The following is a 57,671-nucleotide window of genomic DNA, read 5'->3' as shown; positions in this document are numbered from 1 at the left end:
ATCGTTGCCGCCCTGCACCACCAGGGTGGGTACGCCGGTCCCCAGGAGTTCGTCCGCCCGGGACTTCTCCGGTCTGCCCGGCGGGTGCAGCGGGAAGCTGAGCGCGAGGACGGCGTGGGCGCCGAGCTCCGTCGCCGTCCGGCACGCCACCCGGGCCCCGGCGCTGCGCCCTCCGGCCACGACCGGCAGCCCGGGACCGGTGAGCGCGGGCCACACTCCGCGCCACCCGGTGTCCAGGGTCTTCGGCGCGGGGGCCAGCTTCTTGCCGGCCACCCGCCAGGGCTGCTCCACCAGGGCGACGGTCACCCCGTGGGACGGCAGCGCGGCGGCCAGCGCCTTGAGGTCACGGGCCTCGATGCCACCGCCCGCGCCATGGCTGACGGCCAGCACCAGACGGGCGTCGTTCGCGGGCCGCCAGGTGATCCTGGCCTCGCCCGCCCCGGTGACGACTTTCTGCACGCTCTCTGTACGGCTCACACGGCCCATCCTGCCCCGCGTCCGGCCGCGACCGGAACGCCGCTGTCAGAACAGCGTGGCGACCTCCGGCGCCGCCAGCTCCTCCAGCAGCTCGGGGCCGTTGTTGCGCACATTGCTCACCGCGGTGGCCACCGGGTAGGCCCGCATCAGCCCGGCGGGCGGCGGGGAGAGCAGCCCCCGCAGCTCCTCGGCATCGGTGCGCGACGGGTCCAGCCAGGCGTCCCAGCGGTCCGGGGTCAGCATCAGCGGCATCCGGGGGTGGATCTCGGCGAGGGTGGCCGGTCCCTCGGCGGGGGCGACGGCCAGCGGCGTGGTCTCCGCCTCGGTGGTGATCACGGAGCAGGTCACCCACCAGGCCAGCGGATGGTCGTCGGGCAGGGTCCGGTCGCGCCAGAACTCGTACAGGCCGGCCATCGCGAAGACCGAACCGTCGGCGGGCGTCACGAAGTACGGCTGCTTGCGCGGCCGTTTCTTCTTCCCGGTCTCCTCCAGCTGCCGCTCCTCGGAGCCCGTGACCCACTCGTAGTAGCCGTCGGCGGGCAGGATGCAGCGCCGCTGGACGAAGGGGCGGCGGAAGGACGGCTTCTCGTGCACGGTCTCCGCACGGGCGTTGATCATGCGGGCGCCGCCCTCCGGGGACTTCGCCCAGGAGGGCACGAGTCCCCACTTCAGGGCACGCAGCTGGCGAACCGGACGTTGATCGTCTGCGTCCTTCACAGGACGTTCCAGTACCGCGTAGACCTCTTTGGTCGGTGCCACGTTCCAGTCGGGCTCCAGGGTCTCGGTGGGTTCCCACTTCTCGACCTCGAAGAGCCCGGTCAGATCCTCGGGCCGCCGACTCGCTGCAAACCGTCCACACATAAGTGCCAGACTGCCACGACCTCCCGACCCGACCGCAAGGAGCCGCCCGGCCAATGAACGCCACCGAACTGGGCGATCTGTGGGATCGCGTCTTCGGCACCCAGCCCGCGCCCGAGCAGTGGCTGGTGGTCGTGACGGCCACCGCCGCCCTCGTCGCGGTCGTGCCGAACCTCATATGGCGGCTCTCGCGCAACGCGATCACCATCGCGCACGAGGGCGGCCACGGACTGATGGCCCTGCTCACCGGCCGCCGGCTCTCCGGTATCCGGCTGCACTCGGACACCAGCGGGCTGACCGTGAGCCGCGGCCGGCCGACCGGGATCGGCATGATCCTCACCGCGGCGGCCGGCTACACCGCGCCGTCGCTGCTGGGCCTGGGCGGCGCCTGGCTGCTGGCCGACGGGAGGATCACGCTGCTCCTGTGGGTGGCCACCGCGCTGCTCGCCGCGATGCTGGTGATGATCCGCAATGTGTACGGGGCCCTGACCGTGATCCTCACGGGCACGGCCTTCCTTCTGGTGTCCTGGCTGACCTCGGCCGCCGTGCAGTCGGCGTTCGCGTACGCGGTGGTGTGGTTCCTGCTGCTCGGCGGCGTGCGCCCACCGTTCGAGCTGCAGTCCAAGCGGCGGCACGGCGGTGCGCCGGACTCCGACGCGGACCAGCTGGCACGGCTCACCGACGTCCCGGCGGCGCTGTGGCTCTTCTTCTTCCACGCGGTGTCGCTCTGTTCGCTGATCGGCGGCGGGCGCTGGCTGCTGGGTCTGTGACGGCCGCCGGGGCCGGTCGGCGGGGCCGGGTGGCCGCCGGGTTGCCGGACAGCCTTTCGGCGGCCACCCCGTCCGTCGGGGCAGAGGGCGCCCCACGGTATGTACCACGCCGGTATTACGCCCCGGTTTCCGCCTGTTTGTTCAGGATCCAGGTTTGCGCTGAGCCACTAAAGTGAGGGCCATGACCGAAAGTTCCGTGCACCCCGCCCTCTGGCCCGCCCCCCACGCGAGCGGAGCCGTCGACGCGACCGTCACCGTGCCCGGATCGAAATCGGTCACCAACCGGGCACTCGTCCTCGCCTCCCTCTCCGCCGAGCCGGGCTGGCTGCGCCGCCCGCTGCGCTCCCGCGACACCCTGCTGATGGCCCAGGCGCTGCGCGCGATGGGCGTCGGCATCGAGGAGACGGTGTCCTCCAGCTCCATCGCCACGAGCGGCCCGGACAGTTCCGGCGAGGCATGGCGGATCATCCCGGCGGGACTGCACGGCCCGGCCACGATCGATGTGGGCAACGCCGGGACCGTCATGCGCTTCCTGCCGCCGGTGGCCACCCTCGCGGACGGGCCGGTCCGCTTCGACGGCGACCCCCGCTCGTACGAGCGACCGCTGAACGGCGTGATCGACGCCCTGCGGGTACTGGGCGCCCGGATCGACGACGACGGGCGCGGCGCGCTGCCGCTGACCGTGCACGGCGGGGGCGCGCTGGACGGCGGCCCGGTGTCGATCGACGCCTCCTCGTCCTCCCAGTTCGTCTCGGCGCTGCTGCTGTCCGGGCCCCGGTTCAACCAGGGCGTGGAGGTGCGGCACACCGGTTCCGCCCTCCCCTCGATGCCGCACATCCGGATGACGGTCGACATGCTGCGGGCCGTGGGCGCGCAGGTGGACGAGCCGGAGACGGGCGGCGAGCCGAACGTCTGGCGGGTCTCCCCGTCCGCGCTGCTGGGCCGCGACCTGACGATCGAGCCGGACCTGTCCAACGCGCAGCCGTTCCTGGCCGCCGCGCTGGTCACCGGGGGCCGGGTCACCGTCCCCGACTGGCCGGAGCGCACCACGCAGCCCGGTGACGCGCTGCGCGAGATCTTCACCGCGATGGGCGGCAGCTGCGAGCTCACCGAGCGCGGGCTCACCTTCACCGGCTCCGGCCGCATCCACGGCATCGACGTGGACCTGAGCGAGGTGGGCGAGCTGACCCCGGGCATCGCGGCCGTCGCGGCGCTGGCCGACTCCCCCTCCACGCTCAGCGGCGTCGCACATCTGCGGCTGCACGAGACGGACCGGCTGGCCGCGCTGACCAAGGAGATCAACGAGCTCGGCGGCGATGTCACGGAGACCGCCGACGGTCTCCACATCCGGCCGCGACCGCTGCACGGAGGCGTCTTCCACACGTACGACGACCACCGGATGGCCACGGCCGGGTCGATCATCGGCCTCGCCGTCCCAGGAGTGGAGATCGAGAACGTGGGCACGACCGCCAAGACCCTGCCGGACTTCCCGGACATGTGGACCGGAATGCTCGGGGCCTGAGGACATGCGCCGCTACGGCAAGAACCCCGACGAGGACGACATCCGCGTCCGCCCCAACCGCAAGGGCAACCGGCCCCGTACGCACACCCGTCCCAAGCACGAGGACGCCCAGGACGGCATGGTCCTCACCGTCGACCGGGGCAGGCTCACCTGTCTCGTCGACGGCCGTACGGTGATGGCGATGAAGGCCCGCGAGCTGGGCCGCAAGGCCGCCGTGGTGGGCGACACCGTCTCCATCGTCGGCGACCTGTCCGGCGACAAGGACACCCTCGCCCGCATCGTCCGCATCGGTGAGCGCCGCTCGGTGCTGCGGCGGACCGCGGACGACGACGACCCGTACGAGCGGGTGGTCGTCGCCAACGCCGACCAGCTGGCGATCGTCACGGCGCTCGCCGATCCGGAACCCCGCCCCCGCATGATCGACCGCTGTCTGGTGGCGGCGTACGACGGCGGGCTCACCCCGCTCCTGGTGCTCACCAAGTCCGACCTGGCCTCGCCGGACAAGCTGTTGGAGACCTATACGCCGCTCGGTGTCCCGTACATCGTCACCAGCCGCGAGGAGCTGGAGAGCGGCGGCGCGGCCGACCTGGTGCGCGAGCAGCTGAACGACCGGATCACCGCGTTCGTCGGGCACTCCGGCGTGGGGAAGACCACCCTGGTCAACGCCCTCGTACCGAAGGACCGGCGGCGGACGACCGGTGTCGTCAACGCGGTCACCGGGCGTGGCCGGCACACCACCACATCGGCGCTCGCGCTGCCGCTCCCCGGCGGCCGGGGCTGGGTGGTGGACACCCCCGGCGTGCGCTCCTTCGGGCTGCACCACGTCGACCCGTCACGCGTCATCAACGCGTTCCCCGACCTGGAGCCCGGCACCGAGAAGTGCCCGCGCGGCTGCACCCACGACGAGAACCAACCGGAATGCGCGCTGGACGCCTGGGTGGCCGAGGGGCACGCCGATCCGGCGCGGCTGTACTCGCTGCGGCGGCTGCTCGCCACACGGGAGCGGCGCGAGGGCGACTGAGGCCCTTGCCCGGAGCGGGCCGGACCGGACCCGTTCCGCGCCGCGCGGCTCGCGCACGTTTGCGAGTCACCACGGACTGGTAAAGGCATAATCGCACCGAGCGGGACGAGGGCGTCACCTACGTGGGAGGCAACTGACGATGGCGTGGCTGCTGGTCGTGGTCGCAGGACTGCTGGAGACCGGCTTCGCCGTGTGTCTGAAGCTCAGCCATGGATTCACCCGGCTCTGGCCGACGATCGCGTTCTGTGCGTTCGCGCTCGGCAGTTTCGGGCTGCTGACGCTGGCGCTGAAGAAACTCGATGTCGGTCCCGCGTACGCGGTGTGGACCGGAATCGGCGCGGCCGGTACGGCGATCTACGGAATGGTCTTCCTCGACGACGTGGTCTCGACGCTGAAACTGGTCTCGATCTCGCTGGTGATCGTCGGCGTGATCGGACTCCAGCTGTCCGGCTCCTCGCACTGACCGCGACTCCTCGCACGATCCCCCGCCGGGGCCACCGGCCAGGGTGCTGTAGCCCCGCCGTGCCGCCGGTCGATACTGTGACGACATGCCCGATTACCACGATGATCTGCGCCTCGCCCATGTACTGGCGGACGCCGCCGACGCGGCGACGATGGACCGGTTCAAGGCCCTCGACCTGAAGGTGGAGACCAAGCCGGACATGACACCGGTGAGCGAGGCCGACAAGGCCGCCGAGGAGCTGATCCGCGGCCACCTCCACCGGGCCCGCCCGCGCGACGCGATCCTGGGCGAGGAGTACGGGCTGGAGGGCACCGGACCCCGGCGCTGGGTGATCGACCCGATCGACGGCACCAAGAACTACGTACGCGGTGTACCCGTCTGGGCGACGCTGATCTCGTTGATGGAGGCGGGCGAGGACGGCTTCCAGCCGGTGGTCGGGGTGGTCTCGGCGCCCGCGCTGAGCCGTCGCTGGTGGGCGGCGAAGGGCGCGGGAGCGTTCTCCGGCCGCAGCCTCACCTCCGCGACCCGTCTGAAGGTGTCGCAGGTGGAGCGGATCGCGGACGCCTCGTTCGCGTACGCCTCGCTGAGCGGCTGGGAGGAGCAGGGCCGGCTGGACGGGTTCATGGACCTGACGCGGGCCTGCTGGCGGACCCGTGGGTACGGGGACTTCTGGCCGTACATGATGGTCGCCGAGGGTTCCGTGGACATCGCCGCCGAGCCCGAGCTCTCCCTGTGGGACATGGCGGCGAACGCGATCATCGTGCAGGAGGCGGGCGGGCTCTTCACGAGCCTGGACGGGGTCTCCGGTCCGGGCGGCGGCAACGCGGCCGCCTCCAACGGGCTGCTCCACCACGAACTGCTGGGCTACCTCAACCAGCGCTACTAGGACCCACCCCTCGCCGCCGGTCACCGCCGGGGCGCCCGGGGCGTGTGGGGCGGGTTTTTACCCGCCCCACAGCCGTTCTTCAGCCGGCCCTTGTTGACTCGCCCCAAGGGTGCAACTCTGGGAGTCCCCCCACTTGTGAACTTGTGAATCGGCTCACAGGGCCGGCTCACGAAGGAGGTGGCTCCCGTCATGCTCGTCCGCGACGCCATGAGCACGATGCTCCTGACCATCGGCCCCACCCATACGCTCCGCCAGGCCGCCCGGCTGATGTCGGCCCGCCGCGTCGGGGCAGCCGTCGTCCACGACCCGGACACCAGCGGGCTCGGCATCATCACCGAGCGCGACATCCTCAACGCGGTCGCCTCGGGGCAGAACCCCGATCTGGAGACCGCGTCCGCCCACACCACCGGCAACGTGGTGTTCGCCGCCCCCACCTGGACGCTGGAGGAGGCCGCGGAGGCCATGACGCACGGCGGGTTCCGCCATCTGATCGTGCTGGACGGCGCCGGCCCGGTGGGCATCGTCTCGGTGCGCGACATCATCCGCTGCTGGGCACCGGCCAGGCGCCGCACGGCCGGCCTGGTGGGCTGAGGCCGGTCCGCGACGGAACGGCCGGTGGGCCGGACCCCCGAAGGGAATCCGGCCCACCGTCCACGACAAGCGTCCTACTGGCCGCGCAGGGCCTGGACCGCGGCTTCCAGCCGCTTGCCGAAGTCTCCGTCCGCCTGACGGAAGTTGTTGACCGCACGCTCGGCGATGTCGTCGCGCGAAACCTTGGCGATGAACCCGGCCAGGTTGTCGATCAGCCGGGCCTTCTCGTCCTCGGAGTAGAGCCGGTAGAGGTTTCCGGCCTGCACGAAGTCGTTGTCCTCGGCGTGGCTCGCCGCCTCGTGGTTGCCGGTGGGGCCGCTGACCGGGAGCGGCTGCCACAGCGGCCGGTCGGTCTGGTTCGGCCCGCCGAAGCTGTTCGGCTCGTAGTTCTTCGCGCCCTTGTGACGGCCGTCGTACAGGTAACCGTCACGGCTGTTGGTGCGCGCCTCGGTGGCGTGCGGGCGGTTCACCGGCAGGTGGTCGGCGTTGATGCCGACGCGGTAGCGGTGGGCGTCGCCGTACGCGAAGAGACGGCCCTGGAGCATCTTGTCCGGGGACGGTCCGATGCCCGGCACGAAGTGCGCGGGGCTGAAGATCGACTGCTCGGTCTCCGCGAAGACGTTCTCCGGGTTGCGGTTGAGCTCCAGCTTCCCGATCTCGATCGGCGGGTAGTCCTCGTGCGGCCACACCTTGGTCAGGTCGAACGGGTTGAAGCGGTACGTGGACGCCTCGGAGGCGGGCATCACCTGGATCTGCACGGTCCAGGACGGGAACTCGCCGCGCTCGATCGACTCGCGCAGATCGCGCTGGTGGCTGTCCGGGTCCTCACCGGCGAGCTTGTTGGCCTCGTCCTGGGTGAGGTTCTTGATGCCCTGGTCGGTCTTGAAGTGGTACTTGACCCAGAAGACCTCACCGGCCTCGTTGTTCCACTGGTACGTGTGCGAGCCGTACCCATTCATGTGACGCAGCGTGGCCGGGATGCCGCGGTCACCGAAGAGCCAGGTCACCTGGTGCGTCGACTCGGGCGACAGACCCCAGAAGTCCCAGACGTTGTCGGCCTCCTGCGAGCCGGTGTACGGGTCGCGCTTCTGGGTGTGGATGAAGTCGGGGAACTTGATGGCGTCCTTGATGAAGAACACCGGGGTGTTGTTGCCGACGAGGTCGTAGTTGCCCTCTTCGGTGTAGAACTTCAGCGCGAAGCCGCGCGGGTCGCGCACGGCGTCGGCCGATCCGAGGTTGCCCGCGACGGTCGAGAAGCGCAGGAACGTCTCGGTCTGCTTGCCGACCTCGGAGAGGAACTTCGCCCGCGTCCACTGCGAGACGTCCCGGGTCAGGGTGAACGTGCCGTAGGCACCCGCACCGCGGGCGTGCACGATGCGCTCCGGGATGCGCTCCCGGTTGAAGTGGGCGAGCTTCTCCAGCAGCGCCTGGTCCTGGACGAGAACCGGTCCGCCGACGCCAGCGGTCTCGCTGTTCTGATTGTCGGCGACCGGCGCGCCGGCCTCCGTGGTGAGCGGTCCCTGCGTCACGTGCGCCTCCTGCGTCATGTCCTGCACATTCGTCATCTGTCGATGCCGCACAGCCTGTCCCTTGGCGTATGCCGTTCTCGATCCTACGATGGACTTTGTCTAAGTCAAGCGAACATCCAAAGTCACATCTATTCGGAACACGGTCCCCTCACTGTTAGGCTGAATCCCATGAGTGACCTGCTGGAACGACTCCGAGGACGCGGCTGGCGCATGACGGCGCAGCGGCGTGTCGTGGCCGAGGTCCTCGACGGGGACCATGTCCACCTGACGGCGGACGAGGTGCACGCGAGGGCCGTCGACCGGCTTCCCGAGATCTCCCGGGCCACCGTGTACAACACCCTGGGCGAGATGGTGTCCCTGGGCGAGGTCCTGGAGGTCTCCACCGACCGCCGGGCCAAGCGCTACGACCCGAACGCCCACCGCCCCCACCACCACCTGGTCTGCGCGCGGTGCGGCACCATCCGCGACGTCCACCCCTCGGGCGACCCGCTCGCGGACCTGTCGCCCGACGAGCGGTTCGGCTTCACGGTCTCCGGCGTCGAGGTGACGTACCGCGGCATCTGCCCGAACTGCGCCAGTACGGCCTGACCCCTGGCCCCACGGACCCACCGACGAAGCCCCGGCGCCACGCGCGCCGGGGCTTTCGCGTACCCCCTTCCCGAATCTGACGGGTCGTCATATCGTCGGCGGTGATCGCCCCCGCCGGTGACACCTGTGACGCCCCACGGCACCCGTGACTCCCCTGCCGCTCCCGTCATCTGCGTCACACGCGGTGGATCCGCACCTCGATGGACACGAGGAGAGACCCGTGGGAGCTGCGCACCCGACCCCACCTCCGCCCGGAACACCCGCCCCCGTACCGCCCAAGCTCCGTGCCCGTGGACTGGCCCGCTCCTTCGGGCGCGGTGCCCACGCCCTGCCCGCCCTCGGCCCCGTGGACATCGAGATCGCACCGGGCGAGTTCACCTGCCTCGTCGGCCCGTCCGGCTGTGGCAAATCCACACTCCTGCGGATAGCCGCCGGACTGCTGCGCCCCAGCGCGGGCGAGCTGGAGATCCGCACGGCATCGCCCCGGCCGGCCGCGATGATCTTTCAGGACTACGGGATCTACGACTGGAAGAACGTCCTCGCCAACGTCCGCTTCGGCCTCGACATCCAGCGCGTCCCCCGCAAGGAGGCCGATGCCAGGGCCCGGGACTGGCTGGCCAGAATGGGCCTGTCCGAGTTCGCCGACGCCTACCCGGCGGCGCTCTCGGGCGGGATGCGGCAGCGGGTGGCCATCGCGCGGGCACTCGCCGTGGAACCCGAGATGCTGCTGATGGACGAGCCCTTCGCCGCGCTCGACGCCCAGTTGCGCACGATCCTCCAGGACGAACTGCTGGACCTCACCCAGACCACCCGCACCACGGTGCTCTTCATCACCCACAGCCTCGAAGAGGCCATCCTGCTCGGCGACCGGGTGCTGGTGATGTCCGCCCGGCCGGGCCGGATCATCGCCGAGCACCGCCCGCCGTTCGACCGTCCACGCACCGCGGACATCCGGGCGACCACCGCGTTCACCGCGCTGAAGGCCGAGTTGTGGGACGTACTGCGCGGCGAGGTGCGAAGGGAGGCGGTCCCGGCATGAGCGCCTCCGTGAAGACCCCGCCGCGCACCCGCGACGACGTCCTCGTCCGCCGGCCCGGACCGCGCGAGCTGCGTCCCGGCCGCACCCACCGCAGGCGCCGCACCCTGGAGGTGGCGCTCGCCGTCTCCGTACCGCTGGCGCTCGTCCTGCTGTGGCAGCTGGCCGCCGAGCGCTCCTGGATCGACGCGCGGGTGTATCCGGCGCCCTCCACCATCGCCGCCGACGGCTGGGACCGGGCTGCCGACGGGGAGCTGTGGCCCGACGTGTGGGCCACCCTCAAGCGGGTCCTCGGCGGCTACGCGATCGGCACGGCCGCCGGATACGCGCTCGGGCTGCTGATGGGCTCACTCGCTCTCGTACGGGCGGCGCTGGAACCCTTGCTGGACGCGCTCTACGTCGTACCGAAGCTGGCGCTCCTGCCGGTCTTCCTCAATATGTTCGGCCTCGGTGAAGGTCCGCAGATCGCGCTGGTCGCCGCCACCGTCTTCTTCTTCGTCTGGATCTCCACCATGGCGGCCGTCCTCGCCGTCCCGTCCGGGCACCGCGACGCCGGGCGGGTGTTCGGCGCCTCGCCCTGGCAGATGTTCCGGCATGTGCTGCTGCCCGCCTCACTGCCGGCCGTCCTGGTCGGTGCGCGGATCGCGGCGGGCGTCGCGGTGCTGGTCATCGTCGCGTCCGAGCAGATCGCGGCGGCCGACGGGCTCGGCCATCTGATCTTCGACTCCCGGGCGCTCTTCCAGAACGACGTGATGTTCGTCGGGATCGTCTGCGTGGCCGTGCTCGGCGTCGTCTTCTCCGAGCTGGTACGGATCGCCGGGCGGCTGCTCACCCCCTGGGCGCCGCGCGACCGCGGCCGCGGCCAGTCGTGAACCGCGGCCCTCTCCCCCTCTCGTACGGAGGCACTGTGCGTATCCCCTCCACCTGCACCGCCGTCCTCCTGGCGGCGTCCCTGCTCACGGCGACCGCCTGCGCCGGGGGCGGCACCGCGAGCGAAGACGCACCCAGGGCACCCCGCGCCGTCAAGCCCGTCGCGGGCTGCGGCCCGGCCGCCTGGAGCGACCCGGCCGACCGCGCGCCCGACCGTGAACCGGCGCGCTGCGACAAGGGCGCGCCCGCCCCGCAGCCGCTGGAGAAGAAGCGGACGATCACCGTGGCGACCGGGACGCTGAGCGCGGAGTACGTCGCTCCGCTCCAGGTCGCGGTCGCCGAGGGCGAATTCGCCAAGGAGGGCCTGGACGTCCGGCTGAAGGTGCTGCCGACCCCGGACGCCCTGCCGTTGCTGGCCCGCGGCGATGTGGACGCCCAGTGGGCGGCTCCCGAGGCGGCCGTGATGAACGGCATCAACGGCGGCTTCGCCATCAAGTGGGTGGCCGGGAACTTCTCCCCCGCCGCCACCTCCCGCAGCGGCCTGTGGGTACGGCTCAAGGAAGGCGAGAGCGCCGACCGGGTCGACATGGCGGGGCGGCGGCTCGGCACCATGATCGGCAAGGGGTCGGTGATCATGTACCCGATGGCCACCTCCCTGAAGAAGCACGGCGGCGGTCTGGACAGGATCGCCTTCCAGCAGCTCGGATCCGCCGATGTGCTGACCGCCCTGCGCAACGGCGGAGTGGATTCCGCCTGGCTGCTCGACCCGGTCTGGCGCAAGGTCGACGGCGACGGGAAGTACGCGTTCCTGGGCGGCCAGCCGCTCGGTGAACCGCTGGGCGGCCTGCTCTTCGGGCCGACCCTGCTGAACGAGGACCCGGACGCGGGCGTCGCGTTCCTGCGCGCCTACATCAGGACCGTGAACACCTACTTCGCCGGGGACTACAAGGCCGACCCCGCCTTCGTCTCCACCCTCGCGAAGCTGATGCGGACCGGCGAGCCGGTGCTGCGGTCGACGCCCTCGATGCGGATGGACTGGGAGATCCGCGAGGGCACGACGGACCGGCTGCAACAGGCGTACCGGGACGCGGGGGTGCTGGACGGCGATCCGGTGCCGGAGGAGAAGGCCGTGGACCGTGCGCTCTACGGGGAGGCCGTCGGCCACCGGGACTGAGCGGGCCCTGGGCAGGCACCCGATCCCGCACATGACAGAGGCCCGGATCCTTGAAAGGATCCGGGCCTCTGTCTTCAGTAGCGGGGACAGGATTTGAACCTGCGACCTCTGGGTTATGAGCCCAGCGAGCTACCGAGCTGCTCCACCCCGCGTCGATGAATGCAACACTACGTCACCCCGCCGACCAGCGCAAATTCACTCGACCGCCCCAGGGGCCGCCCCGAAATCCCCGGCGCGCGCACGACGACGGCCCGTGACCGGGGACACTCCGGGAACGGGCGGCGCGGTGCTACGCGGTGAGCTCCTGGTGCAGCGCCTCGCGCAGCCGGGCCGCCCGCTCGGCGACCTCCGCCGGACCCAGCTCGACGGCACGGGCGCACCAGCGCTGCCCCTCGGCGAGCTCGCCCCGGCGGGCGGCGAGCAGGGCCAGGCGCAGCGCGGCACGGCCATGGCCGGCGTTCGCGGCGCGGCTCCACCACAGGGCGGCCTCGCGCTCGCTGCCCTCACGGGCGAGCAGCAGCCCGAGGTTGAACGCGCCGTTGCGGCTGCCCGCCTCGGCGGCCTCCCGGTACCAGTGCGCGGCGCTGTCCACGTCGCCACGTGCGGCGGCGAGCATTCCGACCCGGACCTGGGCGCGGCGGTGACCCTGCTGGGCGGCCCGCTCGTACCACTCCTCGCACTCGGTCTTCTCCGGCATCGGCTCGCCGAGCGCCGGGGGGCCGGGCGGCGGCTGCCGGGAGTCCAGGACCCCGGCCAGCCGGAAGGCGGCCTCGGCACTGCCACCGCCCGCCGCGCAGCGCAGATGGCGCTCGGCCTCCTGCTCCTCGCCCTCGCGCAGCAGAGCCATGCCGACCTGGAGCGCGGCGTCGATGTGTCCGGCCGCGGCGGCCCGCTGGTACCAGCCCAGCGCCGTGCGGTCCTCGTCCCGCCCGGCGTGCAGGATGCCGAGGTTGAAGGCGGCGTCCACGCTGCCCGCCTCGGCCGCCTTGGAGAACCAGGGCTCGGCCCCGGTGTGGTCCCCGGCCTGGAGCAGCAGTACGGCCAGGGCGTTGGCGGCCTCACGGTGTCCGGCGTAGGCGGCACGGCGGTACCACTGCTCGGCCTGCGGCGTGCGGTCCTGGGCCGCGCAGAGCAGCCCGAGGTTGTACGCGCCGTTGACGTCACCCGCGTCCATCGCGGCCCGGTACCACCGCTCGGCGGTCTGCTGCTCACCGCGGGCGGCGTGCAGGGCCCCCAGGGCGTTGGCGGCGTTGCCGTCGCCGTCCTGGGCGGCGCGAAGCCACCACACGGCCGCACTCTCCTCGTCGCCCGCGTCGCGCAGCAGGAAGCCGAGGGCGCAGGCGGCGCGCGGCTCGCCATCCTTGGCGGAGGTGAGGTACCAGCGACCGGCCTCCTTGAGTTCGCCGCGCTGTTCCAGGATCGCGCCGAGGTGCAGGGCGGCCCGCCGGTGACCGCGTGCGGCGGCCTGCCGGTACCACTGCTCGGCCTCGCCCACGCGTCCGGCGGCCGGACCCGCCACGGGGCCGTCGCCCGCCCGGCCCGGACCACGGGACGCTGTCGGAACGCGGCCCGCGAGCGTGTCGGAGCCGGAGGCCGCGAGAGCACGCCGCGCCGCGCCGGGCCCGGCCGCCCGGCCGAGGCCGAAGGCGTCGTGCGGGTCCTCGACGGCGTTCCGCTCCAGGGTGCGGGCGAGGCGGTACGCGGCCTCCCGGTGCCCCTGCTCGGCGGCGGCGCGCAGCCAGCGCTCCGCGCCGACGTCGCTGCGGTGCTCCAGGAGGTCGGCCAGGGCATAGGCGCCCAGCGCGTGGCCCTGTTCGGCGGACTGGCGCAGCCAGTACTCGGCGCCGGGCTCGTCGCCGCGCTCGCGGAAGTGGCGGCCGAGCGCGTGCGCGGCGGCCGCGGAGCCGGCGACGGCGGCGATGCGCCACCACCCGGCGGCCTCGTCCAGGTAGCCGCGCTGGTGGAGGAGGACACCCAGATTGTTGGCGGCGGCCCGGTCGCCCTCGGCGGTGGCCGCACGCAGATAGGTCTCGGCGCTGTCCAGGTCTCCGCGGCGCAGCAGCAGTGCGCCCAGCACGCTCATCGACGCCGTGTCCCCGGCGTCGGCGGCACGGCGGTGGCGCGCCTCGCTCTCGGCGCTGTCCGCCGCGTCCATCGCGTCCGTGGTCCCGGCGTTGTCCACGTCGTCGCCGACGGCTTCGAAGGTGCCCGCGGTACCGGCGGCGCTGCCGGTGTTCGTCCTGCCCACATGTGCGGCCGGACCGTTCACGGCAGCAGCAAATGCCGCATCTTCCGCTTTTTCGGTCTCATAGCCGCGACGCTGCACAAACCGCCCTGTCTCCAACAGAGTTGCCCTGTCCCCCATAAATACCATCGTCGCACCACCTACAACCCGCGTACACCTGGAATATCGCGGCCAGTTAGGTCACTTCAGCGTTTTGTCGACATGCCCACAGGGAGACAAGTCAAACACGTCCAAGTCCAACTCGTGCCCAGCGAACCGCACTTCACGCCCACTACACGAGAAAGTCCTGATGCGGGATCTGATGACATGACGAAGGCCCGGATCCCATGGATCCGGGCCTTCGTTTTTCAGTAGCGGGGACAGGATTTGAACCTGCGACCTCTGGGTTATGAGCCCAGCGAGCTACCGAGCTGCTCCACCCCGCGTCGTTGTGTTCAAACAGTACCACGACGCGGGGTGGGTCTTTCTCAGCTGCCCTGGTCGCTGACCTGGTCGCTGCCCTTCTCATCGGCCTTGTCGGCCTTGTCGCCCGCCTTGTCGGCATCGCTGCCCGGCTTGTCGGAACCGGCCGCGGGCTTGTCGGCCTGACTGCCGGCCTTGGGCTGGGCCGCCGCCGCCCGCTGGAGGGCTTCCTCCAGCGCCGCCTGAGCCTTGCCGTAGGCGGTCCAGTCCTGTTCCTTCAGTGCCGTCTCGCCCTCGGTGTACGCCTTCTGGGCATCCGCGATGGCCTGCTTCAGAGCGGCGCTCCCGGTGACCGGGGGCTTGGTGGTGTCACCCGGTGGCTCGGTGGGCTCGGTCGGCGGAGTCGTCGTATCGCCCTCGACCCCGAAGACCGCGTTGAGCGCCTCCCCGAGACTGTTCTCGAAGACGATCTTCGATCCGTACGAGGCGGCGACCTTGCGCAGCAGCGGGTAGTTCTGCGTGCCACCGCGCGTGTAGACCGGCTCGATGTAGAGGAAGCCCCCTTCGAGCGGCACGGTGAGCAGATTGCCGTACTCGATGTCGGAGTCGGTGCCCTTGAGGTTTCTCACGAACTCGGCGACGTCGTCGTTGCCGTTGAGCTCACTCTGTACCTGACCCGGGCCCTTCACCGTGGTGGTGACCCGCAGCAGCCTGATGGTGCCGTAGTCCTTGCTGGCCGCGTCCGCGTCCACCGCCATGAACGCCCCCAGGTCGGGACGCCCCTTCGGAGTGAACGTGGTGGTCAGCGAGAACTTCTGCGAGTCCTGCCCCGGCATCTTCATGCTCAGGTAGTACGGCGGAACGGCTCCCGGCTCCTTGTTGGTCGGGTCGTCCGGCACCTGCCACGCGTCACTGCCGCTGTAGAACTGGGCGGGGTTCTCGACGTGGTAGCGGGTGAGCAGCTCGCGCTGGACCTTGAACAGGTCCTGCGGGTACCGCAGGTGGTCCATCAGTTCCTGGGGGATGTCCGCCCGGGACTTCACGGTCCCGGGGAACGCCTTGCGCCAGGTCTTGAGCACCGGGTCCTTGGTGTCCCACTCGTAGAGCTTGACCTTGCCGTCGTACGCGTCGACGGTCGCCTTCACCGAGTTGCGGATGTAGTTGACCTGGTTCTGCTGGGCGACGACCGCGCGCTGGTTGGTGGTCAGCGAGTCGGCCGTGGTGTCACCGAGCGTCGTACGCGAGGCGTACGGGTAGCCGTTCGTCGTGGTGTACGCGTCGACGACCCACTGAATGCGTCCGTCGACGACCGCCGGATAGGCGTCACCGTCGATGGTCAGCCACGGGGCGACCGCCTCGACCCGCTCCTTGGGCGTGCGGTTGTACAGAATCCGCGAGCCCTCGCCGATCGCTCCCGAGTACAGGATCTGCGGCTCGCTGAAGGAGACCGCGTAGGCGGCGCGGTTGAACGCGCTGGAGAGACTGACCCCGCTGTTGCCCTTGTAACTGGTGGTCTTCTCGCCGTCCTCCTCGTAGTCGAGCTCCTTCTGGGGCCCGCCGACGATGGAGTACTGCTCGGTCTTCTCGCCGTAGTAGATCCGCTGCTCGTACTTGCCCAGCTCGCCGGTGGCGGGCAGACCCGACTCGGTGAAGTCCGGGGAGCCCGCCGGGTTCGTACCGGTGGTGGTGCCCCGGGCCGCGATGGCGCCGTAGCCGTGGGTGTAGGTGAAGTGGTCGTTGATCCAGTTCCGCTTGGGCAGGCCCTGGAGGTTGAGCTCGCGCAGGCCGATGACGGTGTCCTGTTCCTTGCCGTCCTTGCCCTTGTAGCGGTCGACGTCCAGGGTCTTGGGGAACTGGTAGTAGTTCCTCTTCTGCTGGAGCTGCTGGAAGGCCGGGGAGACGACGTTGGGGTCCATCACCCGGTAACTGGCCGCCGCGTCCGCGCTTGCGCGCAGCTTGGTGTCATCGGTCGTGGTGGCCTTGCCCGCGTAGTCGTCGACCTGGGCATCGTCGATGTCGTACGCGTCGCGGGTCGCCTCGATGTTCTTCCGGATGAACGGTGCTTCCTTGGCCTGCTCGTTCGGCTGGACCTGGAACTTCTGCACGATCGCCGGGTAGAGCCCGCCGATCAGGATCGCCGAGAGCACCATCAGGCCGAAGCCGATCACCGGCAGCTGCCAGGTGCGCCGCCACAGCGTCGCGAAGAACAGCACGGCGCAGATCGCGGCGATGCAGAACAGGATGGTCTTCGCCGGCAGGTAGGCGTTCGCGTCGACGTACCGGAGGCCCGTCCAGTTGTCCGTGGCCTTGAAGTCACTGGACTTCACCGCCAGGCCGTACCGGTCGAGCCAGTAGGCCACGGCCTTCAGGGAGACGAAGATGCCGAGCAGCACCGAGAGATGGCCGGTGGCCGCACCCGTCGCCCGCGCACCGGGGCTGGTGATCCGCAGCCCGCCGTACAGGTAGTGGGTCAGGGCGGCGGCGATCAGCGAGAGCACCGTCGCCGCGAAGCCGAAGCCCAGCAGGAAGCGGTACCACGGCAGGTCGAAGGCGTAGAAGGACACATCCAGCTTGAACTGGGGGTCCTTCTGCCCGAACGACACACCGTTGACATACATCAGCCACGTACGCCACTGACCGGAAGCGGAGGCTCCGGCGATCAGTCCGACGAGCGCGGTGATCGCGAGCAGCACCCACTTCTTGTAGGGGGCGACGCTCATGCGATAGCGGTCCAGGCTCTGCTGCTCCAGCGACATCGCGCTCAGTGGCGGCCTGAGCCGGTGCGCGAGCCAGATGTTCACGCCGATGGCGAGGGCCATCAGCAGTCCGAACACGAGGAACAGCCCGATCTTGGTCCACAGGGTGGTGGTGAAGACGGATGAATACGCCACCGACCGGTACCAGAGCCAGTCCGTCCAGAACCCGGCGAACATGACGAACGCCATGGCGAGAACCGCCAGAACGCCCAGTGTCATGAGCAGGGTACGGACGCGCCGGGACGGGCGGCCCACTCTGATCCGTGGCCCGGTCGGGCCTCCGCCGCGGTCCGGCATCTGGAAAGCCAACGTGCGCACCTCGAAGCTATCGGTCGTGTGAAGCGGGCCCCGCGATCGTAGAGCCCACCTAAGCAACTTACTGAGGCTTTACCTAGTTCCCGTTCCCGGGGCGGAAGGAGGCAGGATATTCACCATGCCCAACGTTTCCCCCTCAGGCCCTCCGATGGCCGCGAGCCCCCTCACCGTCGCCGTCCTCGAAATCGACACCTATGCCTCCACCCTCGGCTGGGACCAGCCGGCCCGGCTGTTCGCCCTGGTCGACACCGCCCGGCTGCGGGTCCAGGAGCCCGGTCTCGCCGCCCAGCTCGGCCTTGACGACACCGGTTCGACGACCGCCTCCCTCACCCCCATCGAGCAGGAGGAGCTCCCCGCCGGCACGGCGCTGGACGACTTCCTCGGCACGATCGCCTGGCCCGACTCCGTGGTCGGGTGCGCCATGACGGTGGAGCGGCTGATGCTTCCGCCGTCCGCCGAGGCGTCCGTACCGGAAGGACTCAGTGACAAGCAGCTGACCAAGTGGGTCGCCAAGCACCCGGACCGGCAGGAGGTGCGGATGACCGTGGCCGTACTGCGGGACGGGGCGCGGGAGTCGGCCGTACGGCTGCGCGAGAAGGACTCCCCCACCGAGGTCCTGACCGGCGCGGGGCTGGTCCCCGGGCTGGCCGAGGCGCTGGCGGCGACCTTCGAGTCCTGACCCCCGGATCCGGGCGTCACGGGTCCATGTCTTCCGGTCCGGGGCCCACGGGTCCCGGACCGGCTCCGTCCCAGGGGCGGGGCGGGCGTCAGCCGGCCGAGCAGCTCGGCAGCGCGTCCGTCTTGCCCGCCCGGATCTTCTCCAGTGACTTCTTGGCGTCGTCGAGGGTCTTCACCCGGACCAGCGTGAGCCCGCTCGGGGTGTCGGACGCCGCGGCGGCGCAGTTGTCGTCCGGGGTCAGGAAGTAGCGCGCACCCGCGTTGCGCGCACCGACCAGCTTCATGTTGATGCCGCCGATCGGGCCGACCGTGCCCTTGTCGTCGATGGTTCCGGTACCGGCGATGAACTTGCCGCCCGTGAGCTTGTCCGGGGTCAGCTTGTCGATGATGCCCAGCGAGAACATGAGGCCGGCGCTCGGCCCGCCCACGTCGGCGAGCTTGATGTCGATCTCGAACGGGAACGTGTGGTCCGTTCCCGCCCTGATGCCGACGATCGCGCGGTTCTCCTTCGGAGCCTCCGGCGTGGGGGGTGCCTTCTCCGTCGTGACGGTGACCTTCTCGCTGCCCTCGGGGTCACGGCTCGCCTTCTCGGCGGCGGCCGCCTCCTTCGCCGGGATGACGGTGAACGTGACGTCCTGGCCGGGCTTGTGCTTGGTGACGAGCTTGGCGACGTCGTCGGGCTCCTTGACCGCGGTGCCGTCGACGGCCTTGATCACGTCGCCCGCGTGCAGCCTGCCCTGGGCCGGGCTGTCCTTGACCACGGTGGAGACGACCACCCGCGAGGACACCGGGATGCCCAGCTCCTCCAGGGCCGCGACCTTCGCGCTCTCCTGGGACTGGCTGAACTCCTCGGCGTTCTCCTGGGTCGACTGCTCTTCGGTCTTGCCGTCGGGGTACAGGGTGTCGTGCGGGACGACCACACTGTCGTGGGCCAGCCAGCCGTAGACGGCCTCGACGATGTTCATGTTGTAGTCCGCGCCCGTGACCCGCACCGTCGTCATGTTGAGGTGCCCCGACGTCGGGTACGTCTTGCGGCCCGCGATGTGCAGTACGGGCTCGCCACGCGCGTCACCGAGCGTGTTCACGGTCGGCCCGGGGGACATCTCCGAGTACGGCACTTTGATCAGCACGCCTGCGCAGAGCAGCGCGATGAGGATGAGGGTGGAGGCGAGCATCGTCGCGGTGCGGCGTGGCATGGAACGACAGTACGGGAAGGGCTTGTCAGTGCACCGCGTGGGCCGGTCCGTACGGGGCCCGGGGCGCGGCAGCGGAAGGTGTCACGCGGCGAGCGGCCTCAGAGGGCGTCGGAACCGGAGTGCGATTTCTCCATCGCGTCACGGAATCTGGCGTACCCGGCGAGTTCGGAGACGTCGCCGGTCGTACGGTTACGCGCGGCCCAGCTTCCCCATATCGCAGCGCCGACAGCAGCGAAAAGCGGAATCAGCAGCCAAGCGAGTGCCGCCATGACGACCTCCCTACCCCATGAGCGACCGCAAGTAACCGATCAGCAGATTAACGATCCGGAAGTCCAACGCTTACGGCAGGGGTCCGGTTACGCAAATCGGGGCTGATCCCACCCGGTCCGGTTTGCGCTCAGCAGGCGCCCACCCACTCCTCCGTACCGTCCGAGAACCGCTGGTGTTTCCAGATCGGAACCTCGTGCTTGAGGTCGTCGATCAGCTTGCGGCAGGCCTCGAAGGCTTCCGCGCGGTGCGGGCAGGAGACGGCGACGACCACCGCCAGATCGCCCACCACCAGTTCACCCACCCGGTGGACCGCGGCCAGCGCGCGCACCGGGAAGTCGGCGACGACCTTCTCCGCCACCCGGCGCAGCTCGTCCTGGGCCGACGGATGGCAGGAGTAGCCGAGCGCGCCGACGTCCTGACCGCTGTCGTGATTACGCACCGTGCCGACGAAGAGGGCGATGCCGCCCGCGGCGTCGTCCCCGACGGCGCGGAATACCTCGTCGACGGAGAGCGGGGTGTCCCGGATCGCCAGCAGCCGGATGGGGTCCTGGGCGGCCTGCTCGCCGGGGTGGTCGTGGGTGCGTGCCATGGCCCCATGGTGCCGCACGGCACCGGCCTCGCGGAATTGCGTGTTCGACCGGTGGGCGGCCGGTCGCCTTGGAGCCTTCTACAGACGCCGCGGATCGTCCCCGGAGGGGACGACGATCAGATGCGGCGGCGGGCCTTGCGTGCGCGGCGGACCAGGGCTGCCGTACCGAGCAGGGCGACCGTCGCACCGGCGGCACCCGCGGCGGTGGCGTCCTTGCGGCCCAGTCGGCGTCCGGCGAGCGTGTGGCGCCCTTCCACCTCTTCGAGGAGGGCTCCCAGGACCTCCTCGTTGGTCCACTTCGGGCGCCACCCGGCATCGTGCAGCCGGCTCACGCTGACCACCCAGGGATGCATGGTGTACGCCAGGTCGCCGGCCGGGGAGGGGGTGAGGCCGATCCTGTGCAGCCGGGCGGCGGCCCCGAGAGCGACGGCGGACGGCAGCTCCATCCGGCGTACACCGCTGAGCTCCTCGACCTCCTCCTGCTCCAGCCATCCGTCGCAGCCGACCGCGAACTCGCCGTCGATCTTCTCCAGCGCGGCGTACTCCAGGGCGCTGACCAGGTCCTCGACATGACAGAACTGCCAGGTGGGACGCGATCCGGCGACGACCAGCAGCCGGGGCGACTCGAAGTAGCGGGTCAGCGCCGTGTCCGTGCCGCCGACCAGCACGGTGGGCCGCACGACGGTGACGTTGAGCCCGGGGTGGGCCCGGGGCGCACGGCGGCCGAGCCGTTCGATCTCCAGCAGGTCACCGACGCCGGTGGCCTCCGCCGTGGCGCGCAGCTCGGCGTCCTCGGCGAGCGGGATGTCGTTGTCGGGCAGTGCCCCGTAGACCATCGCCGAGGTGCACAGCACGACCCGGTGGACACCGACGGCCGCGGCGGCCGTCAGCACGGTCTGGGTGCCGCGCACGTTGTACGCCGTACGGGCGGCGGGGTCGGTCTCCAGGTCGAGATCGAGCGCCAGATGGACCACGACGTCCGCGCCGCGCAGTTTCTCGGCGATGGCGGGGTCCCGGACGTCCAGGATGTGCCAGGTCGCCCCGGAGACCTCCCCGCGCCGCTCGTCGATGGCGATGACCTGCTTGATCTCGTCGGATGCGGCGAGGTGCGCGGTGAGCAGTTCACCGATGCCGGTCGCGGCGCCGGTGACCGCGACGACGGGGCCCCGGCTCTTGGAACGATTTTTTCCGGGCTTGCTCTCGGGCGAGGGGTCGGTCAGGTTTCGCGCTCCGCGAACCTGTGGATCTGGGGAACTCACCGGGCGTCTCCAGCGGTTGTCTTCAGTACGTACACGAATGACGCGTACGTACCAGGTGGCGTCCATCCTGCCGCAGGCCGGGAGCAGGCGGAGCACTGAGGCCCCGAGCGGACTCGGTGTCTACGCTGGATGGTGATGTCGGGCAGTCGCCGTCGGTTCGAGCCGGCGGCCCTACGAGCCGAGGAAACCCGTGAGTGACACCCCATTCGGATTCGGCCTTCCGCCGGAGGAGCCTGAGAACGGCGACGAGGGCAAGAAGAAGGACCCCACCGAAGGTGGGCAGGGCGCGGGCGGGCCAGGGAACCCGTTCGGCTTCGGGCCGGGCGCGGGCGGGGACAACCCGTTCGCGGCGATGTTCGGCACGATGAACCCGAACGACCTGGGCGCCGCCTTCCAGCAGCTGGGCCAGATGCTGAGCTACGAGGGCGGTCCCGTGAACTGGGACATGGCCAAGCAGATCGCCCGCCAGACGGTCTCCCAGGGGACCCCGGACGGCACCAAGGACGCGAGCGTCGGGCCTTCGGAGCGCACCGCTGTCGACGAGGCCCTGCGGCTGGCCGACCTCTGGCTGGACGGCGTGACCTCGCTGCCCTCGGGTTCGGTCTCGACCGTGGCGTGGAGCCGCGCGGAGTGGGTCGAGGCGTCCCTCCCCGCGTGGAAGCAGCTGGTCGACCCGGTGGCCGAGCGTGTCGGCCTGGCCATGGGTGATGTGCTGCCCGAGGAGATGCAGGCCATGGCGGGCCCGCTGATCGGCATGATGCGGTCGATGGGCGGCGCCATGTTCGGCCAGCAGATCGGGCAGGCCGTGGGCGTTCTCGCAGGTGAGGTGGTCGGTTCCACCGACATCGGGCTGCCGCTCGGCCCGGCCGGCAAGGCGGCGCTCCTCCCGCTGAACGTGGAGCAGTTCGGCAAGGACCTGAGCGTCCCGCAGGACGAGGTGCGGCTGTATCTGGCGCTGCGCGAGGCCGCCCACCAGCGGCTCTTCGCCCATGTGCCGTGGCTGCGCTCGCACCTGTTCGGTGCGGTCGAGGCATACGCCCGGGGCATCAAGGTCGACACCAGCAAGCTGGAGGACGTCGTCGGCCAGTTCGACCCCTCGCAGCCGGAGCAGCTTCAGGACGCCCTTCAGCAGGGCATGTTCCAGCCGGAGGACACGCCCGAGCAGAAGGCGTCGCTGGCCCGCCTGGAAACGGCTCTGGCCCTGGTCGAGGGCTGGGTGGACGCCGTGGTCCACGAGGCCGCCAAGTCCCGGCTGACCTCGGCGGACGCGTTGCGCGAGACCCTGCGCAGGCGCCGCGCCTCCGGTGGTCCCGCCGAGCAGACCTTCGCCACCCTCATCGGCCTCCAGCTGCGGCCGCGCCGGCTGCGGGACGCCTCGCGGCTGTGGGCCTCGCTCACGGACGCCCGGGGCCTGGAGGGCCGCGACGGCCTGTGGGAGCACCCCGACATGCTGCCGACCGCCCATGACCTGGACGACCCGGACGGCTTCGTGCACCACGAGCAGCTGGACTTCTCCGAGCTGGACAAGATGCTCGGCGAGGCCGCGAAGGGCTCGCACAAGCCGGCCGCCGATCCGGCGGACGAGCGGAAGAGCGAGGACGCCGAAGGCAGGAGCGAGCCGACGGCGGACGGCGGCAAGGACGAGCCGAAGGCCGACGGCGGCAAGGACAGCAAGGACGACAACGACCAGTGAGCCTGCACGACGACGCCGTCCTCGTACTGAAGAGCTTCGACGGGCACGAGGACGCGGACCAGGCAGGGCTGCGTCAGGTCTATCTGGACCATCTGGCGTGGCATCCGGACGGCATGTGGAAGGCGTGCGGTGCCGGTCATGTGACGGCCAGCGCCCTGGTGATCGATCCGGAGCGTGGCCGCGTCCTGCTGACGCTGCACAGGAAGCTGCGGATGTGGCTCCAGATGGGCGGCCACTGCGAACCGCAGGACGCCACGCTGAGCGCCGCGGCCCTTCGTGAGGCGACGGAGGAGTCCGGCATCACGGGGCTCACCCTGCTGCCGGGCGGGCCGGTGCGCCTGGACCGGCACCCGATCCCGTCGCCGTGCCACTGGCATCTCGATGTGCAGTACGCCGCACTGGCTCCGGCCGGCGCGACGGAACAGATCAGCGAGGAATCGCTGGACCTGCGCTGGTTCGCGTACGACGAGGTGGCGGCCGTGGCCGACGAGTCGGTCGTGCGGCTGCTGGAGCGGACACGCGTCGCACTGGGACAGAACCGGTAGCCGTCCCGCCGTGCGCACCGGCCCCGGGCGAGCTGTCCGGCGGTACGCCCCGTCCGGACCGGCCGAGCTGTGCGGCGGCCCGGAGTGGACACGCGTGAGGGGCGGCCCCTTGGGAGGCCGCCCCTTACCGCTGCCCGGCCGTCGCGGACAGTGCCGGTCAGTTCCAGGCGTTGTTCTGGTTCTGGCTGTGGGCGCCCTGCTGACCCACACCGAACTGGGCGCGCGCCCCCTGGCCGATCTGGGCGTTCTGCGGGGGCATGACCTCACTCGGCTGTACCAGGGCGAACCCCTGGCCGAGGAAGCTGAGCTCCCAGCCCTCCCCCGTGTTGCCCCGACGCCGGAAGACACCTGTGGAGTGCGTCTGGGCCTGCATCTGCACGCGCAGCGAGCTGGACCAGGCGACGATCGCATCGGCGTCGACGTTGACGTACTTCTCCGGCGTGACCTGCATCATCAGCGGCTGGCCCGAGGTCATGAGGGCGACCTTGCCGGAGCCGGAGATATTGAGCTGGTACTTGCCGGAGCCGGAGATTCCGTACTGGCTGTCCACCGCGATGACCTCGGTGTGCAGCGAGGAGTCGAGCGCGAGGACATAGGCGCTGTCCACGGTCATGCCCTCGCGGTCGACATCCACGACATGGATGTACTGGGCGAGGTTGGCGAGGTAGACGGTGCCCTGGCCGGAGCAGCGCATCAGGTCGAGGCCCTCACCGGTGTTCGCGCGGGCGCGGCGCTGTCCCTGCGACTGGTACTCGCCGTCGAAATCCATCAGCCCCTGGTAGGCGACCATGGCGCCCTTGCGGGCGAGGACGTCGTCGTGGCCGGTCAGCGCGACCCGCAGGAGCTGCGGGTTCTGGATCGCGTACCGGTCCTGGGTCTGCTGCTCGGTGTGGCTGAAAAGCGGACTCTGCATGATGTGTTCTCCCTCCCGCTCAGTTCTTGATCCGCAGCCGGTCGGTACTGTCCTCGCTCGGCTGGACGACGACGATGCCCTGTCCCGAGAAGGCCATCTGGTACGCCTCTCCGCTGCCCCGCCCGATCAGCGAGCCGGCCTTGAAGCTGCGCTTGCCCTTCACCTTCAGGTTCGGGGACCAGGCGACGAGCGCGTCCGGGTCGACGTACGTCTCGTCCTCGCCGCGTCCGCAGTCGACGACGATCGGGGTGCCCCGGGAGGTGATGGCGACCCATCCGGTTCCCTGGATGACGACGTTCCACAGCCCCTGACCTGCGAATTTCGCGAGGCCCTTGACCTTCTCCACTCCCCAGGTGAGGTGGGCGTCGAAGGCGAGGAGGTTGGTGCCGTTGACCGAGAGGGAGTCGTTGTCGAGGTTGATGACGACCACATCGGCGCCGTAGTCGGCGAGGTAGAGCAGTCCGTCGCCGGAGCACTTCATGACGGGTGTGCCCTCGCCGGTGATCCACTGGGAAGCGGCCTGCCGGACGGCCGGCGGGTTGGGCTCGTACTGGATGAAGCCCTCGTAGGCCACCATCGAGCCGGTACGCGCGTAGAGGTCCTGCCCGGAGGCCATGGCGACCTTGAGCATGGTTTTGCCGTGGTTCTCCATGCGGGCCGTGACGGGGGTCGGGGCATAGCCCGCGAGTTGCTGATTCATGACGGGCTCCCTCAGACCTCGTAGGGCTGGACGACGATGAAGTTGCCGGGGGCTCCCCGGAACTGGAGGTTCACGGTCTCTCCGCTGTGCCCCGGGTACGCGTTGCGGCGCAGCCGGACCTGGCTGGAGATGATCACCTGGGAGGCGGACGACCAGGCCACGACGGCGTTGCAGTCGGCGAAGGTGGTCGGGGTGACCGGCAGGACGACCGGTGTTCCGTGCGTCTTGACGATCACGGTGCCGGAGCCCTGGAACTGCATGGTGAACAGGGCGCCACCCGGAATGCCATGGCCCTCGATCCGGCGGACCTCGTACTGCAGCGACTCGTCGAAGGCGAGGACGCTCTCCGCGGAGACGCAGATGCCGTCGCCCTGCAACTCGATGGGGTGCAGGTGCGCACCCTCCTCGGCGAGGAAGACCTGGCCCTTGCCCGTGCAGCGCATCAGCTGCATTTCCTGGCCCGTGGCGTTACCGACCACACGGCCCGCGAAACCCGCGCTCTTGTAGCCGAAGTCGACCTTGCCCTGGTACATCACCATGCTGCCCTGCCGGGCGAGCACACCGCCGCCGCCCATGGTCAGGTCGACCCGCATCAGCTGCTGGTTCTGCGGGGTCCAGCGCTGACCGGTGGCCGTCTCCTTGTAGGGCTGGAGAGCCGCCCGCAGACCGGCACCGCCCTGCGGTACTCCCTGCGGTACTCCCGGCGGCATTCCGCCGGGCGGCTGCTGCCCGAACGGCGCCTGGCCCGGCTGCCCGAAGGGGGCGGGCGCCGGCTGACCGTACGGTGCCTGAGCCGGCTGTCCGTACGGTGCGGGCGCCTGCTGTCCATAAGGAGCCGCGGGCGGTGCGCCCTGGCCCGGCACCTGCCCGAACTGCGGCGGCGGGGGCGGCTGCCCCTGCTGCCCGTACGGGGACGGCGCCTGCGGTGCCAGTGGCGCCGCCATGGTCGGCGCGGTGTGCATCGGCTGCTGCGGCGCGGGCGGGGCGCCGAAGGACGGTGCGGGCTGCGGTATCTGCGGGGCGGGCGGAGCTCCGAAGGCCGGTGGTGCGGTGGCCTGGGCGGGCGGGGCGAACGAGGGGGCCGCTGCCTGCGGTTGCGGGGCGGCCGGTTCCTCCTCGGCGACCTCGCCGCCGAAGTTCTTCAGCAGCGCGTCGAGACCGCCGTCGAAGCCCTGGCCGACGGCGGCGAACCGCCAGACGTCCTTGAGATAGAAGTCGCCGAGCATGACCGCGCGCTCGGTGGTGAACTCCGAGCCGTTGAAGGCGTATCTGACGACTTCCTCGCCGCCCGCGACGATCCGGATATATCCGGGGGCGACCTGCGACATCTGTCCGGCACCGTCGAGAGTCGCGGTGAAGGAGAGCTTGTGGATGTTCGCCGGAATGCGGTCGAGAGTGACGCGGAACGACTCGGTGTCACCGGCCTGGGCACCGAGCAGCTGAATGGACTCCTCGGGCGATTTCGGCTGATTGAAGAAGATGAAATACCGGTCGTCCGAGAGCTGTTCATTGGCGTCGAGGCCGAAGCAGCTGATGTCGAAGGTCAGTCCGGGGGCAGCGATCTGCACACCTACGTACAGGTCCGTCCCCGGTGTGAGATCACTGATCTTGGCCTTGTGGCCGCGTTGGAATTCCCTGGCCATGCGTAACGACCGTCCCCCATCCCGAGGTGAATACGTCGCGTCAGGCTAACCGCAAACCACGACAATGAGCCAAGTCGGTACACACCCGGTACAGAATCACCGAACGTCACCTGTCACGTACATCGGCCTTCACTCTTCGCGTGCGCCGACCCTCGCTCCTCGCGTGCGGCGGACGTCACTCCTCGCGTGCGGCGGGCAGGTGCGGCAGCTGATCGGCCGCCACCACTCCTTCGAGATAGCCACGGGCCCGTTCGGTACGCGGATACGTTTCCAGAAGGCGCCAGAACCGCGGGCCGTGACCGGGAACCAGCAGGTGGGCCAGCTCGTGGACGAGTACGTAGTCGACGACGTACTCCGGCATCCCCTGAAGCCGGTGCGAGAGCCGGATACTGCCCTCGGCCGGGGTGCAGGACCCCCACCGGGTGTTCTGGTTGGTCACCCAGCGCACCGACACGGGCCTGGCCCGACCGTCGAAATACAGGGCGGACAGCCGCTCGGCACGCGCTGCCAGCTCGCTGTCCCCGAAGACGCGCTTGCTCTCCTGGGCCGCGAGCTTGTCGAGCATCAGGCCCACCCAGCGCTGCTCCTCCGCCTCCGACATCCGGGCGGGGATCAGCACGATCGTGCGGCCGCCCTCCCGGTACGCGGAGACCGTTCTTCTGCGCCGGGTGCTCCTGCGGACCTCGACCGCGCTCGTCGCCGAGGCGCGGGGCTGGGGGGCGGCCGCGCTGCGCTGAGGGGTTCCGGCGCTGCGCGCGGGGGTCTCCCCGGCAAAACCGGGTGACGGGTCGGCGGGCACGCCCCGACGTTACCCGCTGTCAGTGGGGGAAGTCCCGCCTCCGGGTCGGTTCGGCGCTGATCCGCTCCATGGCATGCACCATTTGAACGACTAATACCCCATGCCTGTGGACAACTTTCCGCGCGCTTCGCCGTCGGCCTGCATTCTGGGAACGGATCTGCGGAAGTACGGAACGACGGATCACCGCACCGTGGATCCGGGCATCTGTTGATCATGCGAGGCGGCCGGACGCCGCCCGTGCGCGGAGTTCGTGAAACCGACCGGGGGAGAAGTCATGCATCCGATGTTGAAGCCCGCGCTGCGCCGGGCATGGCGTGGACGGAACACCGTGCAATTCGGTGTGACTCCCGCGCACGCGGTGACGCTGGGACCGCTGGATATCGCCACCGCAAGTTTTCTGGAACTGCTCGACGGCACGCGCGGACTGCCGCTTCTTCGCGAGGAGGCTCGCGCGCTGGACCTGTCGGACCGTCACGTGGACACGCTCGTGAAGAGGCTGGCCGCGGCGGGGCTGCTCGACGATCCACGGGCGGGTGGCCCCGGGGCGGACGCGCTGCGTCACCGTGCCGAGGCCATGGAGCGGCAGCGCCCGGACGTGGCCTCACTCTCCGTGGTCCATCCGGAGCCGGGCAGCGGCCTTCGGCGGCTTGCGGCCCGGCGGGCCATGCGGGTCCAGGTGAGGGGGGCCGGCCGGGTCGGTGCCGCCATCGCCGCGGTGCTGTCCGGCTCGGGGGTGGGCCGGGTCGACGTTCTGGACGGCGGGCACACCGAACCGTGGGACATCGCGCCCGGAGGGCTTCCGGCGGCGGCCGTCGGGGAGCGGCGGGACAGCGCCGCCCGCCAGCTGGTCCGCCGGTCGGCGGTCGGCGGATCCCCTCGCGCGACGGAGACGGACCGTCGTTCGGAGAGCGGCGAGCCCGGACTGTCCCTGATCGTCGTCGCCCCTCGGGACGGGCTCGCGGTGTACGCACCCGACCCGGCGGTGGCCGGGCCATGGATCGCGTCGGGCACTCCTCATCTCTACGCGGGGGTGATCGAGGCCACCGGAGTGGTCGGCCCGCTCGTGCTGCCCGGGGGGACGGGATGCGCCGGGTGTCTGGCACTGCGGCGCGCGGACCAGGACGAGCAGTGGCCGAGGATGCTGACGCAGTGGCGGTCCGGGCGTCGCGGCGCGGTACCGGCCTGTGACCTGGGGCTGGCCACGGCGGTGGCCGGTCTGGCGGCGGCGCACGCGCTGTCCTTCCTGGACGGTGAGCTGCCGGGGAGCACGGGTGCCCGGTGGGAGGCCGCGCTGCCGCTGTTGGACTGGCGCTCGGAACGGATCGGACCGCATCTCGACTGTTCCTGTGGTGCGGCTGGGCAGACTGAGGGGGAACTCACCTCCGAGGCCGGACCGGCTCACGACACAATGGCCGGGTGACCGCCGACGCAGCGATACCGGAGGCTCAAGCGGCACGGCAGTCTGGGAACTGGAGGGGCACATGTCTGATCTACCCCGGAAGGCGGTCACCCGTACCGCCAAACTGGCCGCGCTCCCGCTCGGCTTCGCCGGCCGTGCCACCTGGGGCCTGGGCAAGCGGATCGGCGGCAAGTCCGCGGAGCTCGTCGCGCGCGAGGTGCAGCAGCGCACGGCGGACCAGCTGTTCAAGACCTTGGGCGAGTTGAAGGGCGGGGCCATGAAGCTCGGCCAGGCGCTCTCCGTCTTCGAGTCGGCCCTGCCCGAGGAGGTCGCGGGTCCCTACCGGGCGGCACTGACCAAACTGCAGGAAGCGGCGCCGCCCATGCCGACCCGCACCGTCCACGGGGTGCTCGCGGAACGGCTCGGTGAGGACTGGCGGGAGCTGTTCGAGGAGTTCGAGGACAAGCCGTCGGCTGCCGCGTCGATCGGGCAGGTGCACCGGGCCGTGTGGCACGACGGCCGCGAGGTCGCCGTGAAGGTGCAGTATCCGGGCGCGGGTGAGGCGCTGCTCTCGGATCTCACACAGCTCAGCCGCTTCGCCAGGCTGCTCGGCCCGCTGATCCCCGGGATGGACATCAAGCCCCTGATCAAGGAGCTGCGCGACCGGGTGTCCGAGGAGCTGGACTACGAACTGGAGGCGCGGGCCCAGCAGGAGCACGCCGCGGAGTTCGAGGACGATCCCGATGTGGTGATCCCCGGGGTGGTGCACCAGTCGGATCAGGTGCTGGTGACCGAGTGGATCGACGGAATCCCGCTGTCCGAGGTGATCGCGGAGGGCACGACGGAGCAGCGGGACCGCGCGGGACAGTTGCTGGCGCGCTTCCTCTTCTCGGGTCCGGCCCGCACCGGCCTGCTGCACGCCGACCCGCATCCGGGCAACTTCCGGCTGCTGCCCGCGGTGACCGAAGACGGTGACGACGGCGACGGCGGGCGGTGGCGGCTCGGCGTGCTGGACTTCGGAACGGTGGACCGGCTGCCGGGCGGGCTGCCGCGGAACATCGGTGACTCCCTGCGGCTGACGCTGGAGGGCGACGCCGAGGCGGTGTACGGGCTGCTTCGGGAGGAGGGGTTCGTCAAGGACTCGATCGACCTCGTACCGGACGCGGTGCTCGACTATCTGCTGCCGATCATCGAACCCGCGCAGGTGGAGGAGTTCACGTTCACCCGCGGCTGGCTGCGGACGCAGGCGGCCCGGATCGCGGATCCGCGCTCCCCCGCCCATCAGCTGGGCAAGCAGCTGAACCTTCCGCCGTCCTATCTGCTGATACACCGGGTGACGCTGAGCACGATCGGGGTGCTGTGCCAGCTGGGGGCGACGGTCCGGCTGCGGGACGAACTCGAATCCTGGCTGCCGGGATTCCTCGCGGAGTACGACAAGGAGGCCGGCGAGGTGGCCGACGAGCAGGGGACCGGAGCGGAGAGCGAGCAGGAGGACACGGCCGTCGAGGTGTAGGTGCCGGTGCGGGCGGAGCGCCTGCGTGGGGCGGGGATGACCGGAGCGGCCGGAGGGCCGGACGGGGCTGGGCCGGCGGAGCCGCCCGCGGGGCGGTTCACCACCAGGCGGAGTCGAGGCGGCTTTCGATGGACCTGAGGTGGGTGCGGGCGCAGTCGTCGCAGAGGTAGTGGCGGCGTCCGTTCTCCACCGAGCAGATCCAGGTCGGCGGGGCCGTGTCACCGTCGGCGGCGGTGTCGCAGCGGGCGCACACCACAGGTGCGGCGCCCGGCTGTTCAGGGGGATGCGTTTCCTCGTCCATCCCGTGACGATAACGCCGGGGTACGAAGCGGGACAGCACAACGCACTGCGGGGCCGTCCCGTTCGGACGGCCCCGCGGTGGGGGTGGTGGCTACTGGCCGGGCAGAGCGGTTGCCCGAGCAGCCGAGTGGTTCCGGACCGCGCCCCGTTCTCGCTATGTACGGCGTTCTCGGCCGTACCGCGGCGGGGCGTGGCCCTCTTTGCCTGTTGGTGCTAGTGCATGACCGCCATGGCCAGCGCACGGCGGGCGCGCATCGAGGCGCGCTCCGCACGGCGCTGCATCCGCCGGGCGGCCACCAGGCGCACAACCTGGCGGTCGGCCTCGGCTTCCCGCAGGCGGTCGTGCATATGCGCACGAGCCAGGGCTTCTGGGATGAGTTGCATCTCGCGGGTCCTGTTCTGACGCGAGTCGTTCGCGCCGATGATGGTGACGTCGGGAGTGGCGGAGCCGACGGGCTCCTTCGTGGGGGTGATCATTGGTGCCTGATTCCGAGGGTCATGGGTCTGGGGACGGTCGATGGTTCCGAGGCGCTTCATTCGTGTGGGGGCCTTGACCCCCAGGCCGGCGGTCACGCTGCGACCGGGTTCTTGCGCGGACGGCCACGCGGCCGCTTGCGGGCGACGACAACGCCCTGCACGAAGAGTTCGCCACCCCAGACGCCCCACGGCTCGCGCCGCTCCTTGGCCCCGGCGAGGCACGCCTCGACGAGCGGGCAGGTCCGGCAGAGGGACTTGGCGTACTCGACATCGGCCGGGGACTCGGCGAAGAAGACCTCCGGGTCGTACGAACGGCAGGGGACGGGCACGCCGAGGTTCTCGATGGCGTCGTCGAGCGCGGTGAGCGCGGTGAGCGGGATCAAGGTGGAGTCCTCCGTGAGACCGGGCGGGGAGATCGTGTCGGAAAGCGGTACGGACGGGGCGTGCGCTTCGAGTTGCACGGTGGGTGGTGTCCTCGTCTGGTCGTGCCGGCCTGTTGGCCGGTTGGCGGCTGGTACCAGGTACTGCTTGTCCCGAGGCTCCTTCGTCACGTCTCGTCCGTTCGGACAAAACAAAAGGGCCGCGGATCCCGAGTGGGGTTCCGCGGCCCTGAAGGCGCCGGCCTGATCTGGATCAGGCTGGATCACTCCAGGGTTCAGGCCCACGGAAGGCCCACATCGTGTGGTGCTGCGTCGACTGCTTCTTGGCTCCTGCACCGGCTGCCGCAAAGGCATAGGCCTGAGCCTGTGTCGCCTTCACTACTGCTGCCGCCGGTGCCTGGATCGGTCGCTCATTGCGCTCCCGCGTCACGGGGAGGCCGGCCGGAGACAGCGGACCGGCGGCAGAGATGCCGGACAGACCGGTGCCACGGAGCACGGATTCCGAAGAGCAGGCGAGGCCGAGCGAGCAGGCGGAGACGACCGAGCGATCGGTCATTTTGACGTTCTTGATGATGCTGATCACAGAAATCGCCTCCTCTCGGCGTCTCGGGGGACCGGCCGGGACCGGTCCTGCGTATTCGGATAAGTACAGCACGGAATCAGGGCTTCAGAGAAGACGCTGTTCCCGTGGTTAAGAACCTATGGTGATGACTGGGGCAGGCGCAAACTATTTTCCCGACGAGTTTTTCTCACTCCTCGTCGCTGCCCTCCGCGCGCTCCTCATCCAGGGCCTCACCTGCGCAGATGGCCAGCACATCGGCGCCGAAGCGGGTCAACTTGCGGTTCCCGACCCCGGCGATGACGACCAGCTCGCCCTCACTGCCCGGCACCGCCTCGGCGATCGCCATCAGCGTCTTGTCCGTGAACACGCAGTAGGCGGGCTGTCGCAGCCCCTCCGCCCGGCCCGCGCGCCAGTCGCGCAGCCGCTCGTACAGCGCCTCGTCCATGTCGGACGGGCAGTCCTCGCAGCGCATCAGCTTCATCTCACCGGCCTGGGTGAGGGTCTTGCCGCAGACCCGGCAGAGCACCGGCCCCCGGTGCTTCCGCTTGATCACCGGCGTCCGGCCCTCGCCGCCCGCCGTACCGGAGCCCCGGTCGATGCCGCCCGTGCCGCCGGTGCCGCCCCGGGCGCCGAGCGCCGCCGAGCCCGGCCGCAGCCCGTTCAGGAAGCGGGTCGGACGGCGGCTCGCGCGGCCGCCGGGTGAGCGGGACACCGCCCAGGACAGCGAGAGGTGGAAGCGGGCCCGGGTGATCCCGACGTACAGCAGGCGCCGCTCCTCCTCGACCTGTTCGTCGGTCTTGGCGTACGCGATCGGCATCATGCCCTCGGTGAGGCCGACCAGGAACACGGCGTCCCACTCCAGGCCCTTCGCCGAGTGGAGCGAGGCCAGGGTGACGCCCTGGACCGTGGGGGCGTGCTGGGCGGCGGCGCGTTCGTCCAGCTCCATGACCAGGTCGGAGAGGGTCGCCCCCGGCTTGGCCGTTTCGTAGTCCTCGGCGAGCCGCACCAGCGCGGCCAGGGACTCCCACTTGTCCCGCACCGCGCCGGAGCCGGCGGGCGGCCTGCTGGTCCAGCCCTTCGTGGAGAGCACCGCCCGCACCTGCGAGGGCAGGCCCTCCGCCTCGTCGAGCAGCGAGTCGTTGCCCCCGGCGCGGGCCGCACCGCGCAGCGCCACACCGGCTTCCCGTACCTCCGCGCGCTCGAAGAACCGCTCGGCGCCGCGCAGTTGGTACGGCACACCGGCGTCCGCCAGCGCCTGCTCGTAGACCTCGGACTGGGAGTTGACCCGGTACAGCACGGCGATCTCACCGGCCGGGACACCCGCGGCGATCAGGTCGCGGATGCGGCGGGCGGTGCCTTCGGCCTCGGCGGGTTCGTCCGGGTACTCCGTGTAGGACGGTTCCGGGCCCTTGTCGCGCTGCGAGACCAGTTCGAGCCGGTGCTCGGCCGCCTTGCCGTGGGCCTGGCTCAGCAGTCCGTTGGCCAGGTGGACGACCTGGGGTGTGGAGCGGTAGTCCCGCACCAGCTTGACCACGGTCGCGTTCGGATGGCGGGTGCGGAAGTTCAGCAGGTGGTCGGGGGTGGCCCCGGTGAAGGAGTAGATGGTCTGGCTGGCGTCGCCGACGACGCACAGATTGTCCCGGTCGCCCACCCAGAGGTCGAGCAGCCGCTGCTGGAGCGGGCTGACGTCCTGGTACTCGTCGACGACGAAGTGCTGGTACTGGCCGCGCACGTGGTCGGCGATGTCGTGCCGGTCCTGGAGGATGCCGACAGTGAGAAGGAGCACGTCCTCGAAGTCGATCACCGAACGGTCGCGCTTCAGCTGCTCGTACATCGCGTAGATCTGGGAGAGCACCGCCGGATCGCGCGGCGCGTCCCGCTGGGTCTTGGCGACCGCGGCCGGATAGTCGGCGGGCACGGTCTGGGTGACCTTGGCCCACTCGATCTCGCTCGTGACGTCCCGCAGCTCATTGCGGTCGAGCCGGAGCTGGCAGCGGGCCGCCGCCTCGGCGACCAGCTGTACCTTGCGTTCCAGCAGGCGGGGCAGCTCGCCACCGACTGCTTTCGGCCAGAAATACTGGAGCTGCCGCAGCGCCGCGGAGTGGAAGGTCCGGGCCTGCACCCCCGTGGCACCGAGCTGGCGGAGCCGGCCGCGCATCTCGCCCGCGGCCCGGTTGGTGAACGTGACAGCGAGCACCGTCGTCGGCTGGATGATCCCCGCCCGCACCCCGTACGCGATGCGATGCGTGATCGCTCTCGTCTTGCCCGTACCGGCTCCGGCCAGCACGCACACAGGTCCGTGCAGCGCCAGAGCCACCTCGCGCTGCTCGGGGTCGAGCCCGTCGAGCACGGCATCCGGGGACTCGGGGACCTGTGGGAAGAGGGTGGAATGCGTTGCTGCTGTCACCCCGCCATGCTGCCAGGTCGCGAGGGGCTGGTGCGGAGGTTGTCCACAGGGATGCCGCATCCGTCGTACAAACCACGGGCGGTGTCGTACTGACCACAGCCGCCCGCATCGGCCGATGTGGCGCCGGCCACGGACGGTTCCGTACGGCCGCGGCCGATCCCCGTCGCTCGCGCGGTGTGTCCGGCCCGTTGCGGGAATGGTGGCCGGGTCCCGTACGTTCCACTCCGTGCGGGAACGCACATTCCAGCTTCCAGCTTTGCAGCCAGACGGACGAGACAGAGGAGCGCGAGCGACATGCCGGGCACTGTGACGATGTACAGCACCACGTGGTGCGGCTACTGCCGCCGGCTCAAGGGCCAGATGGACCGCGAAGGCATCCCGTACACCGAGGTCAACATCGAGCACGACCCGGATTCGGCGGCGTTCGTCGAGAAGGCGAATGGCGGAAACCAGACGGTCCCGACGCTTCTCGTCGTCGCGCCGTCCGGCACCGAGTCGGTCATGACGAACCCCTCGCTGGCCCAGGTGAAGCAGGCGCTGGCCGCCTGACGCACCGCTCCGCCCGCATCGACTGCCCCCTTCCCGCACTGGCCGGAAGGGGGCAGTCGTGTGCGTGGCGCCGCCGCGGTGCGGTCAGTTCGTCCGGGTCGCGCTGCCGGGCTTCGGCAGCGGCTTGCCGTACCAGAGCTCGATCAGACGGGCCGCGATCGAGATGCCGAACGGGGGCAGGATCTCGCCCGATTCGAAGGCGGCCGTGAGGTCCTCGCGGGAGAACCAGCGGGCCTCCTCGATCTCCTCGCCGTCCACCTCGATCTCCGACGAGGTCGCCCGCGCCATGAAGCCGAGCATCAGGCTCGACGGGAACGGCCAGGGCTGGCTGGCGATGTACTCGACCTCGCCGACCGTGATGCCCGCCTCCTCGTAGACCTCGCGCGCCACGGACTGTTCGATCGACTCCCCCGGCTCCACAAAACCGGCGAGCGTCGAGAAGCGGCCCTCCGGCCAGTGCACCTGGCGGCCCAGCAGGGCCCGGTCCTGGTCGTCCGTGACCAGCATGATCACGGCCGGGTCGGTCCGCGGGTAGTGCTCGGCTCCGCACGCCTGGCAGCGGCGGATGTGTCCGGCCGCCGCGATGACGGTGCGCTCGCCGCAGCGGGAGCAGAAGCGGTGCAGGCGCTGCCAGTTCTCCAGGGCCACCGCGTGCACCATCAGGCCCGCGTCGCGGGCGCCGAGGAGCAGTCCGGCCTCGCGCAGACCCGCCGGACGCGCCGACTGGTCCATGCGGCCGGGCAGGGAGTCCTTCTGGAGCGCGAAGTAGCTGACGCCGTCCTCATCGGTACCGAGGAAGTAGCGGTGGGTCTCGGTGACCGGCGCCTCGAAGGCCGGGGTCATGACGATCTCGGAGCCGCCGTCGGCCGTGTCGTCGATCAGCACCTGCCCGCCCGAGACGACGAAGACCCTGGTCGTCGGGTGGCTCCAGGCGACGGACAGCCACGCCTCGTCGAGGCGGTGATGTGCGGCGCGGTCGATGCCGCTGGGTGCGGTGAGACCGATCGGGCGGTCTGCGGTGGCGTTGTCGAAGGTGCTCACAGGTGCTTCCTACTCCCCCGGGATGGATCGGGTGTTCAGAGGATTCAGCGGAGTGCCGCGGGCAGCGAGACCCTCAGCTCGTCCCACAGGTGGGCGGTTGTCTCCGCTCCCTTGAGCAGAAGGTCCAGTTCGACCTTCTCGTTGGGGGCGTGCCAGCCGTCGGACGGTACGGAGATGCCCAGGAAGAGAACGGGTGCGGCGAGGACGTCCTGAAGGTCCGCGGCGGGGCCCGAGCCCCCTTCGCGGGTGAAGAGGATCTTCTTGCCGAAGGCCCTGCCCATCGCGCGGGCCACCGCCTGGAGGGCGGGGTGGTCCAGCGGGGTGAGGCACGGGCGGGTGGCGGGCGAGAAGGTGATCCGGTGGCGGACACCGGCCGGGATCTGTGTCTCGGCCCAGGCCAGCACGGCCTGCTGGACGCGTTCGGGTTCCTGGCCTGCGACCAGCCGGAAGCTGATCTTCACCATGGCCGAGGAGGGGATGATCGTCTTGCTGCCCGCGCCCTGGTAGCCGCCGCCGATGCCGTTGACCTCGGCGGTGGGGCGGGCCCAGACGCGCTCCAGGGTGGAATACCCCGCCTCCCCGGACGCGGCGTGCGATCCGGCGGTGCGCAGCCAGGTGGCCTCGTCGAAGGGCAGCTCGGCGAAGAGCGCGCGCTCGGTGTCGGTGAGCTCGGCCACACCGTCGTAGAAACCGGGGACAGCGATCCGGCCCCGGTCGTCGTGGAGGGCCGCGACGAGGCGGGCGACGGCGGTGGCGGGGTTGGGCACCGCACCGCCGAACGATCCGGAGTGGATGTCCTGCTCGGGGCCGTACAGCTCGATCTCGCACTCGGCCAGGCCACGCATACCGGTGCAGACGGTCGGCGTCGTCTCGTCCCACATGCCGGTGTCGGAGACGATCACCGCGTCGGCGGCGAGACGGGCCGCCCGCTGTTCGGCCAGGGCGCGGAAGTGCGGGGAGCCCGACTCCTCCTCGCCCTCGATCAGCAGCTTGAGGTGCACGGCGGGGGTGGTGCGGCCGGTGACGGCGAGGTGCGCCCGGACGCCCAGCGTGTGGAAGAACACCTGGCCCTTGTCGTCGGCCGCGCCGCGCCCGTACATCCGGCCGTCGCGGATCACCGGCTCGAACGGGTCGGTGTCCCAGCCGTCCTCGCGGGCCGCGGGCTGCACGTCGTGGTGGCCGTAGACGAGGACGGTCGGTGCGTCCGGGTCGTCGGAGGGCCATTCGGCGAACACCGCCGGGGCACCGGGGGTCTCCCAGATCTCGGCGACCGGGAAGCCGGTCTCCTTGAGCTTCGCGGTCAGCCACTCGGCACTGCGCCGTACGTCCCCTGCGTGCTCCGGCTGTGCGGATACGGACGGGATGCGCAGCCACTCGGCGAGGTCGTCGAGGAAGGCTGTGCGGTGCTGTTCGGTGTACGTACGGACGGCGCTGTCCGGGGTGTCGCTCATGCTGTTGAGCCTATCGGCCCGGCGGAGGTGGCTCGTCCAGCAGGAGCCGCTCCAGCTCGGTCCGGCCCGGCAGCCCGGCGGGGTGAACGGTCTCCCCGCTGCGTACGTAGAGGAACGTCGCGGTGACCGAGTCGAGCGGCAGGCCGTGCAGTTCTGCCCACGCCAGCCGGTAGACGGCGAGCTGGAGGGGATCGGCCGAGCGGTGGCGGCCGGTCTTCCAGTCCACGATCTCGTATGTGTCACCCGTGCGGTACACCGCGTCGATCCGGCCCCGGATCACCCGGCCCGCCAGCGTGATCTGGAACGGCGTCTCGACGCGGTACGGGGTGCGGCGGGCGTACTCCGTGCGCTCGAACGCCTCTTTGAGCGCGGCGAGGTCGCGCTCGTCGGCGATCTCCGCGTCGCTCTCGTCGCCGCCGGGCAGTTCGTCGGGGCCGAGCATGGGCAGCGGCACCTCCTCGAACCGGGACTCCACCCAGGCGTGGAAGCGGGTGCCCCGGCGGGCGGCGGGCTGGGGCGGACGCGGCATGGGCCGGGCCAGTTCCCGGGCGAACGCGTCGGGGTCCTCGGCCAGGCGCAGCAACTGGGTGGCGGAGAGCGAGGCGGGTACGAGGACGTCGCGCACGGTGGCGCGGGAGCGGCGCAGCTCCCCGGCGAGGGCGTCCAGATCGCGGTCCCAGGAGGCGAGGGTGCGCGCTTCCTCCGGGGTGAGCGAGGGAGGACGAGCGAGGTCCTCGTGGCCTGTGTGGTCTGCGGGGCGCTTGTGGTCTGCGCGATCCCCGCGGCCTGCGGGGCGCTCGTGGTCTGCGCGATCCTCGTGGTCTGCGCGATCCCCGCGGTCTGCGCGATCCCCGCGGTCCATATGGTCCCCCGTGCCGGCACCGTCCCCTCTGCCCCAGCTGTCTCCGTCGTCCCCTTGGCGCGCCGCGGGTACGTGCGGGGCTTCCCCGGGTCGTTCGGTCGGCAGAGCGTCCCAGTCCAGCTCCTCCCCCGCGAACAGGTCGTCGAGCGGGTCGCCGAGGGAGGTGTCGAAGGAGTCGTCGAAGGAGTCGTCGAACGGCTCGTCCTGGGGGCTCCCGGGGCGGCCCTCGTCGTCCGCCGGTACGGGACCGGCGGCGGCCAGGGACTCCAGGTGGGCCAGCACCGTGTCCCGGGCGGCGCGGCGGCGGGCCAGCGCGGTGTCGTCCAGCGGGAGCGGCCAGGCCTGATCGGTGTCCCGCTCCGCCAGCGCCGGGTTCTCCTCGTCCTCGGCAGGTTCGTCGGCCCAGGACTCGATCTCGCCGTATCCGGCGGCGCAGTGCTCGTACAGCGCGTGGAGGAAGGCGGACGGGCCGCGCGTCCTCTTCTGGGACGGTCCCCACCAGTGGCCGGAGCCGAGGAGCAGCGAGCGGGGGCGGGTGAAGGTGACATAGCCGAGGCGCAGCTCCTCGGTGTGCTGGTGCTCCTTCATCTCCTCCTTGAACGTCTTGAGCCCCTTGGCGTCGAAGGAGCCGATGACCGGGAGGGTGGCCGCGTCGCCGCGCAGGGAGTGCGGCAGGACCTTGGACTGCGAGGTCCAGGCGTCCCGTGACTGGGTGCTGGGGAACTGTCCGGTGACCAGTCCGGGCACGGCGACGACGTCCCACTCCAGGCCCTTGGACTTGTGCGCGGTGAGGACCTTGACGGTGTTCTCGCCGCCGGGCAGGGCGTTGTCCAGGCCCTTCTCGTACTGCGCGGCGGTGCGCAGGAAGCCGAGGAAGGCCAGCAGGGTGGCCTCGCCGTCGAGGGCCGCGAAGCCCGCCGCCGTATCGAGGAAGTTGGCGAGGGTCTCGCGGCGGCGTGCGGCGAGGGCGTGCGGGGAGGCGGAGAGCTCGACTTCGAGACCGGTGGTGGCGAGGACCCGGTGCAGCACGTCCATGAGGGGGTCGGCCAGCGAGCGTCGCAGATCACGCAGCTCACCGGCGAGGCGGGCGAAGCGGACCCGGGCCTCCGCGGAGAACGGCAGCCCGTCGTCCTGGGCGTCGCCCGCGACCAGGAAGGTGTCCAGGGCGTCGGCGAGGGAGATCACCTCGGCCGGGTCGATGCCTTCGACGGCTTCCGCGAGGCGGCGGTCGGGGTCGTGGTCCTCGTCGTCCGCATGCGAGGCGTGGTGGACGAGGAGGCGGGCACGGCGGCCGAGCAGAGCGAGGTCACGGGGGCCGATCCGCCAGCGCGGTCCGGTGAGCAGCCGGACCAGGGAGGCGTTGGCGCCCGGGTCCTGGAGGACTTCGCAGACGGCGACGAGGTCGGCGACCTCCGGCAGGTGCAGCAGTCCGGACAGGCCGACGACCTCGACCGGGATGTCGCGGGCGACGAGCGCCGCCTGGATCTGCGGGAAGTCCCCGGCAGTGCGGCACAGCACGGCGATCTCACCGGGCGGGGTGCCCGTCGTGACGAGGTGGGCGAGCGAGTCGGCGAGCCAGTCGATCTCTTCGGTGTGCGTACGGAGCAGGGCGCAGCGGACGGTTCCGTCGCGCTCGGCGCCGGGCGCGGGGCGCAGGGCCTCGACGCCTTCGTGCATGGCGCGCAGCGGGTCGGCGAGGCCGTTGGCGAGGTGCAGGAGGCGGCCGCCGCTGCGCCGGTTCTCGCTGAGGCTGTAGCGGGTGGCGGGGGTGCCGTCGGAGTGCGGGAAGTGGAGCGGGAAGTCGTCGAGGTTGGCGACGGAGGCGCCCCGCCAGCCGTAGATCGCCTGGCAGGGGTCGCCCACGGCGGTCACCGCGTGGCCGGTCGGCCCCTCGGGCCCGTTGCCGAAGAGGGCGGAGAGCAGCAGGCGCTGGGCGACGGAGGTGTCCTGGTACTCGTCGAGCAGGACGACCCGGAATTCCTCGCGGAGGATGGTGCCGGTCTCGGGCCTGGTGAGGGCCAGCTCGGCGGAGAGGGCGATCTGGTCGCCGAAGTCGAGGAGGTCCCGGCCGCGCTTGGCGGCGCGGTACCGCTCGGTCAGGCCGAGGAGTTCGCGCCGGGCCCCGGCGGTCTCGGGGATCTTCCGCAGCTCCGCGTTGGTGAGCCTGGCCGTCTCCAGCGCGTGGAGCAGGTCGGTGTCGTGGCGCGCGAGCTGTCCGGGGCGTACGAGGTGTTCGGCGAGCTCGGCGTCGAGCGCCAGCAGATCACTGACCAGCGTGGGGAACGACCTGGTCAGGGCCGGGTAGGGGCCGGGCGCCTCGCGCAGCACGCGGGCGGCGAGCTGGTAGCGGGTGGCGTCGGCGAGGAGCCGGGTGGTGGGTTCGAGCCCTATGCGCAGGCCGTGTTCGGTGAGGAGCCGGCCGGCGAACGCGTGATACGTGGAGATGCTGGGCTCGCCCGGCGGGTCGTCCGGGTCGATGGTGTCCGGGTCGGTGACCCCGGCGGCGACCAGCGCCCTGCGGACCCGCTCGGCCAGTTCGCCCGCCGCCTTGTTGGTGAAGGTCAGGCCGAGGACCTGCTCGGGGGCGACCTGCCCGGTCCCGACCAGCCAGACCACGCGGGCGGCCATCACCGTGGTCTTCCCCGAACCGGCTCCGGCCACGATCACCTGCGGGGCGGGCGGCGCGGTGATGCAGGCCGTCTGCTCCGGGGTGAAGGGGATCCCGAGGAGCTCCTTGAGCTGCTCGGGATCGGTGAGACGTGAGGACACCCAAGAACCGTAACCGGACGCACCGACAACCTGCCGCGTCCCGTGGCGCTCGTCGGCTACTCCACGACCTGGCGGCCCTCCGGCTGCGCGCTGCACGAGGCCCGGAAGGTGCAGTGGGTGCAGTGCTGGCCGGTCGTGGGCGTGAACCGTTCGTCCAGGACCCGCCCCGCGGCCGTCGCCAGCAGATCGGAGACCCACGCTCCGGACAGCGGTTCCTGGGCCTGGACCTTGGGATGGGCGTCGCCGCCCTCCTTCTTCGGGGCGGGCTGCCGCAGCTGGACGAGTTCGGCGCCGCCGGAGTCCGGCCGATGCCCGTCGAACACCTCGTCGAGGGCGCCTTCGCGGACGGCCAGCTGGTACACGGCGAGCTGGGGGTGGGCGGCCACCTCGTCCTTCGTGGGCGACTGCTTGCCGGTCTTGAAGTCGACGACGTACGCCCGGCCCTCGGCGTCCTGCTCGACCCGGTCCATCGAGCCGCGGATGCGGACCGCGTACTCGCCCGCTTCGAGCGTCACGTCGAAGTCGTGCTCGCTGGCGGCGGGCGTGCGGCCGGCCCGGTCCATGACATGCCAGCGCAGGAAGCGTTCGAGGGCGGCGCGGGCGTGGTCCTTCTCCTGCTCCGACTTCCAGGGCGCGTCGAAGACCAGGCCGTTCCAGACGGAGTCGAGGCGCTCCATGAGGACGGCCAGGTCGGCGGGGGTACGGCCGGAGGCCACTTCGTCGGCCAGTACGTGGACGACGTTGCCGAAGCCCTGCGCGGCCGTCGCCGGGGCGTCGGCCTTCACCTCGCGGCCCAGGAACCACTGGAGGGCGCAGGTGTTGGCGAGCTGGTCGAGCGCGCTGCCGGAGAGCGCGACGGGCTGGTCCCGGTCGCGCAGCGGCACGGCGGAGCGGGTCGGCTCGTACAGGCCCCACCAGCGGTACGGATGAGCCGCGGGGACGAGCGGCTGGCCCTCGTCGTCGGTGAGCGCGGCCAGCCGGGCGAGCCGCTGGGCGGCGGCGTCGCGCAGGACGTCGGAGGCCGCCGGGTCGACCGTCGTGGCGCGGAGTTCGGCGACGAGCGCGGCGACGGCGAGGGGACGGCGGGGCCGGCCGGTGATGTCGCGGGGCTCGACGCCCAGTTCGGTCAGGAAGCGGGACGGCTGGTCGCCGTCGTCGGCGGGGGCCTTGACCGCGGTGACGACGAGGCGTTCGCGGGCGCGCGTCGCGGCGACGTAGAACAGCCGGCGCTCCTCGGCGAGGAGGGCGCCGGGGGTGAGGGGTTCGGCCAGGCCGTCGCGGCCGATCCGGTCCGCCTCCAGGAGGGAGCCGCGGCGGCGCAGGTCGGGCCAGAGCCCCTCCTGCACCCCGGCGACGACGACCAGGCGCCACTCCAGGCCCTTGGAGCGGTGGGCGGTCATCAGGCGTACGGCCTCGGGGCGCACGGTCCGCCCGGAGAGGGTGTCCGCGGCGATGTCCTGCGCGTCGACCTCCTCCAGGAAGTTGAGCGCCCCGCGTCCGCCGGTGCGCTCCTCGGCGCGCGCGGCGGTCTCGAAGAGGCCGCAGACGGCGTCGAGGTCACGGTCGGCGTTACGGCCTCCGGCGCCGCCGCGCAGCGCGGCCCGCTCCAGCCTGGTCGGCCACGGGGTGCCGTTCCACAGGGTCCACAGGGCCTCCTCCGCGGTGCCGCCGCCTTCGAGGAGTTCCCTGGCCTTGCGCAGGAGGACCCCGAGGCGCTGGGCTCCGCGGGCGTACGCCGGATCGTGCGTCACGAGGCGCTCGGGTTCGGCGAGTGCGCGGGCCAGCAGCTCACCGGAGGGCGCGGGAACGCGGTTCCCGGCGGCCCGTTCCTCGTCGCGCAGGGCCCGGCCGAGACGGCGCAGATCGGCGGCGTCCATGGAGCCGAGGGGCGAGGTGAGGAGGGCGAGGGCGGTCTCGGTGTCCAGCCAGGACGCCGGCCCGGGGACGGTGCCGGGCGCTGTGACGGGTGCCGTGGCGGGCTCGGCGTCAACCTCCGCGTCAATCTCTGCGTCGGCCTCTGCGTCGGCCTCCGCGTCGGCCTCCGCGTCGGCCTCCGTGCGGGTGCCGGGTTCGGCGTCGCCGCCTTCTGCGGCATCGGCGGCATCAGGGGCATCGGCGACGGCATCTTCTTCGGCTTCGGCATCTGCGACGGCATCGGCTTCGGCTTCGGCTTCGGCTTCGGCTTCGGCTTCGGCTTCCGCGACAGCTTCGGCGTCGTCGGGCGCCGCGGCTGCGGTGGCTTCCTCCGGCCCGTTCTCCGTACGCGGCTCCGGGGCCGGGCGCTGGAGGGCGGCCGTGGCCACCGTGCGCAGCGCGGTCAGGAGCGGGGCGATGGCCGGTTCGTGGCGCAGCGCGAGATCGTCGCCGTCCACCTCCAGGGGCACTCCGGCCGAGGTGAGAGCGCGGCGGACCGCGGGGATCGAGCGGCCGCCGGCCCGTACCAGCACGGCCATCTCGTGCCACGGAACGCCGTCCTCCAGATGCGCGCGACGCAGCAGGTCCGCGATGTTGTCGAGCTCCGTGGACGCGGTCGGATAGGTGTACGTCTCGACGCGGCCGCCCTCGCGCACGGCGGTGAGTTCGCGGTGGGCGCGCACCTTGGCCGCCGGGAGGCGGGTCAGCGGCATCCGGCGGGTGAGCAGCCGGGTCGCGGCGAGCAGCCCGGCACCCGAGCGGCGCGACGTGGTGAGGACACCGACGGGAGCGGCCTCCCCGTCCGCGCGCCGGAAGGCGTCCGGGAAGTCGAGGATGCCGTTCACGTCGGCGCCCCGGAAGGTGTAGATCGACTGGTCCGGGTCGCCGAAGGCGACCAGCGTCCGGCCGCCGCCCCTGCCGGGACCGCGTCCGCGGTTCCCGGCCAGCGCGTGCAGCAGCCGTACCTGCGCCGGGTCCGTGTCCTGGTACTCGTCGACGAACACCGCGTCGTACCGCCCGGCCAGCGCCTCGGACACCTCGGGGCGCTCGGCGAGCAGCACGGCGCGGTGCACCAGCTCCGCGTAGTCCAGGACCCCTTGCGCGTCGAGCACGTCCAGGTACTCCGCGAGGAACTGGGCCGCCGCGCTCCAGTCCGGACGGCCCGTGCGGCGGGCGAAGGCGGCCAGCGCGTCCGGGCCGAGGCCCAACTCGCGGCTGCGCGCCAGCACCGCACGTACCTCGTCGGCGAACCCGCGCGTGGTCAGGCAGGCCCGCAGTTCGTCCGGCCAGCGGACATGGGCGAGGCCGGCCTTCTCCAGGTCGAGCTGCCCGGCCAGCAGCTCGCGGACGGTGACGTCCTGTTCCGGGCCGGACAGCAGACGCAGCGGATCGGCGAACAGATCGGCGTCCTGATGGGCGCGGACCAAGGCGTAGCAGTAGGAGTGGAACGTGGTGGCCTGCGGACCCCGGGCGGCGCCGAGCCGGGCAGCCATCCGGTCGCGCAGCTCGACCGCGGCCTTGCGGCTGAAGGTGAGGACCAGGATGCGGGCCGGGTCGGCGCCCGCGGTCACACGGGCCGCGACGGCCTCGACGAGTGTGGTGGTCTTGCCCGTGCCGGGTCCGGCGAGGACGAGCAGCGGACCGCCCCGGTGATCAACCACCGCGCGTTGACTCGCGTCCAGGAGGGGGGGATCCACGGAACCCGGCGGGGTGCGCACCAGTCGGTACGCGCCCGGGGTCCGCTGCCGTGTCTCACGGTGCGGACTGTGCCGGGTGGAAGAGGAGGAGCTCACGTGGGTCGCCGGTCCTGGTGGGTGTGCTGGTGAGGAGAGGGGCGGAGCGTGCCGCGCGTTGACGACGCTACGCCAGCGGTGGCGCGGGAGGCGGCGAGTCCGTTGCGTCCCTCGTCACGTATCCGGTCGGCCGGGGTCGCTCGGCCGACCGGAACGATCAGGTCTGCCGGGATGGTCGGGTCCGACGGAACGATCGGGTCCGCCGGGATGGTCAGGTTCGCCGGGACGGTCGGGTCTGCCGGGACGGTCGGTTCCGGCGGGATGGTCAGGATCGCCGGGACGAGCGGGTCCGACGGCCGGAGGGGGTCGTGCGGACCGGTCGGGGGCGACAGGCCGGTCCGGGGCGCCTCGGGCGGTCGACCGGACCGGTCCGGGGCCCCGACGCGTTTCCCGTACGCGCCCGGCGGCGCCGCTGGGAGAGCCGGATGGCCGAAGCTGTCAGATGTGAGCTTCCTCGCCCCCGTCCGGACCACGGGTCCCGCCGCCCCCACCGATGGCACCGGTCCCGCCGGTCACCCCGTCCCACCGTGCCTGTCTCATGTCGAGGCGCGGCACATGTCCGGCGGCGGCGCGGGACGCCCCGCGCAGCGGGGTGCCTTCCTCTCGGTAGTGGTCCAGCGCCCGCAGTTCATGGCCGGGGAGCATCGCCCCGTCGGCCCGCACCACGCGCCACCACGGCACCGCGGAGCCGTACAGCGCCATGACCCGGCCGACCTGCCGGGGGCCGCCGTCGCCCAGCCATTCGGCGACATCGCCGTACGTCATGACGCGGCCGGGCGGAATCAGGTCGGCGACATCCAGGACCCGTTCCGCGTACTCCGGCAGCTCGGCGCCGGGCGGTGCCGATTCGCCACCGCCCCCGCCCGCCCGGTCCTGAGTCTCCCGGTCTTCGCTCATCCGGCCCATCCTGCCGTACGCCACCGACAGTTCCGCCGAATCCGTGTCCGGCCGCGCACAGAGCGTGCGTGTGGGCACAAAGGAGCGTATCTTGCGCATCTCGCACCTGTGCGACGCACCCTGATGCCCCCCTCTGTCTGCGGCCCGTGCCACCATCATGCGGGCGGTGACCGGTGATACGAGACCACGAAGACGATTCAGAGGCGACGAAGGAGCAGGGCGTGCAGCCACCGAAGGGGGCGGACGCCCCCGATGCCGAATCGCGCCCGCACGCGTCGGACACCACCGGGAACGCCGCTGGGGACACTGCCGACGGCACCGCCGGTTCCGCACCGGAACAAGCGGCCCGAACCGCCGCACCGGCCGCCGCACCCGACGGACCGGACGCACCTCGCGGACCTGGCGGACCGGCCTCACCCGGCGTACCGGACGGACCTGAGCGCGAGCCCGACCGTCTCTCCGGCTCGACCCTCGCGACCGTCGAGAGCGAGCTGACCGACCGGGTCTCCGGCGACGAGCCGCTCCTTCCCGCGCGGGTCCACCGCCCTTCCGATCTTCTGCGGCTCCTCATCGGCATCCTCGCGATCGTCGTCCTGTTCACCATCGCCGTCTTCGCCCAGAACACCACCACCGGCCTTGAGAACGACATCTCCAAGGGCACGGCGCAGGCACCCGACCTGCTGATCAAGATCGCCGGACTGGTGTCCAGCATCGCCGTGCTGCTCGTCCCCGTCGCCTTCGCCATCGAGCGCCTGGTCAAACGGGACGGACTGCGGATCGCGGACGGCGTGCTCGCCGCCGTGCTCGCCCACGGCGTCACGCTCGCCACCGACCTCTGGGTCTCCGGCTCGGCCCCCGCCACCATCCAGGACGCGCTGACCCAGCCGCAGCCCGGAGACGGGCTCACCGATCCCGTGCACGGCTACCTCGCCCCCGTCATCGCCTATATGACGGCGGTCGGCATGGCGAGACGGCCGCGCTGGCGGGTCGTGCTGTGGGTGGTCCTGCTCCTCGACGCGTTCGCGATGCTGGTCGGCGGCTACACCACCCCGTTCTCGATCATCCTCACCGTGCTGATCGGCTGGACCGTCGCGTACGGCACCCTGTACGCGGTCGGCTCGCCCAACGTCCGGCCGACCGGCCAGCACCTGATGGCGGGTCTGCGGCACGTCGGGTTCCGTCCGGTCGCCGCGATGCGCGCCGAGGACGCCCCCGACAACGCCGACCAGAACGACCGCGGGCGGCGCTATCTGGTCACTCTGGAGGACGGGCCTCCGCTCGATGTGACGATCGTCGACCGTGAACAGCAGGCCCAGGGGTTCTTCTACCGGGTGTGGCGCCGACTCACCCTGCGCGGCATCACCCAGCGCCGGTCCATCCAGTCGCTGCGCCAGGCCCTGGAACAGGAGGCGCTGCTCGCCTACGCGGCGATCGCCGCCGGGGCCAACGCGCCCAAGCTGATCGCCACGTCCGAACTGGGGCCCGACGCGGTGATGCTCGTGTACGAGCACATCGGCGGCCGTTCCCTGGACGCGATGGAGGACGAGGAGATCACCGACGACCTGGTGCGCAGCGCCTGGCGTCAGGTGAAGGCGCTCCAGTCCCGGCGCATCGCGCACCGCAGGCTCACCGGTGACGCGATCCTGGTGGACCGTTCCGGCAAGGCGTTCGTCACGGATCTGCGGGGCGGGGAGATCGCGGCCGGGGATCTGGTCCTGCGGATGGATGTCGCCCAGCTCCTCACCACCCTCGGGCTGCGGGTGGGAGCCGAACGGTCCGTCGCCGGGGCACTCGCCGTGCTCGGGCCCGACGCCGTCGCCGACTCCCTGCCGCTGCTCCAGCCGATCGCGCTGAGCCGCTCCACCCGGGCGGCACTGCGCAGGATCGCCCGCGAGCGTGCGCAGCGCGAGCGCGAGGCGGTGCTGGAGGCGTCCCAGGCGGCCAAGCATCTGCGTACGGACGGCTCCGGGGCCACCGGGACGGGCGAAGCGGCGGCCGGGTCCGGTGACCGCAAGGCGGGCCGGAAGTCCCTGCGCACAGAGAAGCAGGCCGAGAAGCGGGCCATCGACGATGCGCTGGACGGGGCCCGCGAGGAGGATCTGCTCACCCAGATCCGCCGCGAGGTGCTGCTGATCCGGCCGCAGGCCCCGGTCGAACCGGTCCGCCTCGAACGCATCAAGCCGCGCACCCTCCTCAGCTTCATCGCCGGTTCCATCGCCGCCTACTTCCTGATCTCCCAGATCACCCAGGCCGACTTCGGCACGGTCGTCGAGGAGGCGGAGTGGGGCTGGGTGGCGGCGGCGCTGGGCTTCTCGGCCCTGAGCTACGTCGCGGCGGCGATGAGCCTGCTGGGCTTCGTGCCGGAACGGGTGCCCTTCGGCAAGACCGTGCTGGCGCAGGTGGCCGGCTCGTTCGTGAAGATCGTCGCTCCGGCGGCGGTCGGCGGCGTGGCGCTGAACACCCGCTTCCTCCAGCGTTCCGGGGTGCGCCCCGGACTGGCCGTCGCGAGTGTCGGCGCGTCCCAGCTGTTCGGGCTCGGCTGCCACATCCTGCTGCTGGCGCTGTTCGGCTATCTGACCGGCACCGAGAGGACCCCGGACTCGCTCACCCCGTCCCGCACGGTCATCGCCGGGCTGCTCACGGTCGCGGTACTGGTGCTGGTGGTGACCGCGATTCCGTTCCTGCGGAAGTTCGTGGTCACACGGGTGCGGTCACTGTTCGCCGGAGTCGTCCCGCGCATGCTCGATGTCGTGCAGCGCCCGCAGAAGCTGCTCACCGGCATCGGCGGCATGCTGCTGCTGACCGGCCTGTTCGTCCTCTGCCTGGACGCGTCGATCCGGGCGTTCAGCGGCCCCGACGTCCCCCAGCTCAGTTACGCGAGCATCGCGGTGGTCTTCCTCGCCGGGAACGCGCTGGGGTCGGCGGCGCCGACCCCGGGCGGCGTGGGCGCGGTCGAGGGCGCGCTGACGCTGGGACTGATCGCGGTCGGCCTGCCGAAGGAGGTCGCGGCGCCGGCGGTGGTGCTGTACCGCGTGATGACGCTGTGGCTGCCGGTGCTGCCCGGCTGGATCTGCTTCAGCCAGCTGACCCGCAAGGGCGAGCTCTAGCCCCCGCGCCGACCGGCGTACGGGAAGAAGCGCACCCGCCGTACCGGGGACGAGCGGCAGCCCCTGCCCACCCCGCCGTACCGGGGGCCGGGCGGCAGCCCATACCCACCCCGCCGTACCGGGCCCCGCGCCACCCGCATGGACCGCGCCCCGCGCGCTCCCCCGTGCCCCGCCGCACGATGGGCTCATGAGGACTTCCCCCGCCCTGCGTGCCGCTGCCCTCGCTGCCACCGCCACCGTGCTGCTGCCCCTGGCCGCCTGCTCGGACAGCGACGACAGCGGCGGTGCGGACCGGTCCACGCCCTCCGAGGCATCGACCGCCTCACCGTCCTCGACGGCGCGGAAACTGTCGTCCCAGAAGCTCGACTGGCAGCCCTGCCCGGCTCCGAACGAGGCCCAGGGCGGCGGCGGGTCGCCCTCCCCGCTGCCCGGCGGCACCGTCTGGGAGTGCTCCTTCATGGACGCCCCGCTCGACTACGGGAAGCCGGACGGCAGGACGATCGAGCTGGCGCTGGTCCGGGGAAAGGCCAGGAACCAGGACCGGCGGATCGGTTCCCTCCTGTTCAATTTCGGTGGCCCCGGCGCCTCCGGCGTCGCCACGCTGCCCGCCTTCGGTACGGAGTACGAGAAGCTCCGTACCCGCTACGACCTGGTGAGCTTCGACCCGCGCGGGGTCGGCCGCAGCGAGGGCGTCGAGTGCGCGGACAACGCGTCGATGGACGCCCGCAACCAGGAGGACTCCACCCCCGACGACGCCGCGGAGGAGAAGGCGCTCGTCGCGGACCAGAAGTCGTACATCGCGGACTGCGAGAAGAACTCGGGCGCCGAACTGCCCTTCGTGGGAACGACGAACGCCGCCCGTGACCTGGATCTGATGCGGCAGGTGCTCGGCGACGACAAGCTCTCCTACTTCGGCATCTCGTACGGCACCGAACTGGGCGGCGTCTACGCCCATCTGTTCCCCGGGCGCGTCGGCCGGGCGGTCCTGGACGCGGTGGTCGACCCCACCCAGGACGCGGGGCAGTCCTCCCTCGACCAGGCCAAGGGCTTCCAGCTCGCCTTCGACAGCTTCACCGCCGACTGCGCGGAGCGCGACGACTGCAAGCTCCCCGGGTCCACCGGCAAGGAGGTCGAGCAGTGGATCGCCGATCTCCTGGACCAGTTGGAGAAGCAGCCGGTCGACGGCCTGGGCGACCGGCAGCTGACCCAGTCCCAGGCGACCACGGCCGTCGCCTCCGCCCTCTACTCCCAGGAGAGCTGGACCCTGCTCGAACAGGGCCTCGACGAGGCGGACGGCGGCGACGGCGCACTGCTCCTGGCCCTCGCCGACTCGTACAACGGCCGTTCCAAGGAAGGCCATTACGACAACTCCACGGCCGCCAACATCGCCATCAGCTGCGCCGACTCCAAGCAGCGGTTCAGCCTGGAGCAGACGAAGGCCGCGCTCCCCGAGTACCGCAAGGCGTCCCCGGTCTTCGGCGACTATCTGGGCTGGGGGCTGCTGAGCTGCACCGGCTGGCCGGTCGCGGGCGCCTGGGACACCCCGGACGTCAGCGCCCCGGGGGCGGACCCCGTCCTGGTCATCGGCAACACCGGTGACCCGGCCACCCCGTACAAGGGAGCACGGGCGATGGCCGAGGAGCTGGGCAAGGGCGTCGGGATCGAGCTGACGTACAAGGGCGAGGGACACGGCGCGTACAACAGCGGCGACGCCTGCGTACAGAAGGCGGTCGACGGCTACTTGCTGGACGGCAGGGTCCCGGCGGCCGGCACGGTCTGCGGCTGAATCCGGACCGGCGGGCCGACGACGGCCACGCGCATGACGGCAACCCCCGCCCGGACCACCCCAACGCCCGCCCGGATCAGGGCAACCCCCGCGCGGACCACCCCAACGCCCGCCCGGATCACCGCGACCGCCGTGCGGATCACCGTACGGGCATCGGCGGCCGGGGATCGCGGGACACCCCTTAGCATGGCCGCACATCTGTACGGCCCGGCGCGTCGCGCGACTTCGGGCATCGGGCATCGGGAGGGATTCCAGCACATGCGTGTACATGGACGGACCCGTCGGGCGGTGGCCCTGACCGGGGCGGCCCTGCTGGCTGCCGGAGCCCTCGCGGGCTGCAGCTCGGAGCCGGAGACGACCGGGGCCGAACCGGCGGCCGGGCGGTCCGCCGCGCCCCGCACCCCCACCGCCACCGCGTCCCCCGCGGACGACCCCAAGTCCCCCGTGCTGCCCGCGTCGCTCACCTCCCAGCGGCCGGACTGGAAGCGCTGCAAGGCCCCCGCAGGCGGAACCGCCCCCGGCTCCGGCTGGCGCTGCGCGACCGTCGACGTACCGCTGGACTACGCGAAGCCGTCCGGCGAGACGATCGGGATCGCGCTGATCCGCAAGCAGGCCCGGGACAAGAGCGGCCGGCTCGGCTCGATGCTCTTCAACTTCGGCGGGCCCGGTGGTTCGGGCGTCGGCATACTGCCGCGCGCCGCCGGTTCGTACGGGAATCTCAACTCCCGCTACGACCTGGTGAGTTTCGATCCACGTGGGGTCGCGGCCAGCGCCGGGGTGAACTGCCGCACCGACGAGGAGCAGGAGCAGTCCTACCGGAGCATCGACATGACCCCGGACACGGCGGCGGAGGAGCAGGCGTTCGTCAAGGACGGCGCGGACTTCGGCGCGGGCTGCGAGCGCCGCTCGGGCGAGGTCCTGCCGCACGTGGGGACGACGAACGCCGCCCGTGACCTGGACCTGATCCGGCAGGTGCTCGGCGACAGGAAGCTCTCCTACTTCGGCATGTCCTACGGTACGGAGCTCGGCGGCACGTACGCGCACCTCTTCCCCAAGAACGTGGGGCGCACCGTGCTGGACGCGGTCGTCGACCCGACGGCCGACGGGGTCGGGCATGCCCGCAATCAGGCGACCGGCTTCCAGCGGGCGCTGGAGAACTACCTGAAGGACCGGGACCAGGACCCGAAGGCGGGCACCCAGCGGATCGCGCGGCTGCTGGAGCGGATCGACAAGAACCCGCTGCCGACCAGCACCGGGCGCAAGCTCAGCGAGTCGCTGGCCATCACCGGCATCGTGACCCCGCTCTATTCCAGGAGCAGCTGGCCGACTCTGACCGAGGCGCTCGACGAGGCCGAGAACAGCGGCACGGGCAATGGGCTGCTCCAGCTGGCCGACTCCTACAACGGCCGGGACGAGAACGGGCATTACGACACCCAGAACCACTCGCAGCGGGCCATCTCGTGCGCCGACTCCAAGGCCCGCCCCACGGCGGACGAGGCCAGGGCGCTGCTGCCCGAGTTCAGGCAGCTGTCCCCGGTCTTCGGCCCGTTCCTCGCCTGGGACACCGCGGGCTGGTGCGCGCAGTGGCCGGTCGCAGGTGAGCACGACACCCCGGAGGCGAGCGCTCCGGGCGCCGGTCCGGTCCTGGTGATCGGCACGACCGGTGACCCGGCGACGCCGTACGAGGGCGCGCGGAAGATGGCCGACGAGCTGGGCAAGGGCGTCGGGATCATGGTCACCAACAAGGGCGAGGGGCACGGTGCGTACGGCGAGAGCGGGTGCGTGACCTCGATCGTCGACGACTACTTCCTGGACGGGAAGGTTCCGGCGGACGGGAAGACCTGCTCGTAACGTTCCTGCCGGCCCGCTCGCGCCCCCGGGCACGTGCGGGCCGGGCCGCCTCCGTATGCGAAGGGGCCGGCCCGCATTCCGCGGACCGGCCCCTTGTTCGGTTCAGGCTCTAGTAGACCGGCTTCTCGGGCTCGATCTGGTGCACCCAGCCGATCACGCCGCCGCCCACGTGCACCGCGTCGGCGAAGCCCGCCGACTTGAGGACCGCGAGGACCTCGGCGCTGCGGACACCGGTCTTGCAGTGCAGGACGATGCGCTTGTCCTGCGGCAGGTCCGTGAGGGCGTTGCCCATCAGGAACTCGTTCTTCGGGATCAGCTTGGCGCCCGGGATCGAGACGATCTCGTACTCGTTCGGCTCGCGGACGTCGATGATCTCGATCTTCTCGTCGGCGTCGATCCACTCCTTGAGCTGCTGAGGAGTGATCGTGGAGCCGAGCGCCGCCTCCTGGGCCTCCTCGGACACGACGCCGCAGAAGGCCTCGTAGTCGATGAGCTCGGTGACGGTCGGGTTCTCGCCGCAGACCGCGCAGTCGGGGTCCTTGCGGACCTTGACCTGGCGGTACTGCATCTCCAGGGCGTCGTAGATCATCAGACGGCCGACCAGCGGGTCACCGATGCCGGCGAGCAGCTTGATGGCCTCGTTGACCTGGATGGAGCCGATGGACGCGCAGAGCACGCCCAGCACGCCGCCCTCGGCGCAGGAGGGAACCATGCCGGGGGGCGGGGGCTCCGGGTAGAGGCAGCGGTAGCAGGGGCCGTGCTCGGACCAGAACACGGATGCCTGGCCGTCGAAGCGGTAGATCGAGCCCCACACGTACGGCTTGTTCAGCAGGACCGCGGCGTCGTTGACGAGATAGCGGGTGGCGAAGTTGTCCGTGCCGTCCACGATCAGGTCGTACTGCGCGAAGATCTCCATCACGTTCTCGGCTTCGAGCCGCTCTTCGTGGAGGACGACGTTCACGTAGGGGTTGATGCCCAGCACGGAGTCCTTGGCGGACTGCGCCTTGGAGCGGCCGATGTCGGCCTGGCTGTGGATGATCTGGCGCTGCAGGTTCGACTCGTCGACCTCGTCGAACTCCACGATGCCGAGCGTCCCGACGCCCGCCGCGGCCAGGTACATCAGGGCCGGAGAGCCGAGCCCGCCGGCGCCCACACAGAGCACCTTCGCGTTCTTCAGGCGCTTCTGTCCGTCCATCCCGACATCCGGGATGATCAGGTGGCGGGAGTACCTGCGGACCTCGTCGACGGTGAGCTCAGCAGCTGGCTCGACCAGGGGTGGCAGCGACACAGGAACCTCAACAATGCAGGTGGTCGGATTCTACGTACTTCATCTACGTACGGTTGTTCTTGCCGTAACACTGCCACGCCCCCTCTCATTCCGAGATACCGGGTCCGATCCGCGAGACGATTTCGTCCCAGTAACTGGGCAGCGCCGCGAATGGATCGGTTTGTCCGTGATGGTCGTCCCGGTCGGTGAAGAAGATCGTCCCCGCTCCCTGCCAGCGGGCGATGCGCATGGCCTCGTCGAGATGGGTGCGCGGAACGCCGTGGACGAAGTGCGCGAAGCGCTCCGGCGGGTAGTTGGCCGTCCACTGGGCCACCTGTGACCAGCGGTAGTCGGCCCACGGGCCGCGGAAGGTGACCAGCTGATCGGCGGTTTCGGCGTAGCCCGGATACGGGTGGGTGCCGTGCCCCAGCACGAGGCGCCCGCCCTCGTCGCCGCTGTCGCTCCCCTCCAGCAGGGTGTGCAGGGTGCTGGTGAGCCGCCGGACCGCCGGGAGTTCGGCGCGCTCGGCCGGGCAGCGGCCGAGATAGAAGCCGCCGACCCGGTACCAGTCGAGGAAGGACCGCGCGTCGGCGATCAGCTCGCCGAAGGGGCGGTTGCCGAAGGCCAGATCGAGGTGGCCCAGCAGCCTGCCGCCCGCGGCCCGGACGGAGTCGTCCGGGGCCTCGCCGTGCAGGGCCCGCTCCCGGGCATTGCGGAGCCGGCCCGCGGCCTCCAGACAGTGCGGGTCCGGCCGGGAGCCGGGCCCGTCGGCGATGTTGAGGACCGCCCAGTGCAGTGGGGTGCCCGGCCGCACCAGCTCGGCCCACTCGGTGGGCGCGAGCAGCGGATGGGCGTATCCGGGGACGCCGAAGCCGAGTTGTTCGCCGCCACAGGTCCGCCGCGCGGCACCGGTGGTGGTCAGATACGGCACGCCGCCTCCATCCAGATGTCGGCGAGGGACTCCTCCAGATTGATCCGGGGCCGCCAGCCCAGCCGGTCCCGGGCGGTGCGGACGTCGGCCTGCTGCCAGCCGCCGCAGCCGTCCGGGTACGGGGACGGGGTGGCCGAGAGGTGCTCGACGACGGATTCGGTGGAGGCGCGGGGGGCGCCGATCGGAATCCGGGCGGGGGGCGTGTCCAGCTCGTGGAGTGCGCCCGCGTACCCGGCGACCCTGGCGAGGACGGCGGCCGCGTCGCGCAGCCGTACGGCCCGGCCGGTGCCGATGTTGACGACGCCCTGCGCGGCGGAGAGCGAGGCGGCGTGCACGGCACGCGCCACGTCCCGTACGTCGACGAAGTCACGCTGCACCCCGAGACCGCTGAGCTTGAGCTCGCCGTCGCCGGACTGCATGGCCCGGCGCATGGCCTCGGCGAGCCTGCCGAGCGGCGAGCCCGCCGGGGTGCCGGGACCGACCGGTGAGAACACTCTGAGCACGACGGCGTCCAGGTCCGAGCCGAGGACGAGTTCGGTGGCGGCGAGCTTGCTGACCCCGTACGGGCCGCCGGGGCGCGGGATGGCGTCCTCGGCGGTCGAGGAGCCGGGCTGCGAGGGCCCGTACTCGGAGGCGCAGCCGACCTGGACGAGCCTGGCCCCGCAGCCGCTGCGGCGCAGGGCCTCGCAGACGGTGGCGACGGCGACGGTGTTGTGCCTGGTCAGGTCGCGGGCGCCGCCGCGGGTGGCACCCGCGCAGTTGACGACGACCCCGGGGTGGACGGCGTCCAGGAAGCGGGTGAGCGCTCCGGGGCTGCCGCCCGCGAGGTCGAACCGTACGTCGGCGTCGTCGCCGCGGCCGAGTGCCGTGAGGTGCACGGCGGGATCGGCGAGCAGGCGGTCGGCGACGAAGCGGCCGAGGAATCCGTTGGCTCCGAGCAGCAGCACCCTCATCGTGCACCCCTTCGGTGCCGACGGCGGCTTGCCGGTGCGGGGGATTGGGGCGTCATGTCCGGTGTCTCCTTGGGGCAGTTACGTGCGAGGCGGGCCCACGGCGTCGGCTCCGCGGGGTGGGGCGGTGGTACGGGGTGGGGCGGATGGGTGGTTCGGGGCGGGCAGCAGCGCATCGGTGCGGTGGTGCCTCGATGAGGGGTCATGCCCTGGCGTGGGCGGACGCCCGGGAGAGGGCGAAGGCGGCGTGGACGAGCAGCCCGAGGGCGGCCGCTCCACAGGCGAGGGCGGGTACGGCTCCGGTGCCGCCCCAGGTGACGAGGGCGTTCACCGGCCGGGCGAGGAGGTCGAGGCCGGGCAGCCGCCCGGCGAGGATCAGGGCGGGGGCCGCCGCTTCGACGGCGCAGGCGGCGGCGAGCCCGGTGGTGGCGGCCTCCGGGAAGCCGTGCGCGCAGAGCAGTCGGGCCAGGAGGAACAGGACTCCGAGGGCCGTGACGGCGACGGGCGTGCCGCCTCCCCCGTATCCCAGGTCGGCGAGGAGCAGCAACGGCACGAGCGCGCACAGGAAGAGCGCGACGGCGCCGAGGAGCAGGGGGCGCACACCGGCACCGAACTCCTCCAGTGCGCGGCTGCCGGCGAGTTTGCGGTGGGCGTGTACGGAGAAGAGGTGCACGCACCACGCGGCGGGCGCCACGGCGAGCGCGAGCCCGAGCAGCGGGGCTGGCGTACCGTCCCAGGGCCCGTCGGGTCCGCCGCTGATGACCTGGGCCAGCAACTCCTCGCCGTACACCGCGTAGGCGAGGAGCCAGCAGCCGTACAGCGCGCTCCGGCCGGAACCTTGGGGGGCGTGCAGCGGTCCGCGCCGTAGGCACGACCGCAGGGCCAGGAGCACGAGGAGCGCCCCGAGCGCGGTCACGGCGCATCGCGCTCCCCCGCCGAGGAGGCCTTCCGTGGCGCGCAGCACGCCCGCCGTCGCGAGGCAGGCGGCGCCCGGCAGCAGCGCGAGCAGCGTCCAGCCGGCCCGTGCCCCGGTGTCGGGCCCCGGTCCGGGAGCCCGGCGGGCTCCGGGCTCCCCCGCGCTGCCCGGCACCCGGGCGTACAGCTCCTCGGCGAGCGAGAAGACGTCCTGGTGGCGGTAGCGGGCGGCGGTGCGGTCGGTGAGCCCGTGGGCCTCCAGACCGGCGGCGATCTCCAGGGCGTCCACGGCGCGTTCGCAGAGTTCGCGATGGCTGCGCATGAGCGGCTTCACGGGGTCGGCGGGGCCGCGGCGGGCGATGCGGGGCCTGTGCCCCTTGGACACGGCGCCGTCGGACGCGGGGGCTTCGGACGCGGGGGCTTCGGACGCGGGGGCTTCGGACGCGGGGGCTTCGGACGCGAGGTCCTCCCCCGCGCGGCCCTTCACCACCGGGCCCTCCGCTGCGGGGGTACCGCCCAGCCGGTCGGCGCTGGACGGGAGGCCCCACGGGGGCTCGGAGATCTCCGCGAACGCGGTGACCGGGGCGGCCGAAGTGGCCGAGGTCGCCGGGGTGGCCGGGATAGCCGAGGTGGCCGGGGTCGCCGGGACCAGCGCTTCGGGGCGTGGGTCCCGGGCGCCGCCGGCGCGCGGGGCGGCCGGGGCGTCATGGGCGCCAAAAACTGCGCGCCCTTCGGTCGGTCGGCGCATCGGGAATCCTCCGT

Annotated in this window: 46 protein-coding genes and 2 tRNA genes (1 of these 48 only partly in view); 19 read left to right on the top strand and 29 right to left on the bottom strand. The window is 71.5% G+C overall.

Annotated features, from left to right (window positions below; genetic code table 11):
* Together OG251_RS26930 and OG251_RS26925 are read right to left on the bottom strand one after the other, a co-directional pair.
* Positions 1-477, bottom strand: the 5' portion of a protein-coding gene (locus tag OG251_RS26930; RefSeq protein WP_326679543.1) for an alpha/beta hydrolase family protein. It extends 165 nt beyond the left edge of the window; 477 of the gene's 642 nt are visible here — the first part of the coding sequence; it begins with the start codon at positions 475-477; the stop codon falls past the left edge of the window.
* Between the two features lie 45 nt (positions 478-522).
* A complete protein-coding gene (locus tag OG251_RS26925; RefSeq protein WP_326679542.1) occupies positions 523-1,338 on the bottom strand; it encodes an SOS response-associated peptidase in 816 nt (271 codons plus the stop codon).
* Between the two features lie 53 nt (positions 1,339-1,391).
* Between OG251_RS26925 and OG251_RS26920 the strand changes: the two genes are divergently transcribed.
* From OG251_RS26920 to OG251_RS26895, 6 genes are all read left to right on the top strand, one after another.
* Positions 1,392-2,105: a M50 family metallopeptidase gene (locus OG251_RS26920; protein ID WP_326679541.1), complete on the top strand. Its 714-nt coding sequence runs from the start codon at positions 1,392-1,394 to the stop codon at positions 2,103-2,105.
* Between the two features lie 181 nt (positions 2,106-2,286).
* Positions 2,287-3,627, top strand: a complete 1,341-nt coding sequence (aroA, locus tag OG251_RS26915) for a 3-phosphoshikimate 1-carboxyvinyltransferase (RefSeq protein WP_326679540.1) — start codon at positions 2,287-2,289, stop codon at positions 3,625-3,627.
* A 4-nt stretch (positions 3,628-3,631) separates the two neighbouring features.
* On the top strand, positions 3,632-4,648 hold the full coding sequence (gene rsgA, locus OG251_RS26910) for a ribosome small subunit-dependent GTPase A (protein WP_326679539.1): 1,017 nt from the start codon (positions 3,632-3,634) through the stop codon (positions 4,646-4,648).
* Positions 4,649-4,787: 139 nt separating this feature from the next.
* Positions 4,788-5,111, top strand: coding sequence for a DMT family transporter (locus OG251_RS26905; protein WP_326679538.1), 324 nt, complete (start codon positions 4,788-4,790; stop codon positions 5,109-5,111).
* Between the two features lie 85 nt (positions 5,112-5,196).
* Positions 5,197-5,997 (top strand): histidinol-phosphatase, encoded by an 801-nt coding sequence (hisN, locus tag OG251_RS26900; RefSeq protein ID WP_073717942.1) that lies wholly within the window; start codon positions 5,197-5,199, stop codon positions 5,995-5,997.
* Between the two features lie 189 nt (positions 5,998-6,186).
* Positions 6,187-6,588, top strand: coding sequence for a CBS domain-containing protein (locus OG251_RS26895; RefSeq protein WP_326679537.1), 402 nt, complete (start codon positions 6,187-6,189; stop codon positions 6,586-6,588).
* A gap of 74 nt (positions 6,589-6,662) precedes the next feature.
* On the opposite strand, the gene OG251_RS26890 is transcribed toward OG251_RS26895, so the two are convergent.
* Complete coding sequence (locus OG251_RS26890) at positions 6,663-8,135, bottom strand: catalase (protein ID WP_326679536.1); 1,473 nt, start codon at positions 8,133-8,135, stop codon at positions 6,663-6,665.
* A 150-nt stretch (positions 8,136-8,285) separates the two neighbouring features.
* On the opposite strand from OG251_RS26890, the gene OG251_RS26885 reads away from it, so the two are divergent.
* From OG251_RS26885 to OG251_RS26870, 4 genes are all read left to right on the top strand, one after another.
* Positions 8,286-8,705, top strand: a complete 420-nt coding sequence (locus tag OG251_RS26885; protein ID WP_326679535.1) for a Fur family transcriptional regulator — start codon at positions 8,286-8,288, stop codon at positions 8,703-8,705.
* A gap of 220 nt (positions 8,706-8,925) precedes the next feature.
* Complete coding sequence (locus OG251_RS26880; protein WP_326679534.1) at positions 8,926-9,744, top strand: ABC transporter ATP-binding protein; 819 nt, start codon at positions 8,926-8,928, stop codon at positions 9,742-9,744.
* The gene (locus OG251_RS26875; protein ID WP_326679533.1) at positions 9,741-10,613 is read left to right on the top strand and encodes an ABC transporter permease; all 873 of its coding nucleotides are present in this window, start codon (positions 9,741-9,743) and stop codon (positions 10,611-10,613) included. Before OG251_RS26880 ends, OG251_RS26875 begins: the two co-directional genes overlap by 4 nt.
* A gap of 35 nt (positions 10,614-10,648) precedes the next feature.
* Positions 10,649-11,785, top strand: coding sequence for an ABC transporter substrate-binding protein (locus OG251_RS26870; RefSeq protein ID WP_326679532.1), 1,137 nt, complete (start codon positions 10,649-10,651; stop codon positions 11,783-11,785).
* Between the two features lie 78 nt (positions 11,786-11,863).
* Here OG251_RS26870 and OG251_RS26865 read toward each other — a convergent pair.
* From OG251_RS26865 to OG251_RS26850, 4 genes are all read right to left on the bottom strand, one after another.
* A tRNA-Met gene (locus OG251_RS26865) sits at positions 11,864-11,937 on the bottom strand.
* A gap of 137 nt (positions 11,938-12,074) precedes the next feature.
* Positions 12,075-14,159, bottom strand: a complete 2,085-nt coding sequence (locus tag OG251_RS26860) for a tetratricopeptide repeat protein (RefSeq protein ID WP_326679531.1) — start codon at positions 14,157-14,159, stop codon at positions 12,075-12,077.
* A gap of 222 nt (positions 14,160-14,381) precedes the next feature.
* A tRNA-Met gene (locus OG251_RS26855) sits at positions 14,382-14,455 on the bottom strand.
* A gap of 42 nt (positions 14,456-14,497) precedes the next feature.
* Positions 14,498-17,485: a UPF0182 family membrane protein gene (locus tag OG251_RS26850; RefSeq protein WP_326681427.1), complete on the bottom strand. Its 2,988-nt coding sequence runs from the start codon at positions 17,483-17,485 to the stop codon at positions 14,498-14,500.
* Positions 17,486-17,621: 136 nt separating this feature from the next.
* Between OG251_RS26850 and OG251_RS26845 the strand changes: the two genes are divergently transcribed.
* A complete protein-coding gene (locus OG251_RS26845) occupies positions 17,622-18,182 on the top strand; it encodes a PPA1309 family protein (protein WP_241838280.1) in 561 nt (186 codons plus the stop codon).
* 88 nt (positions 18,183-18,270) lie between these two features.
* Here OG251_RS26845 and OG251_RS26840 read toward each other — a convergent pair whose 3' ends face one another.
* The 4 genes from OG251_RS26840 to OG251_RS26825 all read right to left on the bottom strand — a co-directional run bounded on the left by OG251_RS26840 (position 18,271) and on the right by OG251_RS26825 (position 21,495).
* Positions 18,271-19,377, bottom strand: coding sequence for a YlbL family protein (locus tag OG251_RS26840; RefSeq protein WP_326679530.1), 1,107 nt, complete (start codon positions 19,375-19,377; stop codon positions 18,271-18,273).
* Positions 19,378-19,475: 98 nt separating this feature from the next.
* Positions 19,476-19,646: a hypothetical protein gene (locus OG251_RS26835; RefSeq protein WP_326679529.1), complete on the bottom strand. Its 171-nt coding sequence runs from the start codon at positions 19,644-19,646 to the stop codon at positions 19,476-19,478.
* A 128-nt stretch (positions 19,647-19,774) separates the two neighbouring features.
* Positions 19,775-20,236, bottom strand: a complete 462-nt coding sequence (locus OG251_RS26830; protein WP_326679528.1) for a molybdenum cofactor biosynthesis protein MoaE — start codon at positions 20,234-20,236, stop codon at positions 19,775-19,777.
* A 116-nt stretch (positions 20,237-20,352) separates the two neighbouring features.
* Positions 20,353-21,495, bottom strand: coding sequence for an SDR family oxidoreductase (locus tag OG251_RS26825; RefSeq protein ID WP_326679527.1), 1,143 nt, complete (start codon positions 21,493-21,495; stop codon positions 20,353-20,355).
* Between the two features lie 190 nt (positions 21,496-21,685).
* Between OG251_RS26825 and OG251_RS26820 the strand changes: the two genes are divergently transcribed.
* Positions 21,686-23,188 (top strand): zinc-dependent metalloprotease, encoded by a 1,503-nt coding sequence (locus OG251_RS26820; RefSeq protein ID WP_326679526.1) that lies wholly within the window; start codon positions 21,686-21,688, stop codon positions 23,186-23,188.
* The gene (locus OG251_RS26815; RefSeq protein WP_326679525.1) at positions 23,185-23,733 is read left to right on the top strand and encodes an NUDIX hydrolase; all 549 of its coding nucleotides are present in this window, start codon (positions 23,185-23,187) and stop codon (positions 23,731-23,733) included. Before OG251_RS26820 ends, OG251_RS26815 begins: the two co-directional genes overlap by 4 nt.
* Positions 23,734-23,890: 157 nt before the next feature.
* On the opposite strand, the gene OG251_RS26810 is transcribed toward OG251_RS26815, so the two are convergent.
* From OG251_RS26810 to OG251_RS26795, 4 genes are all read right to left on the bottom strand, one after another.
* Positions 23,891-24,646, bottom strand: coding sequence for an AIM24 family protein (locus OG251_RS26810; protein ID WP_073717955.1), 756 nt, complete (start codon positions 24,644-24,646; stop codon positions 23,891-23,893).
* A gap of 19 nt (positions 24,647-24,665) precedes the next feature.
* Positions 24,666-25,346, bottom strand: coding sequence for an AIM24 family protein (locus tag OG251_RS26805; protein WP_326679523.1), 681 nt, complete (start codon positions 25,344-25,346; stop codon positions 24,666-24,668).
* An 11-nt stretch (positions 25,347-25,357) separates the two neighbouring features.
* Positions 25,358-26,989: a TerD family protein gene (locus OG251_RS26800; RefSeq protein ID WP_326679522.1), complete on the bottom strand. Its 1,632-nt coding sequence runs from the start codon at positions 26,987-26,989 to the stop codon at positions 25,358-25,360.
* Between the two features lie 175 nt (positions 26,990-27,164).
* The gene (locus tag OG251_RS26795) at positions 27,165-27,788 is read right to left on the bottom strand and encodes a M48 metallopeptidase family protein (RefSeq protein ID WP_326679521.1); all 624 of its coding nucleotides are present in this window, start codon (positions 27,786-27,788) and stop codon (positions 27,165-27,167) included.
* A 274-nt stretch (positions 27,789-28,062) separates the two neighbouring features.
* On the opposite strand from OG251_RS26795, the gene OG251_RS26790 reads away from it, so the two are divergent.
* Together OG251_RS26790 and OG251_RS26785 are read left to right on the top strand one after the other, a co-directional pair.
* Positions 28,063-29,208 carry a ThiF family adenylyltransferase gene (locus OG251_RS26790; protein ID WP_326679520.1) on the top strand — a complete coding sequence of 382 codons (1,146 nt, stop codon included), beginning with the start codon at positions 28,063-28,065 and terminating at the stop codon, positions 29,206-29,208.
* Between the two features lie 61 nt (positions 29,209-29,269).
* A complete protein-coding gene (locus tag OG251_RS26785; RefSeq protein WP_326679519.1) occupies positions 29,270-30,700 on the top strand; it encodes an ABC1 kinase family protein in 1,431 nt (476 codons plus the stop codon).
* A 97-nt stretch (positions 30,701-30,797) separates the two neighbouring features.
* Here OG251_RS26785 and OG251_RS26780 read toward each other — a convergent pair whose 3' ends face one another.
* The 5 genes from OG251_RS26780 to OG251_RS26760 all read right to left on the bottom strand — a co-directional run bounded on the left by OG251_RS26780 (position 30,798) and on the right by OG251_RS26760 (position 34,826).
* Complete coding sequence (locus tag OG251_RS26780; protein ID WP_326679518.1) at positions 30,798-31,001, bottom strand: hypothetical protein; 204 nt, start codon at positions 30,999-31,001, stop codon at positions 30,798-30,800.
* 212 nt (positions 31,002-31,213) lie between these two features.
* The gene (locus OG251_RS26775) at positions 31,214-31,537 is read right to left on the bottom strand and encodes a hypothetical protein (protein ID WP_079182599.1); all 324 of its coding nucleotides are present in this window, start codon (positions 31,535-31,537) and stop codon (positions 31,214-31,216) included.
* 32 nt (positions 31,538-31,569) lie between these two features.
* Positions 31,570-31,938: a WhiB family transcriptional regulator gene (locus OG251_RS26770; RefSeq protein ID WP_073717963.1), complete on the bottom strand. Its 369-nt coding sequence runs from the start codon at positions 31,936-31,938 to the stop codon at positions 31,570-31,572.
* Positions 31,939-32,110: 172 nt separating this feature from the next.
* The gene (locus OG251_RS26765) at positions 32,111-32,440 is read right to left on the bottom strand and encodes a hypothetical protein (RefSeq protein WP_326679517.1); all 330 of its coding nucleotides are present in this window, start codon (positions 32,438-32,440) and stop codon (positions 32,111-32,113) included.
* A gap of 166 nt (positions 32,441-32,606) precedes the next feature.
* Complete coding sequence (locus OG251_RS26760; protein WP_326679516.1) at positions 32,607-34,826, bottom strand: ATP-dependent DNA helicase UvrD2; 2,220 nt, start codon at positions 34,824-34,826, stop codon at positions 32,607-32,609.
* A gap of 294 nt (positions 34,827-35,120) precedes the next feature.
* Here OG251_RS26760 and OG251_RS26755 point away from each other — a divergent pair, with 294 nt between their 5' ends.
* Positions 35,121-35,375 carry a glutaredoxin domain-containing protein gene (locus tag OG251_RS26755; RefSeq protein WP_073717966.1) on the top strand — a complete coding sequence of 85 codons (255 nt, stop codon included), beginning with the start codon at positions 35,121-35,123 and terminating at the stop codon, positions 35,373-35,375.
* Between the two features lie 84 nt (positions 35,376-35,459).
* Here the strand turns inward: OG251_RS26755 and nudC are convergent, their stop codons facing one another.
* The 5 genes from nudC to OG251_RS26730 all read right to left on the bottom strand — a co-directional run bounded on the left by nudC (position 35,460) and on the right by OG251_RS26730 (position 46,102).
* Positions 35,460-36,416 carry an NAD(+) diphosphatase gene (gene nudC, locus OG251_RS26750; RefSeq protein ID WP_326679515.1) on the bottom strand — a complete coding sequence of 319 codons (957 nt, stop codon included), beginning with the start codon at positions 36,414-36,416 and terminating at the stop codon, positions 35,460-35,462.
* A gap of 44 nt (positions 36,417-36,460) precedes the next feature.
* Positions 36,461-37,867 (bottom strand): dipeptidase, encoded by a 1,407-nt coding sequence (locus tag OG251_RS26745; RefSeq protein WP_326679514.1) that lies wholly within the window; start codon positions 37,865-37,867, stop codon positions 36,461-36,463.
* A gap of 10 nt (positions 37,868-37,877) precedes the next feature.
* Complete coding sequence (locus OG251_RS26740; RefSeq protein WP_326679513.1) at positions 37,878-41,498, bottom strand: ATP-dependent helicase; 3,621 nt, start codon at positions 41,496-41,498, stop codon at positions 37,878-37,880.
* 56 nt (positions 41,499-41,554) lie between these two features.
* The gene (locus OG251_RS26735; protein WP_326679512.1) at positions 41,555-45,205 is read right to left on the bottom strand and encodes an ATP-dependent helicase; all 3,651 of its coding nucleotides are present in this window, start codon (positions 45,203-45,205) and stop codon (positions 41,555-41,557) included.
* Positions 45,206-45,643: 438 nt separating this feature from the next.
* On the bottom strand, positions 45,644-46,102 hold the full coding sequence (locus OG251_RS26730) for an MGMT family protein (protein ID WP_326679511.1): 459 nt from the start codon (positions 46,100-46,102) through the stop codon (positions 45,644-45,646).
* A gap of 221 nt (positions 46,103-46,323) precedes the next feature.
* Here OG251_RS26730 and OG251_RS26725 point away from each other — a divergent pair, with 221 nt between their 5' ends.
* From OG251_RS26725 to OG251_RS26715, 3 genes are all read left to right on the top strand, one after another.
* Entirely contained in the window at positions 46,324-49,209 is a 2,886-nt protein-coding gene (locus OG251_RS26725; protein ID WP_326679510.1) for a lysylphosphatidylglycerol synthase transmembrane domain-containing protein, read from the top strand.
* Between the two features lie 187 nt (positions 49,210-49,396).
* Entirely contained in the window at positions 49,397-50,995 is a 1,599-nt protein-coding gene (locus tag OG251_RS26720; RefSeq protein WP_326679509.1) for an alpha/beta hydrolase, read from the top strand.
* A gap of 258 nt (positions 50,996-51,253) precedes the next feature.
* Positions 51,254-52,846 (top strand): alpha/beta hydrolase, encoded by a 1,593-nt coding sequence (locus tag OG251_RS26715; protein ID WP_326679508.1) that lies wholly within the window; start codon positions 51,254-51,256, stop codon positions 52,844-52,846.
* A gap of 109 nt (positions 52,847-52,955) precedes the next feature.
* Here OG251_RS26715 and moeZ read toward each other — a convergent pair whose 3' ends face one another.
* From moeZ to OG251_RS26695, 4 genes are all read right to left on the bottom strand, one after another.
* Positions 52,956-54,134, bottom strand: coding sequence for an adenylyltransferase/sulfurtransferase MoeZ (gene moeZ / locus OG251_RS26710; RefSeq protein WP_073717975.1), 1,179 nt, complete (start codon positions 54,132-54,134; stop codon positions 52,956-52,958).
* A gap of 85 nt (positions 54,135-54,219) precedes the next feature.
* Positions 54,220-55,044 (bottom strand): spherulation-specific family 4 protein, encoded by an 825-nt coding sequence (locus OG251_RS26705; protein ID WP_326679507.1) that lies wholly within the window; start codon positions 55,042-55,044, stop codon positions 54,220-54,222.
* Positions 55,032-55,997, bottom strand: coding sequence for an NAD-dependent epimerase/dehydratase family protein (locus tag OG251_RS26700; RefSeq protein ID WP_073717977.1), 966 nt, complete (start codon positions 55,995-55,997; stop codon positions 55,032-55,034). Before OG251_RS26700 ends, OG251_RS26705 begins: the two co-directional genes overlap by 13 nt.
* A gap of 199 nt (positions 55,998-56,196) precedes the next feature.
* Complete coding sequence (locus OG251_RS26695) at positions 56,197-57,657, bottom strand: hypothetical protein (RefSeq protein WP_326679506.1); 1,461 nt, start codon at positions 57,655-57,657, stop codon at positions 56,197-56,199.
* Positions 57,658-57,671: the final 14 nt, after the last annotated feature.

It is taken from the genome of Streptomyces sp. NBC_01237 (genome assembly GCF_035917275.1).
Taxonomy (GTDB): Bacteria; Actinomycetota; Actinomycetes; order Streptomycetales; family Streptomycetaceae; genus Streptomyces.
Note: the sequence above shows the minus strand (reverse complement) of the source record. Positions and strands in the feature narration are given on the sequence as shown.

Bases quoted from the DNA above. Each gene is read 5' to 3' on its own strand.
- OG251_RS26875 (WP_326679533.1), top strand. From the start codon at position 9,741: ATGAGCGCCTCCGTGAAGACCCCGCCGCGCACCCGCGACGACGTCCTC.
- OG251_RS26830 (WP_326679528.1), bottom strand. From the start codon at position 20,236: ATGGCACGCACCCACGACCACCCCGGCGAGCAGGCCGCCCAGGACCCC.
- OG251_RS26810 (WP_073717955.1), bottom strand. From the start codon at position 24,646: ATGCAGAGTCCGCTTTTCAGCCACACCGAGCAGCAGACCCAGGACCGG.
- OG251_RS26840 (WP_326679530.1), bottom strand. From the start codon at position 19,377: ATGCCACGCCGCACCGCGACGATGCTCGCCTCCACCCTCATCCTCATC.
- OG251_RS26885 (WP_326679535.1), top strand. From the start codon at position 8,286: ATGAGTGACCTGCTGGAACGACTCCGAGGACGCGGCTGGCGCATGACG.
- OG251_RS26785 (WP_326679519.1), top strand. From the start codon at position 29,270: ATGTCTGATCTACCCCGGAAGGCGGTCACCCGTACCGCCAAACTGGCC.
- OG251_RS26720 (WP_326679509.1), top strand. From the start codon at position 49,397: ATGAGGACTTCCCCCGCCCTGCGTGCCGCTGCCCTCGCTGCCACCGCC.
- OG251_RS26715 (WP_326679508.1), top strand. From the start codon at position 51,254: ATGCGTGTACATGGACGGACCCGTCGGGCGGTGGCCCTGACCGGGGCG.
- OG251_RS26755 (WP_073717966.1), top strand. From the start codon at position 35,121: ATGCCGGGCACTGTGACGATGTACAGCACCACGTGGTGCGGCTACTGC.
- OG251_RS26700 (WP_073717977.1), bottom strand. From the start codon at position 55,997: ATGAGGGTGCTGCTGCTCGGAGCCAACGGATTCCTCGGCCGCTTCGTC.
- OG251_RS26730 (WP_326679511.1), bottom strand. From the start codon at position 46,102: ATGAGCGAAGACCGGGAGACTCAGGACCGGGCGGGCGGGGGCGGTGGC.
- aroA (WP_326679540.1), top strand. From the start codon at position 2,287: ATGACCGAAAGTTCCGTGCACCCCGCCCTCTGGCCCGCCCCCCACGCG.
- OG251_RS26780 (WP_326679518.1), bottom strand. From the start codon at position 31,001: ATGGACGAGGAAACGCATCCCCCTGAACAGCCGGGCGCCGCACCTGTG.
- OG251_RS26775 (WP_079182599.1), bottom strand. From the start codon at position 31,537: ATGAAGCGCCTCGGAACCATCGACCGTCCCCAGACCCATGACCCTCGG.
- OG251_RS26905 (WP_326679538.1), top strand. From the start codon at position 4,788: ATGGCGTGGCTGCTGGTCGTGGTCGCAGGACTGCTGGAGACCGGCTTC.
- OG251_RS26890 (WP_326679536.1), bottom strand. From the start codon at position 8,135: ATGACGCAGGAGGCGCACGTGACGCAGGGACCGCTCACCACGGAGGCC.
- OG251_RS26925 (WP_326679542.1), bottom strand. From the start codon at position 1,338: ATGTGTGGACGGTTTGCAGCGAGTCGGCGGCCCGAGGATCTGACCGGG.
- hisN (WP_073717942.1), top strand. From the start codon at position 5,197: ATGCCCGATTACCACGATGATCTGCGCCTCGCCCATGTACTGGCGGAC.
- OG251_RS26835 (WP_326679529.1), bottom strand. From the start codon at position 19,646: ATGGCGGCACTCGCTTGGCTGCTGATTCCGCTTTTCGCTGCTGTCGGC.
- OG251_RS26920 (WP_326679541.1), top strand. From the start codon at position 1,392: ATGAACGCCACCGAACTGGGCGATCTGTGGGATCGCGTCTTCGGCACC.
- OG251_RS26805 (WP_326679523.1), bottom strand. From the start codon at position 25,346: ATGAATCAGCAACTCGCGGGCTATGCCCCGACCCCCGTCACGGCCCGC.
- OG251_RS26790 (WP_326679520.1), top strand. From the start codon at position 28,063: ATGCATCCGATGTTGAAGCCCGCGCTGCGCCGGGCATGGCGTGGACGG.
- OG251_RS26695 (WP_326679506.1), bottom strand. From the start codon at position 57,657: ATGCGCCGACCGACCGAAGGGCGCGCAGTTTTTGGCGCCCATGACGCC.
- OG251_RS26845 (WP_241838280.1), top strand. From the start codon at position 17,622: ATGCCCAACGTTTCCCCCTCAGGCCCTCCGATGGCCGCGAGCCCCCTC.
- OG251_RS26860 (WP_326679531.1), bottom strand. From the start codon at position 14,159: ATGGTATTTATGGGGGACAGGGCAACTCTGTTGGAGACAGGGCGGTTT.
- rsgA (WP_326679539.1), top strand. From the start codon at position 3,632: ATGCGCCGCTACGGCAAGAACCCCGACGAGGACGACATCCGCGTCCGC.
- OG251_RS26800 (WP_326679522.1), bottom strand. From the start codon at position 26,989: ATGGCCAGGGAATTCCAACGCGGCCACAAGGCCAAGATCAGTGATCTC.
- OG251_RS26850 (WP_326681427.1), bottom strand. From the start codon at position 17,485: ATGCCGGACCGCGGCGGAGGCCCGACCGGGCCACGGATCAGAGTGGGC.
- OG251_RS26895 (WP_326679537.1), top strand. From the start codon at position 6,187: ATGCTCGTCCGCGACGCCATGAGCACGATGCTCCTGACCATCGGCCCC.
- OG251_RS26745 (WP_326679514.1), bottom strand. From the start codon at position 37,867: ATGAGCGACACCCCGGACAGCGCCGTCCGTACGTACACCGAACAGCAC.